The organism is Geodermatophilus sp. SYSU D01180 (assembly GCF_054050415.1).
Genome location: NZ_JBJGZH010000031.1, coordinates 1 through 48169 on the forward strand (window position 1 = coordinate 1; position 48169 = coordinate 48169).

At 75.8% G+C, this 48169-nt stretch carries 49 protein-coding genes and 1 pseudogene; 41 read left to right on the top strand and 9 right to left on the bottom strand.

Features of this window, described 5'->3' with window-relative positions; genetic code table 11:
* Positions 1-263: 263 nt before the first annotated feature.
* The 9 genes from ACI8AA_RS20675 to ACI8AA_RS20715 all read left to right on the top strand — a co-directional run bounded on the left by ACI8AA_RS20675 (position 264) and on the right by ACI8AA_RS20715 (position 9365).
* Positions 264-947, top strand: coding sequence for a ribonuclease HII (locus ACI8AA_RS20675; RefSeq protein WP_457046250.1), 684 nt, complete (start codon positions 264-266; stop codon positions 945-947).
* Positions 944-1264, top strand: a complete 321-nt coding sequence (locus ACI8AA_RS20680; RefSeq protein WP_387993427.1) for a DUF2469 domain-containing protein — start codon at positions 944-946, stop codon at positions 1262-1264. Before ACI8AA_RS20675 ends, ACI8AA_RS20680 begins: the two co-directional genes overlap by 4 nt.
* Before the next feature lie 131 nt (positions 1265-1395).
* A complete protein-coding gene (locus tag ACI8AA_RS20685; RefSeq protein WP_456935822.1) occupies positions 1396-1755 on the top strand; it encodes a YraN family protein in 360 nt (119 codons plus the stop codon).
* Positions 1752-3272, top strand: coding sequence for a YifB family Mg chelatase-like AAA ATPase (locus ACI8AA_RS20690; protein WP_457046251.1), 1521 nt, complete (start codon positions 1752-1754; stop codon positions 3270-3272). The genes ACI8AA_RS20685 and ACI8AA_RS20690 overlap by 4 nt, the downstream gene beginning before the upstream one ends.
* Positions 3269-4525, top strand: coding sequence for a DNA-processing protein DprA (gene dprA / locus ACI8AA_RS20695; RefSeq protein ID WP_457046252.1), 1257 nt, complete (start codon positions 3269-3271; stop codon positions 4523-4525). The genes ACI8AA_RS20690 and dprA overlap by 4 nt, the downstream gene beginning before the upstream one ends.
* A gap of 252 nt (positions 4526-4777) precedes the next feature.
* Positions 4778-7090: an MMPL family transporter gene (locus ACI8AA_RS20700; RefSeq protein ID WP_457046253.1), complete on the top strand. Its 2313-nt coding sequence runs from the start codon at positions 4778-4780 to the stop codon at positions 7088-7090.
* 81 nt (positions 7091-7171) lie between these two features.
* A complete protein-coding gene (locus tag ACI8AA_RS20705) occupies positions 7172-8107 on the top strand; it encodes a tyrosine-type recombinase/integrase (RefSeq protein ID WP_457046254.1) in 936 nt (311 codons plus the stop codon).
* A 72-nt stretch (positions 8108-8179) separates the two neighbouring features.
* Entirely contained in the window at positions 8180-8983 is an 804-nt protein-coding gene (gene whiG / locus ACI8AA_RS20710) for an RNA polymerase sigma factor WhiG (RefSeq protein WP_457046255.1), read from the top strand.
* Between the two features lie 7 nt (positions 8984-8990).
* A complete protein-coding gene (locus ACI8AA_RS20715; RefSeq protein ID WP_457046256.1) occupies positions 8991-9365 on the top strand; it encodes an antibiotic biosynthesis monooxygenase family protein in 375 nt (124 codons plus the stop codon).
* Here ACI8AA_RS20715 and ACI8AA_RS20720 read toward each other — a convergent pair.
* Complete coding sequence (locus ACI8AA_RS20720; RefSeq protein WP_457046257.1) at positions 9290-9892, bottom strand: TMEM175 family protein; 603 nt, start codon at positions 9890-9892, stop codon at positions 9290-9292. The genes ACI8AA_RS20715 and ACI8AA_RS20720 overlap by 76 nt on opposite strands.
* A gap of 39 nt (positions 9893-9931) precedes the next feature.
* Complete coding sequence (locus ACI8AA_RS20725; protein ID WP_457046258.1) at positions 9932-10483, bottom strand: peptidoglycan DD-metalloendopeptidase family protein; 552 nt, start codon at positions 10481-10483, stop codon at positions 9932-9934.
* A gap of 262 nt (positions 10484-10745) precedes the next feature.
* Here ACI8AA_RS20725 and rpsB point away from each other — a divergent pair, with 262 nt between their 5' ends.
* From rpsB to ACI8AA_RS20750, 5 genes are all read left to right on the top strand, one after another.
* Positions 10746-11666 carry a 30S ribosomal protein S2 gene (rpsB, locus tag ACI8AA_RS20730; RefSeq protein WP_457046259.1) on the top strand — a complete coding sequence of 307 codons (921 nt, stop codon included), beginning with the start codon at positions 10746-10748 and terminating at the stop codon, positions 11664-11666.
* 92 nt (positions 11667-11758) lie between these two features.
* A complete protein-coding gene (gene tsf / locus ACI8AA_RS20735; protein ID WP_457046260.1) occupies positions 11759-12574 on the top strand; it encodes a translation elongation factor Ts in 816 nt (271 codons plus the stop codon).
* 139 nt (positions 12575-12713) lie between these two features.
* Positions 12714-13502: a UMP kinase gene (gene pyrH, locus ACI8AA_RS20740; protein ID WP_457046261.1), complete on the top strand. Its 789-nt coding sequence runs from the start codon at positions 12714-12716 to the stop codon at positions 13500-13502.
* Positions 13503-13571: 69 nt separating this feature from the next.
* Positions 13572-14129, top strand: coding sequence for a ribosome recycling factor (frr, locus tag ACI8AA_RS20745; RefSeq protein ID WP_457046262.1), 558 nt, complete (start codon positions 13572-13574; stop codon positions 14127-14129).
* 22 nt (positions 14130-14151) lie between these two features.
* Complete coding sequence (locus ACI8AA_RS20750; RefSeq protein WP_457046263.1) at positions 14152-15234, top strand: phosphatidate cytidylyltransferase; 1083 nt, start codon at positions 14152-14154, stop codon at positions 15232-15234.
* Here the strand turns inward: ACI8AA_RS20750 and ACI8AA_RS20755 are convergent.
* The 3 genes from ACI8AA_RS20755 to ACI8AA_RS20765 are packed head-to-tail and all read right to left on the bottom strand — an operon-like array spanning position 15198 to position 17760.
* A complete protein-coding gene (locus ACI8AA_RS20755) occupies positions 15198-16328 on the bottom strand; it encodes a GNAT family N-acetyltransferase (RefSeq protein WP_457046264.1) in 1131 nt (376 codons plus the stop codon). The two genes, ACI8AA_RS20750 and ACI8AA_RS20755, sit on opposite strands and share 37 nt — an antisense overlap.
* Complete coding sequence (locus ACI8AA_RS20760; RefSeq protein ID WP_457046265.1) at positions 16325-17089, bottom strand: polyphosphate kinase 2 family protein; 765 nt, start codon at positions 17087-17089, stop codon at positions 16325-16327. Before ACI8AA_RS20760 ends, ACI8AA_RS20755 begins: the two co-directional genes overlap by 4 nt.
* A 32-nt stretch (positions 17090-17121) precedes the next feature.
* Complete coding sequence (locus tag ACI8AA_RS20765) at positions 17122-17760, bottom strand: TrmH family RNA methyltransferase (protein WP_457046266.1); 639 nt, start codon at positions 17758-17760, stop codon at positions 17122-17124.
* A gap of 126 nt (positions 17761-17886) precedes the next feature.
* Between ACI8AA_RS20765 and ACI8AA_RS20770 the strand changes: the two genes are divergently transcribed.
* The 3 genes from ACI8AA_RS20770 to ACI8AA_RS20780 all read left to right on the top strand — a co-directional run bounded on the left by ACI8AA_RS20770 (position 17887) and on the right by ACI8AA_RS20780 (position 20958).
* Positions 17887-18987, top strand: coding sequence for a hypothetical protein (locus tag ACI8AA_RS20770; RefSeq protein ID WP_457046267.1), 1101 nt, complete (start codon positions 17887-17889; stop codon positions 18985-18987).
* Between the two features lie 62 nt (positions 18988-19049).
* On the top strand, positions 19050-20225 hold the full coding sequence (gene rlmN, locus ACI8AA_RS20775) for a 23S rRNA (adenine(2503)-C(2))-methyltransferase RlmN (RefSeq protein WP_457046268.1): 1176 nt from the start codon (positions 19050-19052) through the stop codon (positions 20223-20225).
* A 16-nt stretch (positions 20226-20241) separates the two neighbouring features.
* A complete protein-coding gene (locus ACI8AA_RS20780; RefSeq protein WP_457046269.1) occupies positions 20242-20958 on the top strand; it encodes a VIT1/CCC1 transporter family protein in 717 nt (238 codons plus the stop codon).
* A gap of 68 nt (positions 20959-21026) precedes the next feature.
* Here the strand turns inward: ACI8AA_RS20780 and ACI8AA_RS20785 are convergent, their stop codons facing one another.
* Positions 21027-21347, bottom strand: a complete 321-nt coding sequence (locus ACI8AA_RS20785) for a DUF2631 domain-containing protein (RefSeq protein WP_457046270.1) — start codon at positions 21345-21347, stop codon at positions 21027-21029.
* A gap of 86 nt (positions 21348-21433) precedes the next feature.
* Between ACI8AA_RS20785 and dxr the strand changes: the two genes are divergently transcribed.
* From dxr to ACI8AA_RS20810, 5 genes are all read left to right on the top strand, one after another.
* Positions 21434-22636, top strand: coding sequence for a 1-deoxy-D-xylulose-5-phosphate reductoisomerase (dxr, locus tag ACI8AA_RS20790; RefSeq protein ID WP_457046271.1), 1203 nt, complete (start codon positions 21434-21436; stop codon positions 22634-22636).
* Positions 22588-24021: a M50 family metallopeptidase gene (locus ACI8AA_RS20795; protein ID WP_457046272.1), complete on the top strand. Its 1434-nt coding sequence runs from the start codon at positions 22588-22590 to the stop codon at positions 24019-24021. Before dxr ends, ACI8AA_RS20795 begins: the two co-directional genes overlap by 49 nt.
* Before the next feature lie 41 nt (positions 24022-24062).
* Positions 24063-25223, top strand: coding sequence for a flavodoxin-dependent (E)-4-hydroxy-3-methylbut-2-enyl-diphosphate synthase (gene ispG, locus ACI8AA_RS20800; RefSeq protein WP_457046273.1), 1161 nt, complete (start codon positions 24063-24065; stop codon positions 25221-25223).
* A gap of 31 nt (positions 25224-25254) precedes the next feature.
* A complete protein-coding gene (locus tag ACI8AA_RS20805) occupies positions 25255-26106 on the top strand; it encodes a GNAT family N-acetyltransferase (RefSeq protein ID WP_457046274.1) in 852 nt (283 codons plus the stop codon).
* Positions 26107-26218: 112 nt separating this feature from the next.
* Positions 26219-28114, top strand: coding sequence for a penicillin-binding transpeptidase domain-containing protein (locus tag ACI8AA_RS20810; RefSeq protein ID WP_457046275.1), 1896 nt, complete (start codon positions 26219-26221; stop codon positions 28112-28114).
* Here the strand turns inward: ACI8AA_RS20810 and ACI8AA_RS20815 are convergent.
* Together ACI8AA_RS20815 and ACI8AA_RS20820 are read right to left on the bottom strand one after the other, a co-directional pair.
* Positions 28111-28569: a ferritin-like domain-containing protein gene (locus ACI8AA_RS20815; RefSeq protein WP_457046276.1), complete on the bottom strand. Its 459-nt coding sequence runs from the start codon at positions 28567-28569 to the stop codon at positions 28111-28113. The two genes, ACI8AA_RS20810 and ACI8AA_RS20815, sit on opposite strands and share 4 nt — an antisense overlap.
* A 12-nt stretch (positions 28570-28581) precedes the next feature.
* Complete coding sequence (locus ACI8AA_RS20820) at positions 28582-29058, bottom strand: hypothetical protein (protein WP_457046277.1); 477 nt, start codon at positions 29056-29058, stop codon at positions 28582-28584.
* 239 nt (positions 29059-29297) lie between these two features.
* Between ACI8AA_RS20820 and rimP the strand changes: the two genes are divergently transcribed.
* The 11 genes and pseudogenes from rimP to truB all read left to right on the top strand — a co-directional run bounded on the left by rimP (position 29298) and on the right by truB (position 38957).
* The gene (gene rimP, locus ACI8AA_RS20825; RefSeq protein ID WP_457046278.1) at positions 29298-29909 is read left to right on the top strand and encodes a ribosome maturation factor RimP; all 612 of its coding nucleotides are present in this window, start codon (positions 29298-29300) and stop codon (positions 29907-29909) included.
* Entirely contained in the window at positions 29906-31039 is a 1134-nt protein-coding gene (gene nusA / locus ACI8AA_RS20830; RefSeq protein ID WP_457046279.1) for a transcription termination factor NusA, read from the top strand. The genes rimP and nusA overlap by 4 nt, the downstream gene beginning before the upstream one ends.
* Before the next feature lie 41 nt (positions 31040-31080).
* A complete protein-coding gene (locus tag ACI8AA_RS20835) occupies positions 31081-31434 on the top strand; it encodes a YlxR family protein (RefSeq protein WP_457046292.1) in 354 nt (117 codons plus the stop codon).
* A gap of 94 nt (positions 31435-31528) precedes the next feature.
* Positions 31529-31675: pseudogene (locus ACI8AA_RS20840) on the top strand (translation initiation factor IF-2 N-terminal domain-containing protein); the annotation flags it as partial.
* A gap of 1035 nt (positions 31676-32710) precedes the next feature.
* On the top strand, positions 32711-34543 hold the full coding sequence (gene infB, locus ACI8AA_RS20845) for a translation initiation factor IF-2 (protein ID WP_457046293.1): 1833 nt from the start codon (positions 32711-32713) through the stop codon (positions 34541-34543).
* 91 nt (positions 34544-34634) lie between these two features.
* The gene (locus ACI8AA_RS20850; RefSeq protein ID WP_456903791.1) at positions 34635-34937 is read left to right on the top strand and encodes a DUF503 domain-containing protein; all 303 of its coding nucleotides are present in this window, start codon (positions 34635-34637) and stop codon (positions 34935-34937) included.
* A 66-nt stretch (positions 34938-35003) separates the two neighbouring features.
* Positions 35004-35483 carry a 30S ribosome-binding factor RbfA gene (rbfA, locus tag ACI8AA_RS20855; RefSeq protein ID WP_457046280.1) on the top strand — a complete coding sequence of 160 codons (480 nt, stop codon included), beginning with the start codon at positions 35004-35006 and terminating at the stop codon, positions 35481-35483.
* Complete coding sequence (locus ACI8AA_RS20860) at positions 35480-35725, top strand: hypothetical protein (protein WP_457046281.1); 246 nt, start codon at positions 35480-35482, stop codon at positions 35723-35725. Before rbfA ends, ACI8AA_RS20860 begins: the two co-directional genes overlap by 4 nt.
* Positions 35726-35728: 3 nt before the next feature.
* Positions 35729-36739: a DHH family phosphoesterase gene (locus ACI8AA_RS20865; RefSeq protein WP_457046282.1), complete on the top strand. Its 1011-nt coding sequence runs from the start codon at positions 35729-35731 to the stop codon at positions 36737-36739.
* Positions 36736-38040 carry an MATE family efflux transporter gene (locus tag ACI8AA_RS20870; RefSeq protein WP_457046283.1) on the top strand — a complete coding sequence of 435 codons (1305 nt, stop codon included), beginning with the start codon at positions 36736-36738 and terminating at the stop codon, positions 38038-38040. Before ACI8AA_RS20865 ends, ACI8AA_RS20870 begins: the two co-directional genes overlap by 4 nt.
* The gene (gene truB, locus ACI8AA_RS20875; protein WP_457046284.1) at positions 38037-38957 is read left to right on the top strand and encodes a tRNA pseudouridine(55) synthase TruB; all 921 of its coding nucleotides are present in this window, start codon (positions 38037-38039) and stop codon (positions 38955-38957) included. Before ACI8AA_RS20870 ends, truB begins: the two co-directional genes overlap by 4 nt.
* On the opposite strand, the gene ACI8AA_RS20880 is transcribed toward truB, so the two are convergent.
* Complete coding sequence (locus tag ACI8AA_RS20880) at positions 38954-39634, bottom strand: HAD family hydrolase (RefSeq protein ID WP_457046285.1); 681 nt, start codon at positions 39632-39634, stop codon at positions 38954-38956. The two genes, truB and ACI8AA_RS20880, sit on opposite strands and share 4 nt — an antisense overlap.
* A 72-nt stretch (positions 39635-39706) precedes the next feature.
* Between ACI8AA_RS20880 and ACI8AA_RS20885 the strand changes: the two genes are divergently transcribed.
* From ACI8AA_RS20885 to dapB, 8 genes are all read left to right on the top strand, one after another.
* Positions 39707-40030, top strand: a complete 324-nt coding sequence (locus tag ACI8AA_RS20885; RefSeq protein ID WP_456943352.1) for an antibiotic biosynthesis monooxygenase family protein — start codon at positions 39707-39709, stop codon at positions 40028-40030.
* Positions 40031-40149: 119 nt separating this feature from the next.
* Positions 40150-41289, top strand: coding sequence for a branched-chain amino acid aminotransferase (locus ACI8AA_RS20890; protein ID WP_457046286.1), 1140 nt, complete (start codon positions 40150-40152; stop codon positions 41287-41289).
* Positions 41290-41321: 32 nt separating this feature from the next.
* On the top strand, positions 41322-42290 hold the full coding sequence (locus ACI8AA_RS20895; protein WP_457046287.1) for a bifunctional riboflavin kinase/FAD synthetase: 969 nt from the start codon (positions 41322-41324) through the stop codon (positions 42288-42290).
* Positions 42291-42418: 128 nt separating this feature from the next.
* Positions 42419-42688 (top strand): 30S ribosomal protein S15, encoded by a 270-nt coding sequence (gene rpsO / locus ACI8AA_RS20900; RefSeq protein ID WP_072920360.1) that lies wholly within the window; start codon positions 42419-42421, stop codon positions 42686-42688.
* A gap of 248 nt (positions 42689-42936) precedes the next feature.
* The gene (locus ACI8AA_RS20905; RefSeq protein ID WP_457046288.1) at positions 42937-45213 is read left to right on the top strand and encodes a polyribonucleotide nucleotidyltransferase; all 2277 of its coding nucleotides are present in this window, start codon (positions 42937-42939) and stop codon (positions 45211-45213) included.
* 40 nt (positions 45214-45253) lie between these two features.
* Positions 45254-46594, top strand: a complete 1341-nt coding sequence (locus ACI8AA_RS20910; protein WP_457046289.1) for a M16 family metallopeptidase — start codon at positions 45254-45256, stop codon at positions 46592-46594.
* 28 nt (positions 46595-46622) lie between these two features.
* Positions 46623-47054, top strand: coding sequence for a VanZ family protein (locus ACI8AA_RS20915; RefSeq protein ID WP_457046290.1), 432 nt, complete (start codon positions 46623-46625; stop codon positions 47052-47054).
* On the top strand, positions 47051-47857 hold the full coding sequence (dapB, locus tag ACI8AA_RS20920; RefSeq protein ID WP_457046291.1) for a 4-hydroxy-tetrahydrodipicolinate reductase: 807 nt from the start codon (positions 47051-47053) through the stop codon (positions 47855-47857). Before ACI8AA_RS20915 ends, dapB begins: the two co-directional genes overlap by 4 nt.
* Positions 47858-48169 lie beyond the last annotated feature (312 nt).

Below are 48169 nucleotides of genomic sequence, written 5' to 3' on the forward strand. Positions count from 1 at the left end.
GAGGGGGGCGGGGGCGGCCGGGGGGGGGGGCGCCGGGGGGGGCGGCGCGCCCCCCCGCGCCCGCCGGGGCCCCCCCCGCCGCCGTCAGCGCACCCGCCCGTCCCGCCGTCCCGGGGACCGGTCGTGTCCCCGGGGCGTCGTAGTGTCGGACGGCGATGGCAGGCCGTCTTCCCCCCGCTCACCGGGCCGCCGCGACGTCGGCCCCCCGCACCCGCCGTCCCGACCCCGTCGACGCCCCGGGTCGCGACGACTCGCTCTGGGACATGGAGCGCTCGCTGCGCCGGCGCGGGTTCTCCACCGTCGCCGGCGCCGACGAGGCCGGCCGCGGCGCGTGCGCCGGGCCGCTGGTCGCCGCCGCGTGCGTGCTGCCCGCCGGCCGCCGCGGGCGAGTCCCCGGGCTGGCCGACTCCAAGCTCCTGACCGCCGCCGCGCGGGAGCGGGTCTACGCCGAGGTCGTCGACCGCGCGCTGTCCTGGTCGGTCGTGGTCATCCCCGTGGCCGACCTCGACGCGCGCGGCATGCACGTCACCAACCTCGAGGCGCTGCGCCGTGCGGTCAGCGCGCTGGACCCGTCCGCGGAATACGTGCTCACCGACGGTTTCTCCGTGCCCGGCCTCGGGGTGCCGGCCCTCGCCGTGTGGAAGGGCGACCGGGTCGCCGCCTGCGTGGCCGCGGCGTCGGTGCTGGCCAAGGTCACCCGGGACCGGATCATGCTCGACGTGCACGAGCGCTTCCCCGAGTACGACTTCGCGGTGCACAAGGGCTACACCACCGAGGCGCACACCGCCGCGCTGGAGCGTCACGGGCCCTGTCCCGAGCACCGGTCGCGCTTCGTCAACGTCGTCCGCGCGCGCGACGCGCGCGCCGTCCGGGAACTCCAGCTCACCGCTGCCGGCGGCATGGTCGATGATGGGGGCATGCGCACCATCTCCGGAGAGCCGCGATGAGCACCGAGGACCTGGAGAAGTACGAGACCGAGATGGAGCTCCAGCTCTATCGCGAGTACCGGGACATCGTCCGGCAGTTCACCTACGTGGTGGAGACCGAGCGGCGCTTCTACCTGGCCAACGCCGTCGACCTGCAGGTCCGCGAGGCCGGCGGCGAGGTGTTCTTCGAGCTCAAGCTGTCCGACGCCTGGGTCTGGGACATGTACCGGCCGGCGAGGTTCGTCCGCAACGTCCGGGTGCTGACGTTCAAGGACGTCAACGTCGAGGAGCTGGACAAGCCCGACCTCGAGCTGCCCGACGGGCCCCGCATCACCTGATCGCATCCGCACGCCCGGGAGGCTGACCGCCCGGGCCCACGGGACCGCCCGCGCCGTCCACAGCCCCGGCCGTCGTCCACAGACCGCCGTCCCGGGCCGTGCCGGGCACCCGACCGGGTCACGGTCGGCGGGTGTCCACGAGAACCGAACTCGGCAGCCGCGGGGAGACGATCGCCGCGGCCTACCTCACCGACGCCGGGCTGGCCGTCCTCGACCGCAACTGGCGGTGCCGCGACGGCGAGCTCGACATCGTCGCCCGCGAGGGGACGGCGATCGTCTTCTGCGAGGTCAAGACCCGCCGCGCCACCGGCTTCGGCCACCCCGTCGAGGCGGTGACCGCGGCCAAGCAGCGGCGGCTGCGCACGCTGGCCCAGCGGTGGCTGGCCGCCCACGACGAGCACGCGCCCGACCTGCGCTTCGACGTCGTCGGCGTGCTGGTGCGGCCGGCCGCGCCGGCGCTGGTCACCCACCTGCGCGGGGCGTTCTCATGACGCTCGCCCGCACCTGGTCGGTCGGGCTGGCCGGGGTGTCCGGCGCGATGGTCGAGGTCGAGGTGGACATGTCCGCCGGCGTCCCCGGCGTGGTGCTCGTCGGCCTGCCCGACGCCGTGGTGCGCCAGTCGGTCGACCGCGTCCGCGCGGCCGTGGTCAACACCGGGGCGTCCTGGCCGATGCGCCGGATCACCATCGGGCTGTCGCCGGCGTCCATGCCCAAGCAGGGGAGCGGCTTCGACCTCGCGCTGGCCGCCGCCGTGCTCGCCGCGGCCGGCACGCTCCCGGCCGACGCCGCCGACGGGCTGGTGCTGCTCGGCGAGCTCGGGCTCGACGGCTCGGTGCGCGCGGTCCGCGGCGTCCTGCCGGCCGTGCTGGCCGCCGCCCGGGCCGGGCACGGCACCGTCGTCGTCCCGGCCGGCAATGCGGAGGAGGCCGCGCTGGTCGACGGCGTCGACGTCCTCGCCGCGCGCACCCTCGGCGACCTGGTGGCCCACCTGTCCGGCCGCGCCCGGCTGACGCCACACGTCCGCGGCCCGCTGCCCCCGCCGGCACCGGCGCCGGACCTCGGCGACGTCGTCGGCCAGGCGGCTGGCCGCCGCGCGGTCGAGGTGGCCGCGGCCGGGGGGCACCACCTGCTCCTCACCGGGCCGCCGGGGGCGGGCAAGACTATGCTCGCCGAGCGGCTGCCCGGCCTGCTGCCGGTCCTCGACGAGCGGGCCGCGCTCGAGGTCACCGCGATCCACTCGGTCGCCGGGACGCTGCCGCCGGACGCGCCGCTGCTCAGCCGGCCGCCGTTCGAGGCGCCGCACCACTCGGCCACGATGGCCGCCCTCGTCGGCGGCGGCTCGGGCGCCATCCGCCCCGGCGCGCTGTGCCGAGCCCACCGCGGCGTGCTGTTCCTCGACGAGGCGCCGGAGTTCGCCCGGGCGACCCTGGACACGCTGCGCCAGCCCCTCGAGCGGGGCCAGGTCACGATCAGCCGGGCCGCCGGGTCGGCGACCTTCCCGTGCCGCGCCCAGCTGGTGCTCGCCGCCAACCCGTGCCCGTGCGCCAGCGCGGCCGGCGACTCCGTCTGCACCTGCAGCCCGCTGGAGCGCCGCCGCTACCAGTCCCGGCTGTCCGGCCCCCTGCTGGACCGCATCGACCTGCGGATCGAGCTGCCGCCGGTCACCCGCGCCGCCTGGCTCGGCACCGGCCCGGCCCCGGAGCCGACCGCCGCGGTGGCGGCCCGCGTCGCGGCCGCCCGCGGAGCCGCCGCCGCCCGGCTGCGCGGCACCGGCCTGCTGCTCAACAGCCAGGTGCCCGGGCGGCTGCTGCGCGAGCGGTGGGCGGTGCCGCGGCCGGCGCTGGCGCTGGCCGAGCGGGCGCTGGACCGCGGCCTGCTGTCGGTCCGCGGGCTGGACCGCGTGCTGCGGGTGTCCTGGACGCTGGCCGACCTCGCCGGGCGGGCGGTCCCCGACGGCGGCGACGTCGCCGAGGCGCTGGGCATGCGGCTGCAGCGGGTGGCGGCGTGAGCGCGCCCACCCTCGAGGAGGACCTCGAGGACGCCCTCGCCGGCCCGGCCGCGGCCGACGGGGTGGCGGTCCCCGGCATCCGGCGCGCCCGCGCCTGGCTGACCCGGGCCGCGGAGCCCGGCTCGGTGGCCCTGTGGCGGTGGGTCGACGACGTCGGCCCGGTCGCGGCGGTGCGCGCCCTGCGTGCCGGGACGGCGCCCGAGCAGGCCCGCGCCCTGGTCGGCGTGCGCGCCGAGCAGGACGCCACCCTCGCCGACCTCCGCCGGGCGGAGCGGTGCGGCGCCCGGCTGGTGGTGCCCGAGGACGACGAGTGGCCGGCGCTGCCGCTGCACGCGCTGACCGTCGCCGCGTACACCGACGGCGACGGCGAGGGCCGGCGCGACCGGACCACCGCGCTCGTCCCACCGGTGGCCCTGTGGGTGCGCGGGGACCCGCCGCTCGGGCCGACCGTCGACCGCTCCGTGGCCGTGGTCGGCGCGCGGGCGTCCACGGCCTACGGCGAGCACGTGGCCGCCGACCTCGGCGCGCAGCTGGGGGAGCGCGGCTGGACGGTCGTCTCCGGCGGCGCGTACGGCATCGACGTCGCCGCCCACCGCGGCGCGCTGGCCGCGGGCGCCCCCACCGTGGTCGTGCTCGCCTGCGGGGTCGACCGGGCCTACCCGGCCGCCCACTCCGCGGTGTTCGAGCGCATCGTCAGCGGCGGCGGCCTGCTGGTCAGCGAGTGGCCGCCGGGCGCGGCCCCGCACCGGCACCGCTTCCTCGTCCGCAACCGGATCATCGCCGGGCTCACCCGCGGCACCGTGGTGGTCGAGGCCGCGGCCCGCTCCGGCGCGCAGGCGACCGCCCGGCGCGCCCGCGCGCTGGGGAAGGAGGTGCTCGTCGTGCCCGGCCCGGTGACGAGCGCGATGTCGGTCGGCTGCCACGAGCTGCTGCGGGAGCAGGAGTCCGGCGCCCGGCTGGTCGGCAACGCCGCGCAGGTCGTCGAGGCGGTCGGCAGCCTCGGGGACGACCTGGCCGCTCCGGCGCACCGGCCCGCGTCGCCCCGCGACGGCCTGTCCGACCTGGCCCGCCGGGTGCTCGACGCCTGCCCGGTGCGGACCGGCGTCAGCGCCGAGCGGCTGGCCGCGGTCGCCGGCTGCGACCCGCTGGAGGCGATGCGGGTGCTGCCCGGCCTGGAGATCGCCGAGCTCGTGCAGTGGACCGGCACCGGCTGGCGGCTGGCGTCACCGCCGCGGACCGGGCGCGGCCGGTGACCCGGCGGCCGGTCCGCCGAGGACCAGACTCCGTTGACCGCCCTCCGGGGCCGGAGGACCATGGCGCGGTCGCGGCTCCCGGGCCGTGGCTCCACGTCGGACGACGGCACGGGGGCCACGGGGCCGGGGAGGCCTGCCCGCGTCGGGCCCGGTCCCGCCGGCCCGGCCGGCCCGCAGACCGGAGGACGCTCCGATGGACCTCCCGCCCCGCCCAGGACAGCCGGTGCCGCCCCCCGACGGCGGGAGACGGCCGTGAACGCCGCCCTGGACCGGCTGGGGCGCTGGTGTGCCCGCCGGCACTGGGCCGTCGTGGTCGCCTGGGGCGTCGTGCTGGCCGGCGTCCTCGTCTCCGCGAGCCTGTGGAGCGGGGTCTACGACAACGACTACACCGTCCCGGGCAGCGAGTCCGCCGAGGGCCTCGACGTCCTGGAGGAGCGCTTCCCGGAGGCCGGGGGCTACCAGGGGCAGATCGTCTTCCACGCCGGCAGCGCCCTGAGCAGCGACCAGCAGGCCGCCGTCTCCTCCGCGATGGACGCCGTCGCGGGGCTGCCCGACGTGCTCACCGCCACCGACCCCTACGCCACCCAGGGCACGCCCACGGTGTCGCAGGACGGGGAGACGGCGTACGGCACCGTGTCCTGGAGCGTCGTGCCGGGATCGCTGGACCCGGACTACCTCGACAGCCTCGACGACGCCGTCGCGCCGGCCCGCGCGGCCGGCCTGACCGTCGAGTACGGCGGGGGAGCGGGCAGGATCGGCCAGGTCACCGAGGACCGGACGTCGGAGGTCGTCGGCCTGGTGGCGGCGCTGGTCCTGCTGCTGGTGATGTTCGCCTCGGTCGTCGCGGCGGTCCTGCCGCTGCTCTCGGCGGTCACCAGCGTGCTGGTCGGCCTGAGCGTCATCGGGCTGCTCGCCGCTCTCGTCACGTTCCCCACCACCGCCCCCACGGTCGCCACGCTGCTCGGGCTGGGCGTGGCGGTCGACTACGGCCTGTTCCTCGTCGCCCGCGACCGCGACCAGCTGGACCACGGCGCCGGGGTCGAGCAGGCCACCGGCCGGGCGACCGCCACCTCGGGCGCGGCGATCGTCGTCGCCGGGAGCACGGTCGTGGTCGCCATCCTCGGCCTCTACGTCGCCGGGGTGCCGTTCGTCGGCGCCCTGGGCCTGGCCGCCGCCGTGGTCGTCGCCGTCGCGATGCTCGCCGCGCTGACCCTCGTGCCGGCGCTGCTGGGTCTCGCGGGCCGGGGCATCCAGACCCGCGCCGCCCGCCGGGCGCAGCGCGCGGCGAGCGCGGAGGACCCGGTGACGGCGGCGGCCCGGCGGGCCGACCTCGCCGCCCGCAGCGACGCGGCGCACGAGCGGAGCGCGTTCGCCCGCTGGGGCCGGCGGGTCAGCGACCACCCCTGGCCGTGGGCGGTGCTGGCCACCGCCGTCCTGCTGGTGCTGGCCATCCCGCTGCTGAGCCTGCAGCTGGGGCAGCTCGACGCCGGCACCGACCCCACCAGCGAGACCGACCGGCGGGCCTACGACCTGATCGCCGAGGGGTTCGGGCCGGGGGCGAACGGGCCGCTGTCGGTCGTCGTCGTCATCCCCGACGGGACCTCGTCCGACGACGCCACCACCCTGCTGCAGGGCGCCGTCACCACCATCGGCCAGGTCGACGGCGTAGCCTCGGTGAGCCCGCCGGCGGTCGACCAGGCCGGGGACACCGCCGTCCTGACCGTCGTCCCGACGACGTCGCCGCAGGACCAGGCCACCACCGACCTGGTCGACGAGCTGCGCTCCTCGGTGCTGCCGACGATCGACGCGACCACCTACGTCGTCGGCACCACCGCGGGCTACGTCGACTTCACCGCCAAGGTGGCCGCGCGCATGCCATGGCTGATCCTGACCGTGGTCGCGCTGGCCTTCGTGCTGCTCACCGTGGCGTTCCGCTCGGTCGTCATCGCCGCCAAGGCGGCCGTGCTCAACCTGCTGTCGGTCGGCGCGGCCTACGGCGTCGTCGTCGCGGTCTTCCAGTGGGGCTGGGGGTCGTCGTGGATCGGCATCGAGGAGGACCTGCCCATCCCGGCGTTCGTGCCGATGCTCATGTTCGCGATCGTCTTCGGGCTGTCGATGGACTACGAGGTGTTCCTGCTCTCGCGGGTGCACGAGGCCTGGTCGGCGACCCGGGACGCGCACCGCAGCGTCGCCATCGGCATCGGCGGCACCGCGCGGGTCATCACCACCGCCGCCGCGGTGATGGTCGGGGTGTTCAGCAGCTTCGTGCTCGAGCCGGACCCGACGGTGAAGATGCTCGCCGTCGGGATGGCCGCCGCCGTGCTCATCGACGCGAGCGTCATCCGGATGGTGCTGGTCCCGGCGGTCATGGCGCTGCTGGGGGCGCACGCCTGGTGGGCGCCGCGCTGGCTGCAGCGGGTGCTGCCCGACCTCGACATCGAGGGCAGCGCCCACCTCGCCCGGGTCGCGGACCTGGTGCCGGCGGCCCGGACGGAGGCGGACGCGCCCGGGGGCGGCGACGTCCGCGCCGCCCCGCCGACGGGCTCGGGCACGCGGGAGCGCTGAGGCGGCGTCCCGGGACCGGTCGCGGGCGATCGGACGGCGCGGCGGCTTGACCCACGGACGGTGCCGTCGGACGGTCGGAGCGTGACCGCCCGGACCGCCGACGCCCGCGCCGCGCTGCCGCCGGCGCTCGCGGCCGCGCTCGAGGGCTACGAGGACGCGCTGCGGGACGAGCGGGACCTGTCGGAGCACACCGTCCGCGGCTACGTCACCGACGCCGTCTGGCTGCTCGACCACCTCGCCCGCCGCGGCGGCACGCGGGTCGACGAGCTGGACCTCGCCGCGCTGCGCAGCTGGCTGGCCCAGGGCCGCACGCGCGGCGCCAGCCGGGCGACCACCGCCCGCCGCGCCGCCGCCGCCCGCTCGTTCACCGCCTGGCTGCGCCGCTCGGGCCACACCCCCGAGGACGTCGGCCTGCGGCTGGTCAGCCCCAAGGCGCACCGCACGCTGCCCGACGTGCTCGCCCCCGACCAGGCCCGCGCCGTCGTCGAGTCCACCGCCGGCGCCGACGACCCCGTGGGCCTGCGCGACGCCGTCGTCCTCGAGCTGCTGTACGCCAGCGGCATCCGGGTCAGCGAGCTGGTCGGCCTCGACGTCGACGACGTCGACCGCGGCCGCCGGCTGCTGCGGGTCCTCGGCAAGGGCCGCAAGGAGCGCAGCGTCCCCTACGGCGCGCCGGCCGAGCGGGCCCTCGACGCCTGGCTGACCCGCGGCCGCCCGGCGCTGGCCACCCCCGACTCCGGCCCGGCGCTGCTGCTGGGCCTGCGCGGACGGCGGCTGGACCCGCGCGAGGCCCGCCGGACCGTGCACGCCGCGGTGGCCCGCGCGCCCGGCGCCCCTGACGTCGGCCCGCACGGGCTGCGGCACTCGGCGGCCACCCACGTCCTGGAGGGCGGCGCCGACCTGCGCTCCGTCCAGGAGCTGCTCGGCCACGCTAGCCTCGCGACGACGCAGATCTACACGCACGTGACCGTCGAGCGGCTGCGTGCGGTGCACGCCCAGGCGCACCCGCGGGCCTGAGCCGACCGCCCACCCGAACGACCGTCCCGGGGTCCGGCAGGACCCCAGCCACCACGAAGCGGGAGACCCGACGTGCCCGAGGCCACCATCCACCGGATCGGCGGCGAGTCCGAGGAGGACGCCGACGCCGCGCTGGCCGAGCTGTGGGCGCAGTACGTCGCCGACCGCGCCCCCGAGCTGCGCGACCGGCTGATCCTGCACTACGCGCCGCTGGTCAAGTACGTCGCCGGCCGGGTCGGCAGCGGCCTGCCGGCGCACGTCGAGCAGGCCGACCTGGTCTCCTACGGCACCTTCGGGCTCATCGACGCGATCACCCGCTACCAGCCCTCGCGCGAGGTCAAGTTCGAGAGCTACGCGATGTCCCGCATCCGCGGCGCGATCATCGACGAGCTGCGCAGCACCGACTGGATCCCGCGGTCGGTGCGGATGCGTGCCCGGCAGTTCGAGCGGACGGTCGCCACGCTGGAGAACCAGCTCCGGCGCAGCCCGACCGACGAGGAGATCGCCGCGGCGATGGAGATGGACGTCGAGGACGTGCGCAAGTTCCTCGGTCAGCTCTCCCTGGTCAACGTCGTCGCCCTCGACGAGCTGCTCACCGACGACGACGGCGGCGCGCCCCGGCTGGTCGACACGCTGCAGGACGCCAACGCCCTCGACCCGCAGGCGGTGGCCGAGCACGGCGAGGCCCGCCAGCTGCTCGCCCGCGCCGTCGAGCAGCTGCCCGAGCGGGAGAAGGTCGTCGTCAGCCTCTACTACTTCGAGGGCCTGACGCTGGCCGACATCGGCCGGGTCCTCGGCGTGACCGAGAGCCGCATCTGCCAGCTGCACACCAAGGCCGTGCTGCACCTGCGCACCAAGCTCGCCGACATCGCCTGACCCGCCGGTGGTCCTCGAGCACGCGCTCCTCCCGGTCCGCCCCGGCCGGGAGGAGGAGTTCGAGGCGGCCTTCGCGCGCGCCCGGCCGGTCATCTCGGCGTCCCCGGGGTTCCGCTCCCTGCGGCTGTCCCGCTGCCTCGAGCGCCCGGGGACCTACCTGCTGCTGGTCGAGTGGGACCGGCTGGAGGACCACACCGAGGGGTTCCGCGGCTCGGCCGCCTACCAGGAGTGGAAGGCGCTGCTGCACGGCTTCTACGACCCGTTCCCGGTGGTCGAGCACTTCACCGAGGTGGCGGTGGCCGGCGATCAGGCCGGCGCGGGGCGGCGCCGCAGCGCGGACTCGATCGGCCCGGACAGGAAGAGCACCAGCAGCGCCCAGTAGTGCACGGCGCTCACCAGCGTGCCGACCAGCAGGGCCACGAGCAGCAGCCCGCTGGCGACCAGCGACGGCACCGGCGAGGCGTCCTCGGAGGGGCCGCGGCGCAGGCCGGGACGCCGCCAGAGCAGCAGCTTCGTCGTCGTCAGGCACCACGAGCTCAGGGTGATCGTGCCGACGTACAGCGCCACGGCCGCCCGGTCGGTGCCGTAGGCCGCCACCACCTGCGTGGCGAAGGGCAGCAGGACGATCGTGAGGATCCACAGCAGGTTGACGGTCAGGAACGCCCGGTCGTAGGACCGCACGCCCTCGACCATCCGGTGGTGGACCAGCCACAGCCGGGAGATGACGGCGAAGCTCAGCAGGAACGCGCCGAACTGGCCGGCCTCGTCGGCCAGCAGGGTGCCCAGGCCGCCGCGCACCTCCGCGCCGTCGAGCAGCTCGGCCAGCGGCAGCACCAGCAGGGTGATCGCGATGGCGACGACCGCGTCGAGGAACGTGACGAAACGGTCGAGGCCCCGTTCGGTCCGCATCCGCGCAGGCTAGGACGGCGGTCGGTCCCGCAGGGCCGGTCAGCCCGGCGGCAGCAGGCGCACCCGCGGCGGGCGCAGCAGCGACAGCGGGTCCAGGTACACCTCGCCGCGCCGCAGGCCCCAGTGCAGGCATGCCGCGGCCGGGCAGCCGGCGTGCCCGGCCGCCAGCGTCCCCAGCGGCGAGCCGCGGGCGACGCGCTGCCCGGCGGCGACGGCGGGGTCGACCGGCTCGTAGGTGGTCCGCAGCCCGCCGGCGTGGTCGACGCTGACCACCGGCCGGCCCGCCACCCGCCCGGCGAAGACGACGACGCCGTCCCCGGCCGCCACCACCACGTCGCCGGGCGCGCCGGCCAGGTCCGCGCCGCGGTGCCCGGGCCCGTAGGGCGAGGGCGGGGGAGCGAACGGCCGGGTGACCACCGGCGGCCCGCCGAGCGGTGCGGTCCAGGCCGCGACGGCGGGGACGGCGGGAGCGGCCGGCTCCGCGACGGCGGGCGCCGGCACGAGCAGGGCGGCGCAGGCCAGCAGGAGCGCGAGCAGCGGGCGGGCGGGCACGCCGTCGAGGCTCACCGCCCGCGGGCCGCGGCGGGTCACGGGCGGCGCACCTGTGGACGGGCCGGACGCGGGGGAGGGGCGGCCCGGCCCGGCGCGTATGCTGTCCGGTGCGACCCGTCTGCACGGGTCGACTCCGCGCGTCCTCCACCCGCCAGCACGGCGGGGCAGCCCCACCTCGGTCCCGGTCTCCCCGGGTCGGTGGCGCCGCGGGACGCCAGGGCGGGACACCACCCGGTGCCCGCGTCAACCGAGGAGCGCGGCCGCCGGGCGGCCGCGCGCGAGCACGAGAGGCTGCGCCCCCATGGCAGTCGTCAGCATGAAGCAGCTGCTCGACAGCGGCGTCCACTTCGGGCACCAGACCCGTCGCTGGAACCCGAAGATGAAGCGCTTCATCTTCACCGAGCGCAACGGCATCTACATCATCGACCTGCAGCAGACGCTCGGGTACATCGACTCGGCCTACGAGTTCGTCAAGCAGACGGTCTCGCACGGCGGCACGATCCTGTTCGTCGGCACCAAGCGCCAGGCGCAGGAGGTCGTCGCCGAGCAGGCGCAGCGCGTCGGCATGCCCTACGTCAACCAGCGCTGGCTGGGCGGCATGCTCACCAACTTCTCCACCGTCCACAAGCGGCTCCAGCGGCTCAAGGAGCTCGAGGACATGGAGCAGACCGGCGTGATGGCCGGCCTGTCCAAGAAGGAGCAGCTGGGCCTGACCCGCGAGAAGGCCAAGCTCGAGCGCAGCCTCGGCGGCATCCGCGACATGCAGAAGGTGCCCAGCGCCATCTGGATCGTGGACACCAAGAAGGAGCACATCGCCGTCGGCGAGGCCCGCAAGCTGGGCATCCCGGTCGTCGCGATCCTCGACACCAACTGCGACCCCGACGAGGTCGACTACAAGATCCCGGGCAACGACGACGCGATCCGCGCCATCAACGTCCTGACCCGCGTGATCGCCGACGCCGTCGCCGACGGCCTCATGGCCCGCTCGGCCGCGCAGGCCAACGCCGGCCGCGAGGACGGCGCCGAGCAGGCCATCGGTGGCGACGAGCCGCTGCCGGACTGGGAGCGCGAGCTGCTGACCGGTGGCGCCGAGGGCGCCGCCGCGCTCCCGGAGACCCCGGCGGCCCCGCCGGCCGTCACGGCCGACGAGGTCGCCCCTGTCGCGGGCGTGCCCGCCACCGGTGACACCTCCACCGGCACCCAGGGCGCCCAGAACGGCTGACCGCGCCGGCGCCGCTGCCCAGCCCTCCCCGGGCCGGGCAGCGGCGCCGTGGCACGTCCGCACCACCCACTCCAGACCCGTGAGGAAGTGACATGCCCGCCTTCACCGCTGCCGACGTCAAGCGCCTCCGTGACGCCACCGGCGCCGGCATGATGGACGCCAAGAAGGCCCTGACCGAGGCCGACGGCGAGTACGACAAGGCCATCGAGCTGCTGCGCATCAAGGGCGCCAAGGACGTCGGCAAGCGCCTCGAGCGCTCCACGACCAACGGCATCGTCGTCAGCAAGCACGGCGCGCTGCTCGAGCTCGACTGCGAGACCGACTTCGTCGCCAAGAACGCCGACTTCGTGGCGCTCGCCGAGCGGCTCGTCGAGATCGTGATCGAGCAGTCGCCGGCCGACCTCGACACGCTGATGGCCACCGAGGTCGACGGCCAGACCGTCGCCAAGCTCATCGAGGCCGAGTCCGCCCGCATCGGCGAGAAGCTCGTCCTCTCGCGCTTCGCCACCTTCGAGGGCCCGACCGCGGTGTACCTGCACAAGCGGGCCACCGACCTGCCCCCGGCCATCGGCGTCGCCGTCCAGTACCAGGGTGGCGACGAGGAGGCCGCGCGCGCCCTGGCGATGCACATCGCCGCCGCCCGCCCGCGCTTCCTGTCCCGCGAGGAGGTCCCGGCGGAGGCCGTCGAGACCGAGCGCCGGGTCGCCGAGCAGACGGCCAAGGAGGAGGGCAAGCCCGAGCAGGCGATCGTCAAGATCGTCGAGGGCCGGGTCAACGCCTACTACAAGGACTTCGTCCTGCTCGAGCAGCCGTCGATCACCGAGCCCAAGCGCACGGTGAAGCAGGTCATCGACGAGGCCGGCCTGACCGTGCAGCGGTTCGCCCGCTTCGAGGTCGGCCAGGCCTGAGCAGCAGGCCACGGAGACACCACGGCACCGGCCCCGTCCCACCCCCGGGACGGGGCCGGTGGCGTGTCCGGGCCCGGCTGGCGAGCGCCGGGCACTCTGTCAGGATCACGAAGAACGACGTCGAACGAGGGAAGAGCCGTTGACCGAGACCGCCACGACGCAGACGACCGAGGCGCCGCACCCGCCGCTGTCGGCCCCGAGCGCCTTCCAGCCGGCGGACGGCGCCGGCTACCAGCGGGTGCTGCTCAAGCTCTCCGGTGAGGCCTTCGGCGGCGGCAAGGTCGGCGTCGACTCGGGCATCGTCCACGACATCGCCACCCAGCTGGCCGAGGTCGTCCACGGCGGCACGCAGGTCGCCGTCGTCGTCGGCGGGGGCAACTTCTTCCGCGGCGCCGAGCTGTCGCAGGCGGGCATGGACCGCCGGCACGCCGACTACATGGGCATGCTCGGCACGGTCATGAACTGCCTGGCGCTGCAGGCCTTCTGCGAGCAGGTCGGCCTGGAGACCCGGGTGCAGACCGCGATCACCATGGGCCAGGTCGCCGAGCCCTACATCCCGCGCAAGGCCGTCCGGCACCTGGAGAAGGGCCGGCTGGTCATCTTCGGCGCCGGCGCCGGCATGCCGTACTTCTCCACCGATACGGTCGCCGCCCAGCGCGCGCTGGAGATCGGCTGCCAGGTGCTGCTCATGGCCAAGAACGGCGTCGACGGCGTCTACGACGACGACCCGCGCACCAACCCCGCGGCGACGATGTACGACGACCTGGACTACACCACGGTCCTCGCCGACCAGCTCAAGGTCGCCGACGCCACGGCCATCAGCCTGTGCATGGACAACCAGATGCCGATCGTGGTCTTCAACCTGCTGCGCGACGGCAACATCGCCCGCGCGGTGGCGGGTGAGAGGATCGGGACGCTGATCAGCTGAGCGCGCCGGAACACGCACGCCGCACCGCAGGACGACGGTGGGGACGATCCCGCCGCAGGAGGAGAGACCGTGATCGACGACACCCTGCTCGACGCCGAGGAGCGGATGGACAAGGCCCTGTCGGTCGCGCGGGAGGACCTCGGCTCGGTGCGCACCGGCCGCGCGGCGCCCTCGATGTTCAACAAGGTCCTGGTCGACTACTACGGCGCCCCGACCCCGGTGCCGCAGATGTCGTCGATCACGGTGCCCGAGGCGCGCATGGCGGTCATCAAGCCCTACGACAACAGCCAGCTGTCGGCCATCGAGAAGGCCATCCGCGACAGCGACCTGGGCGTCAACCCGACCAACGACGGGCAGATCATCCGCGTGGTCTTCCCGCAGCTGACCGAGGAGCGCCGTCGCGACCTGGTCAAGCAGGCCCGGTCCAAGGGCGAGGACGCCAAGGTCGCCATCCGCAACGTGCGCCGCCGCAGCAAGGAGGAGCTCGACCGGATCGCCAAGGACGGCGAGGCCGGCGAGGACGACGTGCGTCGCGCGGAGAAGGAGCTCGACGACCTCACCGCCCAGCACGTGGCGGCCGTCGACGAGGCCGTGAAGAACAAGGAGGCCGAGCTGCTCGAGGTCTGAGCCGCTCGCCCCGATCCCTGCCATGACCTCCCGTCCCGACGCCGCCGGGGCCGGCCCGTCCGGGGACGCCGACACCGGGCCGATCCCCGTGGTCCGGCGTCCCTCGCCGCCGCCGCCCCCGCCGCCCGGTCCGCCCCGGCCGGCGCCCCCGCCGACCAGCCCGATCGCGACGGCCCCCGGTGCCGCCGCGCCGGGCACCCAGGAGATGGCGGTGCCGGCCGCCGGCATCGCCGTCCCGCCCGTCCCCGGAGCGGCCGGCGGGGAGGCCGGCACCGAGCCGGAGCCACGCAAGGGCGGACGGGCCGGGCGGGACCTGGTCGCCGCCATCGGCGTCGGCCTGGGTCTCGGCGCGGTCATCCTCGCCTCGCTGCTGGTCTACCGGCCGGCGTTCCTGGTGGTCGTCGTCGCGGCGATCCTGGTCGGCGTCGTCGAGCTGGTCCGCGCGCTCGAGGCCGGCGGCGCCCGCCCGCCGCTCGCCCCGGTGCTGGTCGGCGCCGTCGCGATGCTGGTGCTGGCGTGGACCCGCGGCCCCGACGGCCTCGTCGTCGGCTTCCTGCTCACCGTCGTCGCGGTGCTGCTGTGGCGGCTCGGCGACGGCCCCGGGGACTACCGCCGCGACGCCGCCGCCGGCGTCCTGGTCACCCTCTACGTGCCGCTGCTGGCCGGTTTCGCGGTCCTGCTGCTGGTCCCCGACGACGGCGTCGCGCGGGTGCTCGCGTTCATCGCCACCGTGGTCGGCAACGACGTCGGCGGCTACACCGCGGGCGTCCTGTTCGGCCGGCACCCCATGGCGCCGTCGGTGAGCCCGAAGAAGTCGTGGGAGGGCATGGCCGGGTCGATCGTGGCCTGCGTCGCCGTCGCCACCCCGATCGTCGTGCTCGCCCTCGACGGCCCGTGGTGGGGCGGCGTGCTCGTCGGCGTCGCGCTCGCGGTGACCGCCACGGTGGGCGACCTCGGCGAGTCGCTGATCAAGCGGGACCTCGGCATCAAGGACATGGGCAACCTGCTGCCCGGCCACGGCGGGATCATGGACCGGCTCGACAGCCTGCTGCCCTCGGCGGCGGTGGCCTACCTGCTGCTGTCCTGGGTCGCCCCGCCCGGCTGAGGCGGCCAGGGGGCGCTGACCTCCCACGTCGACCCGACCGCGGCGAAGCCGCGGCGGGCGTACCAGTGGCGCGGCCAGTCGCCGGCGTCGGCCTCGAGGACGACGAGGTCGCAGCCGGCGCCCGCGGCGAGCTCCAGCAGCCGGGCGAGGACGGCGTCGGCGTGGCCGCGCCCGCGGGCGGCGGGCTCGGTCATCACCGACTCGACCGCCGCGGTCGCGCCGTCGACCCGCAGCTGCCCGGCGGCCACGACCCGGCCGCCGTCCCGCACCACGACGTCGCTGACCGCGACGACCCGGTCGTTGCGGGACTCCCGGCCCACCAGCTGGGCGACCACCTCGTCCAGGTCGGGGATCCCGGCCAGGTCGCGCCGCCACCCCGCCGCCCACAGCGGGTGCACCTCCTCCTGCGCGACCACCTCCGCCCGCTCGGCCCCGGGCAGGCCGGGCGTGGCGGGACGCGCCATGACCAGCAGCTCCCCGGCCTCCCAGCCGGCCGCGGCCAGCTCGGTGACGACCGCGCCGGCACCGGGCCAGCGCAGCAGCGCCGCCCGGGACGGCCAGCCCGCGCCCGCCGCCACCCCGCCGGCGGCCCGCGCCACCGTGGCCGCGTCGACCGGGTCGTCGAGCACGAGCCGGTTGTCGTCGCGGGAGTGCGCGAAGCGGGGGTCGAGGACGGCCACCCCGCCGGGGACGTCGCACACCTCGGCGGCCCGCCGGGTGCGCAGCGACAGCCCGTGCGCCAGCGCCCGGCCCAGCGCGTCGTCCGGCGCGGGCAGGACCGGCCGCACCGGCGGGCGGTACGGCACGACGGCGACCACCGCTGCGGTCAGCAGCGGCCCGTACAGGTGCGGGAAGCGCACCCCGGCGGGGTCGGCGTCGGCACCGGGCTCCTCGACGACCGGGTCGGTCAGGCGGGCCGGGTCGACGACGAGCAGCACCAGGTCGCGCCGGCCCGGGAACAGCCGCGCGGCCGGCAGGTGCACCTGCTCCGGGTGCGACAGGTGCACGAACGGCGCCCCGGTGGGCGCCACGGCGCCGGCGGACAACGCCGCACGCCAGTCGGCCGGGGCGCACAGGTGGACGAGGACGCTCATGCCCCCGGGGTCTCGTCCGGGTCGATCCCGCGGTCGGCCAGGGCCCGCTCGATCGCCTCGCAGACGGCGCGGACGACGGCCACCCGCGCCCACCGCTTGTCGTCCCCGGCGACCAGCGACCACCGGCCCGCCGGGTGGTCGGTGCGCTCGAGCATCTCCTCGACGGCGGCCTCGTACGCCGGGCGCTTCTCCCGGTTGCGCCAGTCCTCGTCGGTGAGCTTCCACGCGCGGTAGGGGTCGGCCGCGCGGGACTCGAAGCGGCGCAGCTGCTCCTCGGGGGAGACGTGCATCCAGAACTTCACCAGCACCATGCCCTCGGCGGCCAGCGTCGTCTCCAGGTCGACGATCTCGCCGTAGGCCCGCCGCCACGCCTCCTCGCTGGCGAACCCCTCGACCCGCTCGACCAGCACCCGGCCGTACCAGGTGCGGTCGAGGACGGCCATGCCGCCCCAGCCGGGCAGCACGGGCCAGAACCGCCACAGGAAGTGGTGCCGCTTCTCGTTCGACGAGGGGGCGGCGAACTGGGCCACCCGCACGTGCCGGGGGTCGAGCTGGTCGACCAGCCGCTTGATCGCGCCGCCCTTGCCCGAGGCGTCCCACCCCTCGAACAGCACGCACACCGGCGGCCCGAGCGGGGTGCCCAGCTGCCCGCCGAGGAACAGCCGCAGGTGCACCAGGCGCTGCTGCGCGGCGGCCAGCTGTTCCTTGGCCTCGCGCTTGCCCAGCCGGAGGGTCAGGTCCACGTCGTCGAGTCGGCCCACCTCGCAGAGAGTGGCGCATGCGGCCCGTGCTGTCAGGTCGGCAGCTGCGTGTGCTGGCGGATCCAGGCGTGCATGGCGATCCCCGCGGCGACGCCGGCGTTGATCGAGCGGGTCGAGCCGAACTGGGCGATGGACAGGACGTCGTCGGCCACCGCCCGCGCCTCCTCTGACAGCCCGGTGCCCTCCTGGCCGAACAGCAGCACGCAGGCCCGGGGGAGGACGGCGGTCTCGATCGGCCGGGCGCCGGGCAGGTTGTCGACGGCGAGCACCGGCACGCCCCGCTCCCGCGCCCAGGCGCCGAGCGCGGCGGCGTCGGGGTGGTGCCGCACGGTCAGGTACCGGTCGGTGACCATCGCGCCCCGGCGGTTCCACCGCTTCCGGCCGACGACGTGCACCTCCGCGGCGAGGAAGGCGTTGGCCGTCCGCACGACCGTCCCGATGTTGAGGTCGTGCCGCCAGTTCTCGATGGCGACGTGGAAGCCGTGCCGGCGCGGGTCGAGGTCGGCGACGATCGCCTCGACGGTCCAGTAGCGGTACCGGTCGACGACGTTGCGCCGGTCGCCGTGCGCCAGCAGCTCGGGGTCGTAGCGCGGGTCCTCCGGCCACGGCCCCTCCCACGGGCCGACGCCAACCGAGTCGAGCGGGACGGGTGCGCGCTCGGCCTCGGACACCCGGCCGACGCTAGCGGGCCGCACCCCGCCGCCCGGCCCCGCCTCCGTCACCCGGACGGGTCCGTCGGGCACGATGACCACTCCACGGGGTGAGCGATGGATGACCGAGAGTGACAGCGAGGTGGGATGACGGCGCGGCAGGACGGCTACCCCGAGGAGGCCGGCATCCCGGTGGAGCAGTGGGGGGAGTGGCTGCCCGGGTGGGTGAACGAGCCCGACCCCGAGGCGGCTGACGAGGCGGCCGAAGGGGCGGCCGACGAGGACGCTCCGGTCGAGGAGGTCCCGGTCGGTGAGGCCCCGGTCGACGAGGTCCCGGTCGAGGAGGTCCCGGAGGACGAGGCCTCGGTCGTCGAGGCGCCGGACGGCGGGACCCCGGAGGACGAGGACGTCCCCGGGGACCCCGTGCCGGAGGACGGCGACCCGGTCGGCGCCGCCGAGGAGGCCCCGGAGGTGGCGACCGCCGTCCCGGACGCGGTGCCGGACCCGGACGCGCTGGCGGAGCCGGACGCGGTGCCGGAGCCGGACGCGCTGCCGCTCCCGGCGCTCGCCGAGGTGGTGGTGCCGCGGGTCGTCGTCCGCCCGCGGGTGCGGCCCCGGCGCCGGGTCGGCGTCGCCGTGGCCGTGGGCGTGCTCGCCGCCTGCGGCGTCACCGGTGCGGTCCTGCTGGCGGGTGCCTCCTCCGGCTCGGTCCCGACGGCGGCCGTGCAGTCCACGTCCCCGGCGGCCGCCGCGCCGACCCGGGCCGTCCCGGTGCCGCGGCCGTCCGCCGTCGCCGGTGTCGTCCCCCTGGCGCCGACGAGCAGCGTGCCCGTGCCCTCCTCGTCCGCGGTGGAGACCGACCCCGACCCGGCCCCGGTGCAGACCAGCGCGGCGCCGTCCCCGGCGACGCCCCCGGAGGCGCCGCTGCCGACGGTCGTCGTCCCGGAGCCGTCCGCGACGCCGGAGCCCGTCGCGGTGCTGCCGTCCGCCGAGCCGCCGGGGCCCGTGACGGAACCGGTCCCGACGACCGGGACCGTCCCCCCGACGACCGGGACCGTCGTGACGCCGGAGCCCACGGCCCCGCCTACGACGCCGACGCCGAGCGAGACAGCGGCGCCGACCTCGACCCCGACCGAGGACCCCCTCCCGGACCCGCCGGACGGCGAGGTGACCCCGGTCCCGACGCCCGCCCCGCCCTCCGGGACACCGGTGCCCACGGCCGCGCCGACGGGCGCAGGGGCGCTCTGAGCGAGCGACCTCACCCGCACGGCGGCCCACGCCCGGCGCGGGGGTGGGACGATGGAGCGGTCATGACTGCCCTGCCGCTCGTCCTCGACGCCCCCCGCCGGGGCAAGCCGCCGCGCCACCTCGCCGACCTCAGCCGCGAGGAGGCGCGTGCCGCCGTCGCCGAGCTCGGCCAGCCGGCGTTCCGCGCCGACCAGCTCGCCCGGCACTTCTTCCGCGGCACCACCGACCCGGCGCAGATGACCGACGTGCCCGCCGTGGTGCGCGGGACGCTGGCCGAGGCGCTGCTGCCCGGCCTGCTCACGCCCGTGCGCCACCAGTCGGCCGACGGCGGGCGCACCCGCAAGACGCTGTGGCGCCTGCACGACGGCGCCCTGGTCGAGAGCGTGCTCATGCGCTACCCCGACCGGGCCACCGTCTGCATCTCCAGCCAGGCCGGCTGCGGCATGGCCTGCCCCTTCTGCGCCACCGGCCAGAACGGGCTGACCCGCAACCTCTCGGCCGCCGAGATCATCGGCCAGGCGGTCGCCGCCGCCGCGGCCATGGCGTCGGGGGAGATCCCCGGCGGGCCGGGCCGGCTGTCCAACGTCGTGTTCATGGGCATGGGCGAGCCGCTGGCCAACTACGCCCGGGTGCGCCGCACGCTGGACGCGCTGCTCACCTCCGCGCCGTGGGGCCTGGGCCTGTCGCAGCGGTCGGTCACCGTCTCCACCGTGGGCCTGGTGCCGGCGATCCGGCGGCTGACCGAGGAGGGCCTGCACTGCACCCTCGCGGTGAGCCTGCACGCCCCCGACGACGAGCTGCGCGACACCCTCGTGCCGATCAACACCCGGTACAAGGTGGCCGACGTCGTCGACGCGGCCGACGCCTACGCCGCGCGCACCGGACGCCGCTACTCGGTGGAGTACGCGCTCATCCGCGACGTCAACGACCAGCCCGAGCGCGCCGACCTGCTCGGCCGGCTGCTGGCGGAGCGGCTCGCGCACGTCAACCTCATCCCGCTCAACCCGACGCCGGGCAGCCCGTGGGACGCCAGCCCGCTGCCCGCCCAGCGGGAGTTCGTGGCCCGGCTGCGCGCGCACGGGGTGCCGACGACGGTCCGCGACACCCGCGGCCAGGACATCGACGGCGCCTGCGGCCAGCTCGCCGCGGCCGACCGTGCCGAGGGCGTGCCGACCGTGGCCACGCCGGTCCCGGCGCTGGAGTCCCCGGTCGAGCTCGGGGCCGAGGCGGACGCGTGAGCACCGGGGACGCCGCGTGAGCAGCGAGGTCCCCACGGCCGAGGCGCACGAGCACAGCCACGCCGACGTCTCGGGCGGGTGGCTGCGGGCCGCCGTCTTCGGCGCGATGGACGGTCTGGTGACCAACACCGCGCTGGTCGCCGGTGTCGGCGGTGGCGGGGCCTCGTCGCACGCGATCGTGCTCTCCGGCGTCGCCAGCCTGGTCGCGGGCGCGATCTCGATGGCGCTGGGGGAGTACACCTCGGTCAGCACGCAGAACGAGCAGCTCGACCTCGAGGTGGAGAAGGAGCGCCGCGAGCTCGAGCGCAACCCCCGGGGCGAGCTCGCCGAGCTGGCGGAGATGCTGCGCGTGCGGGGCGTCGACGCCGACCTCGCCGAGCGGGTCGCCGTCCAGCTGCACCGCGACCCCGACACGGCGCTGCGGCTGCACGTGGTCGCCGAGCTGGGCCTCAACCCGGCCGACAAGCCCTCGCCGTGGACCGCGGCGGTCTCCTCGTTCCTCACCTTCGCCACCGGCGCGGTGATCCCGCTGCTGCCCTACCTGCTCGGGTTCTCCGTCCTGGCCGCGGCGCTGGTGTGCGGCGCGGTCGGCCTGGCCGCGGCCGGGGCGCTGTCCTCGCGCTTCACCCCGCGGTCCTGGTGGTCGGCGGCCCTGCGCCAGCTGCTCTTCGGCGCGCTCGCGGCGGGCGCGACGTACGCCATCGGCGCGGCGATCGGCGTCGCGGCCTCCTGACACGACGACGCCCGACCCGGCGAGGAGCCGGATCGGGCGTGGGGTGTCGGTGTGGGGTGTCGGTGGGGTCACCTGCGCCAGGCGGTGCGCTTGCGGTGCAGGTCCCAGAGCAGCACCACGACGAGGACGACGGCGATGCCGATCAGCCACAGGTCCTCCATGCGGCCCTCGTGGTTGCCCCACGTGTAGGACAGCATGACCAGCACGGTCAGCCAGCCGGCGATCTGCGCCCACTTGCCGGTGCGGGCGTGCCAGCCCCAGTCCTCGGGCCGCTCCTCCTCGACCGGGTGCTCCCCGGCGCGGACGATGCCCTCCTCGCGGTTGGGCTGGTTGACGCGCGTGGTCAGCGGGTCGTGCTGGCGGACCCCGGGGCCGGACTGCTCGCTCACGCCCCTCATCCTGCCAGCCCCGTCCGCGGGTCACCGGTCGAGGTGTGGTGGGCGGGTCGCGTCCCGCGTCGGGGAGGATGCCGCTCATGAGCGAGCCGCGCGAGGTGACCGTGCTGGGCTCGACCGGGTCGATCGGCCGGCAGGCGATCGCGGTGGCCGAGCAGAACCCCGGCCGGCTGCGGATCACCGCGCTGGCCGCCGGCGGGGGCGACGTCGCCCGGCTGGCCGAGCAGGCGCTGACCCTCGGCGTCCGCACGGTGGCGGTCGCGCGCGCCACCGCCGCCCAGGACCTGCAGCTGGCCTTCTACGCCGCGGCCTCCCAGCGCGGCTGGGCGCGGGGCGAGTACGCGCTCCCGGAGATCCTCGCCGGGCCGCGCGCCGCCGAGGAGCTCGCCGCCCGCCCCACCGACGTCGTCCTCAACGGGATCACCGGCTCGATCGGGCTGGGCCCCACCCTCGCCGCGCTGCGGGCCGGCAACGTCGTCGCGCTGGCCAACAAGGAGTCGCTGGTCGCCGGCGGGGACCTCGTGACCGCGGCGGCCGCGCCCGGCCAGCTGGTGCCCGTCGACTCCGAGCACTCGGCGCTGGCGCAGTGCCTGCGCGGCGGGCACAGGAGCGAGGTCGCCCGGCTGGTGCTCACCGCCAGCGGCGGGCCGTTCCGCGGGCGCAGCGCCGCCGACCTCGCCGACGTCACCGTCGAGCAGGCGCTGGCGCACCCCACCTGGGCCATGGGCCCGGTGGTGACGATCAACTCGGCCACGCTGGTCAACAAGGGTCTGGAGCTGATCGAGGCGCACCTGCTGTTCGGCGTGCCCTACGCCGACATCGACGTCGTGGTGCACCCGCAGTCGATCGTGCACTCGATGGTCACCTTCGCCGACGGCGCGACCATCGCCCAGGCCAGCCCGCCGGACATGCGGCTGCCGATCGCGCTCGCGCTGGCCTGGCCCGACCGGCTGCCGCACGTGCAGCCGGCGCTGGACTGGTCGACGGCGAGCACCTGGGAGTTCGCGCCGCTGGACGCCGACGCGTTCCCGGCGGTGCGGCTCGCGCGCGCGGCGGGCGAGGCCGGCGGCGTCGTCCCGGCGCTGTACAACGCGGCCAACGAGGAGGCGGTCGCGGCGTTCCTCGCCGGGCGCCTGCGTTTCCCGGACGTCGTGGGCCTGGTCGCGCGTACCCTCGACGACGCGCCGGACCTCGGCGCCCCCACCTGCGTGGACGACGTGCTGGCCGCGGAGCGATGGGCCCGGCAGCACGCCCGCGCCGCTGTCGCCGGAGGCCTGAGCTGACCATCCTCCTGACGGTCCTCGGGATCGTCGCGTTCGCGATCGGCCTGCTGTTCAGCATCGGCTTCCACGAGTTCGGCCACTTCTTCTGGGCGCGGAAGTTCGGCATGCGCGTGCCGCAGTTCATGGTCGGCTTCGGCCCGACGGTGTTCTCCCGGCGGCGCGGCGAGACCGAGTACGGCATCAAGGCGATCCCGCTCGGCGGCTACATCCGCATCGTCGGCATGATCCCGCCGGCCGAGGAGAACGAGAGCAAGCGCGCCACCCGCATGCGGACGTTCATCGCGGAGGTGCGCGGCCAGGCCCTCGACGACGTCCGGCCCAGCGACGCCGGCCGGGTCTTCTACGCCAAGCCCTGGTGGCAGCGCGTGATCGTCATGTTCGCCGGGCCGTTCCACAACCTGGTGCTCGCGGTCGTGTTCTTCGGGATCACGCTCACCGCGATCGGCACCAACGTCATCACCACCCAGCTCGAGACCGTCCCCGCCTGCGTCGTCCCGGCCGGCGCGGAGAGCATCGCCGTCGCCGAGGAGCAGCGCAGCGACGTCTGCGACATCCCGATCGTCACCAGCGGCGCCGACGCCGGGCAGCTCTGCGAGGCGGGCACCCCCGGCTGTGCCGAGCCGGTGGCCAGCCCGGCCGCCCAGGCCGGGCTGCGGCCGGGCGACACGATCGTCGCGATCGGCGGCCGGCCGGTCGACCCGACCGCCTACGACAGCTGGACCACGGTGCAGCAGGCGATCCGCGGCTCGGCGGGCGAGCCGCTGGCCCTCACCGTCGAGCGCGACGGCGATCGCCGGGAGCTCACCGTCACGCCGATCGAGAACGTCGTCGCCACCGACGACGGCGAGGGCACGATGACCGCCGGCTACCTCGGGGTCAGCCCGGTGTTCGGCTTCGCCCGCCAGTCGGTGGCCGACCTGCCCGGCTACTTCGGCATGGTCGTGTCGCAGTCGGTGCAGCGGCTGGTGGAGATCCCCGAGCGCGTCCCGCAGCTGTTCCGCGCCGCCTTCCTCGGCGAGGAGCGCGACGTGGACGGCCCGATCGGCGTCGTCGGCGTCGGGCGGATCTCCGGGGAGGTCTTCGCCATCCAGCAGATCAGCGGCATGGAGAAGCTGAGCTTCTTCCTCGGCCTGCTGGCCAGCGTCAACCTCGTGCTGTTCCTGTTCAACCTGCTGCCGATCTACCCGCTCGACGGCGGGCACGTGGCCGGGGCGCTGTACGAGAAGGCCCGCTCGGTGGTCGCCCGCTGGCGCGGCCGGCCCGACCCCGGCCCGTTCGACATCGCCCGGCTGATGCCGGTCGCCTACGTCGTCGCCGGGCTGTTCATCGCGCTGTCGGGGCTGCTGCTCATCGCCGACGTCGTCAACCCGATCACACTCCAGTAGGCGTCGGCACCGACCCCGGCGGAGCGGGGATACTCGTGCCCATGGCCATCCCCGTCGCTCTCGGCATGCCCGCCGCGCCCCCGCCCGTCCTGGCCCCGCGCCGGAAGACGCGGCAGCTGGACGTCGGCGGCGTGGGCGTCGGCAGCGACTCCCCGGTCAGCGTGCAGTCGATGACGACGACGAAGACCGCCGACGTCAACGCCACCCTGCAGCAGATCGCCGAGCTGACCGCCGCCGGCTGCCAGATCGTGCGGGTCGCCGTCCCCGACACCGACGACGCCGAGGCGCTGCCGGCGATCGCGAAGAAGTCGCAGATCCCGGTCATCGCCGACATCCACTTCCAGCCGCGGTACGTGTTCGCCGCGATCGACGCCGGCTGCGCCGCGGTGCGGGTCAACCCCGGCAACATCAAGAAGTTCGACGACCGGGTCGGCGACATCGCGAAGGCGGCCAGGGACGCGGGCATCCCGATCCGCATCGGCGTCAACGCAGGGTCGCTCGACAAGCGGCTGCTGGCCAAGTACGGCAAGGCCACGCCCGAGGCGCTGGTCGAGTCGGCGCTGTGGGAGTGCTCGCTGTTCGAGGAGCACGACTTCCGCGACATCAAGATCTCGGTCAAGCACAACGACCCGGTGGTCATGGTGCGCGCCTACGAGCTGCTCGCCGCGCAGTGCGACTACCCGCTGCACCTCGGCGTCACCGAGGCCGGGCCGGCGTTCCAGGGCACGATCAAGTCCGCCGTCGCGTTCGGCGCGCTGCTGTCCCAGGGCATCGGCGACACCATCCGCGTCTCCCTCTCGGCCCCGCCGGTCGAGGAGGTCAAGGTCGGCACCCAGATCCTGGAGTCGCTGAACCTGCGCCAGCGCGGCCTGGAGATCGTCAGCTGCCCCTCGTGCGGCCGCGCGCAGGTCGACGTCTACAAGCTGGCCAACGAGGTGACCGCCGGCCTCGACGGGCTCGAGGTGCCGCTGCGGGTCGCCGTCATGGGCTGCGTCGTCAACGGCCCCGGCGAGGCCCGCGAGGCCGACCTCGGGGTGGCCTCGGGCAACGGCAAGGGGCAGATCTTCGTCAAGGGCCAGGTCGTCAAGACCGTCCCCGAGTCGCAGATCGTCGAGACGCTCATCGAGGAGGCCATGCGCATCGCCGGCGAGCAGGTCGACGCCGGCACGCCGTCCGGCCCGCCAGTCGTCACCGTCAGCTGATCCGTCCCGCCGTCCGTCCTGGGCCAGACCCGTGCTCCGCTCGCCGACCGCCCGCGTCCTCGACGAGACCGACGAGCCGGCCGTCCGCCGGCTGCTGGACTCCGACCCGGTCGCCGCGTGCGTGCTGGCCGGGCGGGTGGAGGCGGCCGGCACCGCGCCGTCGACCCTCGGGGCGCCGCTGTGGGGGATGGGCGCGGGCCGCAGCCTGGACGCCGTCTGCCTGGCCGGGGCCAACCTCATCCCGTTCGCCGTCCCCGGCGCCGAGCAGGCGGCGGCCGAGGCGTTCGCCGAGCGCGCCCGCCGGGCCGGCCGCCGCTGCTCGACGATCGTCGGGCCGGCCGCGGCCGTCGACCCGCTGTGGGAGCTGCTCGAGCCCGCGTGGGGCCCGTGCCGCGACCACCGGCCCCGGCAGCCGCTCATGGCCATCGAGGGCCCGCCGGCGGTCGCCCCCGAGCCGCGGGTCCGGCCGGTGCGCCCGCGCGAGGTCGACGTGCTCCTGCCCGCGGCGGTGGCCATGTTCACCGAGGAGGTCGGCGTCAGCCCGCTGCGGACCGACGGCGGCGCCGGCTACCGCGCGCGGGTCGAGGACCTCGTCCGCGCCGGCCAGTCGCTGGCCTGGATCGAGGACGGCCGGGTGCTGTTCAAGGCCGAGATCGGGGCGGTGTCGCGGGCGGCCTGCCAGGTGCAGGGCGTGTGGACCGCCCCCGAGGTGCGCGGCCGCGGCATCGGCGCGGCCGGGATGGCCGCCGTCGTCGAGTACGCCCGGACCGTGATCGCCCCGGTGGTCAGCCTCTACGTCAACGACTACAACGTCCCCGCCCGCGCGGTGTACCGCCGGGTCGGGTTCCGCGAGGTCGGCCGCTACGCCAGCGTGCTCTTCTGACGAAGGACCTCCCTGCCCCCGTCACTCGCACGCTCGTGAGGGGCCCCTGCAGGGAGGCCGTTCCAGCACGTCACCACCGGATCGTCGCCGGCGTCTGAGAGGGTGTCCCGTCGTGGCAGCACGACGCACGGCGGTCCTCGGCACGGTCCTCACGCTCCTCTCCGCACCGGCCCTCGCCGCATGCTCCGGCAGCTCCGAGGACGACGTCCGCGCCGCCGCGCAGGCCTTCCTCGACGACTGGGCCGGGGGCGACACCGACGCCGCGGCCGGCGCCACGACCGACCCCGACGCCGCCACCGCGCTGCTCGAGCAGACCGCCACCGACCTGCCCGAGGCCGCGCTCGCCGCCGAGCTCCGCGACGTCACCGTCCAGGACGGCACCGCCACCGCCGCCTGGACCGCCACCTGGGACCTCGCCGCGGCCCCCGACTGGACCTACGAGGCCACCCTCGAGCTCCGGGAGGGGGAGGACGCCTGGCAGGTGGTCGCCGAGCCCACCCTCGTGCACCCCGAGCTGGGGGAGGGACAGCGCCTGCGGCTGACCCGGTCGCTGCCCGAGCGCGCCGCGGTCACCGACGCCGCCGGCCAGCCGCTGTTCACCCCGACCGAGGTCGTCAACGTCGGCGTCGACACCGGCCAGGTCGCCGACCTGCCGTCGCTGGCCGCGGCGCTGTCGGCCGCCACCGGGGTGCCCGCCGAGGAGATCACCGCCGACGTCCAGGCCGCCCCGGCCGGCCAGTTCGTCCCCGTCATCACCCTGCGGCGGCCGGACTTCGAGGCCATCCGCGCCCAGGTCTTCGACCTGCCCGGCGCGGTCTTCCCGACCGAGACGCGGCTGCTCGCGCCGTCGGCCCGCTTCGCCTCCGCGCTGCTGGGCCGGGTCGGGGCGGCCACCGCCGAGGTGCTCGAGGAGACCACCGGGGACGACGGGGCCGCGTACGCCGCGGGGGACCAGCTCGGCATCTCCGGCCTGCAGCGCGCCTACCAGGAGCAGCTCACCGGCACCCCCGGCTTCACCGTATCCGTGGTCAGCACCGACGAGTCCACCGGCGACGCCGGCCGGGAGGTCGGCGCCGTCGACCCCGTCCCCGGCGAGCCGATCCGGACGCCGCTGGTCCGCGCCCTCCAGGACGCCGCCGACGGCGCGGTCGCCACCCAGCCGCTGGCGACCCACCTGGTCGTCGTCCGGCCCGGCACGGGGGAGGTGCTGGCCGTCTCCTCGAACGAGGCCGCGGCGGCCGGCAACGCCCTGACCGGCCAGTACCCGCCGGGCTCCAGCATGAAGACGATCACGGCGACGGCGCTCCTGTCCGCCGGCGCGCTGGCCCCCGACACCGCGGTCCCCTGTCCGGGGACGACGGTCGTCGAGGGCCGCGAGTTCGAGAACCAGGACCAGTTCGACCTCGGCACCGTGCCGTTCACCGAGGCGTTCGCCCAGTCCTGCAACACCACCTTCATCCAGGCCGGCCTGCAGCTGCCCGACGACGCCCTGGCCGCGGCGGCCGCCTCCTACGGCGTGGGCAGCGACTGGCAGCTGCCGGTCGACGTGTTCAGCGGCAGCGTCCCGGCCGACGCCACCGGCACCACGAAGGCCGCGGACGCGATCGGCCAGGGCCAGGTGCTCGTGAGCCCGGCGCAGATGGCGCTCGTGGCCGCGGGCGTGGCCAGCGGCACCCCGGCCGCCCCGGTCGAGGTGGTCGGCGCCGACCCGGCGGGCCCGGCGCCGGCCGGCCCGGGCCAGGCGGTGCTCGACCAGCTCCGGCCGATGATGCGCCAGGTCGTGCTGACCGGCACCGCGCAGGCGCTGGCCGACCGCGGCGAGGTCTACGGCAAGACCGGCACCGCCGAGTTCGGCAGCAACACCCCGCCGGACGCGCACGGCTGGTTCACCGGCTACCAGCTCGGCGGCCCGCAGGGCGACATCGCGTTCGCGGTGCTGGTCGAGGGCGGGCAGTCCAGCAGCGCCGCCGTCGCCGTCACCGACGCCTTCCTCGGCGTGCTGGGCTAGCCCTCGGGCAGGCCCGGGAGGGCCGACGTGACCGGGGTGCGGCCGGCCGCGGCGCGCCAGGTCACCGCGCGCTCCTCGCCGGCGCCCAGGGAGTCGACGGCGAGCTGCCGCACCTCGGGCTCCTCCGCCGCGGCCAGCAGCGCCACCCAGGCCGCGGAGACACCGTCCTCGAGCACGACCGCCAGGGCCGCGGCGTCGACCGGCGAGAGCACCGGGAACGGCAGCTCGTAGCCGGCCTCGGCGGGCACCGGGTCGGCGTCGCGCCCGTCGAGCAGCTCCGCCAGGCGGTCGCGGGAGTCCCGGTGGGCCTGCTCGGCGTCGGCGGCGGGCGCCCGGCCGTCGGCCGGCAGGGCGGCCCCGACGACGCCGTACCCCCACACCGCCGCGTGCTCGGCGGCCACCACCTCGCGCAGCGCCGTGTCCTCCGCGCTCCCGGCGGTCCCGTCCTCAGCCACGTGCGGCCTCCCTCACGCCAGCGCGGCGGCGTGCCCGCGCAGCCCCGCCGCGATCGACCCCAGCAGCGCGGCCCCCGCACCGGAGGCCTCGACGCAGGCGGCCGCGTGCGCGGCGGCCGCGGCGCCCACCTGCTCGCGCAGCCACGCGCGCAGGTCCCCGCCCGCCGGCGGGGACGGCGGTGCCGACGACGACGGGGTCGCCCCCGGCGCCGCCGCCCGCAGCCGCGCCAGCTGCTCCTGCGCCTGCCCGGCCAGGTCGGTGACCGTCCCGCCGAACGCGGGGTCCGCGGCGGCCGCCGCGTCGTAGGCGGCCACCACCGCCTCCTGGACGGCGACCTGGCCGGCCAGCCGGTCCGCCTGCGCCGCCGTCTCCCGGGCCGCCTCCCCGGAGTCGCCGGAGGTGCAGCCGGCCAGCAGCAGCGCCAGCCCCGCCGTGCCCGCGAGCAGGCGGCGGCGCGGGAACCCGGCGGGGGCGGGGGAGAGGGACATCGCCCGCCATCCTCCCAGGAGCCACCCCGCCCGCCCGGACGGCTCCCGGGCGCGTCGGGACCTCCGGCTCTGTCACCCGCCCGAGCGGCCGGGCCCCGGCGCGCGGCGGAGCGGTAGCCTGGCGACTCCCCGGGTACGCCGCGGCCGGTGCCGCGCTGACCCGCGCCACCGGGCGCGGCCCCGGACGGTGCGGTCCGCCGAGCACGAGCTCCGACCGGTTGCAGGAGGGGAGGGAGCCCGTGTCCGCGAGGTCACAGCAGGACCCGGCCGCCACACGGCTGGCCGGCTGGATCGCGCCCGTGGTGGGTGCCGCCGGCTACGACCTCGAGGAGCTCGTGGTCACGCCCGCCGGCCGGCGCAGCGTCGTCCGCGTGGTCGTCGACCGCGACGAGGGCGTGTCCCTCGACGACGTCGCCGAGGTCAGCCGGGCGGTGTCGGCGGTCCTCGACGAGAACGACGGCGAGCTGGGCCGCGCCCCCTACGTGCTCGAGGTGACCAGCCCCGGCGTCGACCGGCCGCTCACCGAGCCGCGGCACTGGCGGCGCAACACCGGCCGGCTGGTCACCGTGACCGTCGGCCCGGCCGGGGCGGCCGAGCAGGTGACCGGCCGGGTCACCGCCGTCGACGACGAGGGCGTGACCCTCGCCGTCGAGGCGAAGGGCAAGCCCGGCGCCCGGAAGCGGCCGCCGACGCCCCGGCAGGTGCCCTGGGCCGAGCTCGGCCCCGGCCGGGTGCAGGTCGAGTTCGGCCGCCCGGGGAAGGACGACCTGACGGACGACCCGGCGGACGAGCCGGACGACGTGCTCGACGCGGACGACGACGAGGGCGACGACGACGGAGGAGGACAGTGAACATCGACGTGACCGCCCTCAAGGCGGTCGAGCGGGAGAAGGGCATCCCCGTCGACACGGTCATCGAGGCCCTCGAGACGGCGCTCGTGACCGCGTACCGCCACGCCGACGGCGCGGCCAAGCACGTGCGGGTGCACGTCGACCGCAGGACCGGGGAGGTCGCGGTGCTCGCGCAGGAGCTGGGCCCCGACGGCGAGGTCGTGCGTGAGTGGGACGACACCCCCAGCGACTTCGGCCGCATCGCGGCCAGCACCGCCAAGCAGGTCATCGTCCAGCGGCTTCGCGACGCCGAGCACGAGCAGACCTTCGGCGAGTACGCCGGCAAGGAGGGCGACATCGTCAGCGGCGTCGTCCAGGCCGACGCCCGCCGCAACGCCCAGGGCGCGGTCCTGGTCGACATCGGCAAGGTCGAGGCGGTCCTGCCCGCCGCCGAGCAGGTGCCCGGCGAGAGCTACCCGCACGGCAGCCGGCTGCGCGCCTACGTCGTCTCCGTGTCCCGCACCCACCGCGGCCCGCAGGTGACCGTCTCGCGCACCCACCCGAACCTGGTGCGCAAGCTGTTCGCCCTCGAGGTCCCCGAGATCGCCGACGGCAGCGTCGAGATCGTCGCCGTCGCGCGGGAGGCCGGGCACCGCTCGAAGATCGCCGTCCGCACCTCGGTGCCCGGGCTCAACGCCAAGGGCGCCTGCATCGGCCCGATGGGGCAGCGGGTGCGCAACGTCATGAGCGAGCTGCACGGCGAGAAGATCGACATCGTCGACTGGTCCGACGACCCGGCGACCTTCGTGGCCTCCGCGCTCAGCCCGGCCCGGGTGAGCAGCGCCACGCTGGTCGACCCGAAGGCCAAGGCGGTGCGCGTCGTCGTCCCGGACTTCCAGCTGTCGCTGGCCATCGGCAAGGAGGGACAGAACGCCCGCCTGGCCGCCCGGCTCACCGGCTGCCGGATCGACATCCGCAGCGACGCCCAGCCCGACGACGCCACCCCCTCGCCCGGGGTGGGGCGCCCGCCGCTGCGCTCGGGCCCGCCGCCGGTCCGCGCCGGCGCCCCGGGCGGGCGGCCGTCCCCCGGTGGGGGAGGGCTGCGGCCCGGTCCGCGGCGTCCGGAACAACGGGGTCCCGCAGCGCGCTAGAGTGACGGGTGGCCGAAACGTCGATCCCGGTGCGCACCTGTGTGGGCTGCCGGGAGCGCGCTCCGGTCACCGACCTGCTGCGTGTCGTCCACCGGTCCGGGACCCTCGTGCCCGATCCGCGACGGCGGCTCCCCGGCCGGGGCGCGTCCCTGCACCCCACCCCGGAGTGCCTCCACGCAGCGGAGCGACGCCGGGCCTTCTCCCGGGCGCTGCGCCTCCCGCGCGGTGCCGCGGTGGAGGCCGGTCCGCTCCGGGCCCACGTCCTCGGCGCCTCTGCGCCGCCGGGGGACCCGGGCCCGGGACGGGCGACAGCGGACGAACGACAGACCGCACTTCCCACAGACGGACCGGCAACCGGCCGGTCCGCACGTCGAGAGCAGGACGTCGTCGGATGAGTCAGCCGTGAAGTCCCCACGATGACAAGCCAGACCATGCACCACTGACGACGAGGTCGCGCGGGCGAGCCGCCGGCCTCACAAGAGGAGATCCGTGCCAGGCAAAGCCCGCGTCCACGAACTCGCCAAGGAGTTCGGGGTCGACAGCAAGACCGTGCTCGCCAAGCTCAAGGAGCAGGGCGAGTTCGTGAAGTCCGCCTCCTCGACCGTCGAGGCCCCCGTGGCCCGGCGGCTCCGGGAGGCCCTCGGCGCGTCCACCGGCGGCAACGCCGGCGGCGGCAACGGCGGCGGTGCCCCCGCCCGTCCGGCCGCCCCGCGCCCGGCGGCGCCCTCGCCGGCCGCGTCGGCCCCCGCGCCGTCGCCCGCCGCGCGTGCGCCGCAGCCCCCCGCCGCGCCGTCCGCGCCCGCGCCGTCGGCCGGCCCGACTCCGGGTCCGCGCCCCGGTGCCCCGCGTCCGGGTGCGCCGACGCCCGGCCCGCGTCCGGCCGCGCCCCAGGCCCCGGCCGCCAGCGCGCCGACCCAGCAGCCGGCCGCGCCCTCGGGTCCGCGTCCGGCCGCGCCGGGCGCCCCGCGTCCGGGTGCGCCCGCGCCGCGTCCGGCCGGGGGCCCCGTCCCCGGTCCCGCGCGTCCGGCCGCCCCGCGCCCGGCGGCTCCCGGTGGGGCCCGTCCCGGCGGTGCCGCGCCCGGCGCCCCCGGTGCCGGTCCGCGTCCGGGCCCGCGTCCGGCTCCGCGGCCGGGCAACAACCCCTTCAGCAGCGCCCCGCGTCCGGGTCCGGCTGCCGGTGGCCCGCGTCCGGGCCCGGCGGCGGGTGGCCCGCGTCCGGGTCCCGGTGCCGGCGGTCCGCGCCCGGCGCCCGGCGCCGGTGGTCCCCGTCCCGGTGGCCCGCGTCCGGGTCCCGGTGCGGGCGGTCCGCGTCCCGCGGCCGGTCCGGGTGGTCCCCGGCCGAACCCGGGCATGATGCCGCCCCGGCCGAACCCGGGCATGATGCCGCCGCGTCCGGCCGGTGCCGGCCGTCCCGGCGGCCCCGGTGGTGCCGGTGGCCGCGGTCGTCCCGGGGGTCCCGGCGGCGGTGGCGGTTTCCGTCCCGGCGGCGGTGGCCCCGGTGCCGGCGCGCCGGCCGGCGGTGGCTTCCGTGGCGGCGGCGGCGGCGGTGGCCGCGGCCGTGGTCGCGGTGGCTCCGGTGCGGGCACCGCGGGTGCCTTCGGACGTCCGGGTGGCCGCGGTCCGGTCCGCGGGCGCAAGAGCAAGAAGCAGCGGCGCCAGGAGTTCGACCAGATGGCGGCGCCCAGCATGGGCGGCGTCAGCCTGCCCCGCGGCAACGGGCAGACCGTCCGGCTGCCCCGCGGCGCCTCGCTGACCGACCTGGCCGAGCGCATCGGCGCCCAGCCGGCCGCGCTGGTGACCGCCCTGTTCCACCTGGGGGAGATGGTCACCGCGACGCAGTCGGTGAACGAGGACACCCTGCAGCTGCTCGGTGCCGAGATCGGCTGGAACATCGAGGTCGTCAGCCCGGAGGACGAGGACCGCGAGCTCCTCGAGACCTTCGACCTGACCTTCGGTGACGAGGGCGACGAGGAGGACTGGGAGACCCGTCCGCCGGTCGTCACCGTCATGGGCCACGTCGACCACGGCAAGACGAAGCTGCTCGACGCCGTCCGCAACACCAACGTGGTGGCGCGGGAGGCCGGCGGCATCACCCAGCACATCGGCGCGTACCAGATCGACACCGAGCTGGACGGCCAGGACCGGGCGATCACCTTCATCGACACCCCGGGTCACGAGTCGTTCACCGCGATGCGTGCCCGCGGCGCGAAGGTGACCGACATCGTCGTCCTGGTGGTCGCCGCCGACGACGGCGTCATGCCGCAGACGGTCGAGGCGCTCAACCACGCCCAGGCCGCCGAGGTGCCGATCGTGGTCGCGGTGAACAAGGTGGACAAGGAGGGGGCCAACCCCGCCAAGATCCGCCAGCAGCTCACCGAGTACGGGCTGGTGGCCGAGGAGTACGGCGGCGACACGATGTTCGTCGACGTCTCGGCGGTCACCCGGCAGGGTCTGGACGACCTGCTGGCGGCGATCCTGCTCACCGCGGACGCCGCGCTCGACCTGCGCGCGAACACCGAGATGGACGCCCAGGGCGTCGTCATCGACGCCAAGCTGGACCGTGGCCGCGGCCCCGTCGCCACGGTGCTGGTCCAGCGCGGCACCCTGCGGGTCGGTGACTCGCTGGTCGCCGGTGACGCGTTCGGCCGCGTGCGGTCGCTGCTCGACGAGCACGGCGCCAAGCTCAAGGAGGCCACGCCGGCCCGTCCGGTGCAGGTCGTGGGTCTCACCTCGGTGCCGCGTGCCGGTGACACCTTCCTCGTCGTCGAGGAGGACCGCGTCGCCCGGCAGATCGCCGACCGCCGGCAGGCCCGCATCCGCAACGCGCAGAACGCCTCGATGCGCAAGCGGATCAGCCTGGAGGACCTCGACGCCGCGCTGAAGGAGAACCGCCAGCTCAACCTGATCATCAAGGGCGACAACTCGGGCACCGTCGAGGCGCTCGAGGACGCGCTCATGAAGATCGAGGTGAGCGACGACGTCTCGCTGCGGGTCATCCACCGCGGCGTCGGCGCGATCAGCAAGAGCGACATCGACCTGGCGCTGGCCGACGACGTCATCGTCATCGGCTTCAACGTCCGGGCCGAGGGCCAGGCCACCGAGCTCGCCAACCGCGAGGGCGTCGACGTCCGGTACTACTCGGTCCTCTACTCGGCGATCGAGGAGATCGAGGCGGCCCTCAAGGGCATGCTCAAGCCGGAGTTCGAGGAGGTCGAGCTCGGCACGGCGGAGATCCGCGAGGTCTTCCGGGTGCCGCGCATCGGCAACGTCGCGGGCTCGATCGTCCGCAGCGGCACGATCAACCGGAACTCGAAGGCCCGGGTCATCCGCGACGGTGTGGTGATCGCCGACAACCTGACCGTCGAGTCGCTGCGCCGCTTCAAGGACGACGTCACCGAGGTCCGCGAGGGCTACGAGTGCGGTATCGGCCTGGGGTCGTTCAACGACGTCAAGGTCGAGGACGTCATCGAGACCTTCGAGGTCCGCGAGAAGCCGCGCGACTGAGGAAGGACCCCGCTGCCTCCCACGCCTCGCGAGCTCGGCGCGGACCCCTGCAGCGGGGCCGTTCCAGGACGTCACCAGTGACAGGGAGGCGGTGAGCGTGTTCACCGGCACGCTCACCGCCGACCTGCTGCTGGGCGATGTCCACTCGCTCAAGGGCAAGCGCGCCGTGGTCCGGCCCATCGTGGCCGAGCTGCGGCGCCGCTTCGCCGTGGCGGCGGCCGAGGTGGGCGACGTCGACCTGCACCGCCGCGTGCAGGTCGGCGTCGCCACCGTCGCGGGGGACGCCGGCCAGGTGACCGACGTCCTCGACGCCTGCGAGCGGTTGCTGGCCGAGCGGCCGGAGGTGACGCTGCTGTCGACGCACCGGCAGCTGTTCTCCGACACCGACGCCTGAACCGGCCTGCCCACGCCCGTCCGGGCGCGCCCCCCTGCGCGCCCCCGAGACCCCCGGAGGTCCGCCGTGGCCGACCCCGCCCGTGCCCGCAAGCTCGCGGTGCGCATCCGACAGATCGTCTCCGCCGCGATCGAGTCCCAGATCAAGGACCCCCGGCTGGGCATGGTCACCGTGACCGACGCCCGGGTGACCAGCGACCTGCGCGAGGCCACCGTCTTCTACACCGTCTACGGCGACGCCACCGCCGTCGCGGACTCCGCCAAGGCGCTCGCCTCGGCCACCGGGGTGCTGCGCTCGACCGTGGGCCGGCAGACCGGCATCAAGTTCGTGCCGACGCTGACCTTCGTCGCCGACCACGTGCCCGACACCGCGCGCGAGCTCGACGAGGCCCTCGAGCGGGTCCGGCACGCCGACGCCGAGCTCGCCCGCCTGCGCGAGCACGCCACCTACGCCGGCGAGGCCGACCCCTACCGGCACCCGGAGGAGGACGACGAGACCTCCGGCGCCGACGTCAGCACGTCCCCCGAGCACAGGAGTGCCTCGTGAGTGAGAACGACCCGGACCCGTACCTCCCCGGGGAGGGGCAGGGCCGCTCGGAGCTCGGCGGGCGGGCCGAGCCGAACGCCGGGGACCCCACCGAGGGCGGCCGCACGGGCCAGATCGGGGAGGTGCCCTCCATCGCGGAGGACGAGCCCGACGACGGCGGCCCGCCGCTGCCGCCCGGGGGCGGGCTGGTGACCGAGGACCGCAACGCACCCCCGGTGGCCGATCCCGGCCCCGACGCCTGACCCGTGACCGCACAGACCGTCGGGGTGCCGCTGCGCACCCCGGCCGCCGTGCTGGCCACGGCCGCCGACACGGGCGCCACCGTGGTGCTCAGCGGGCACGTGCAGCCCGATGCCGACGCGCTGGGCAGCACCCTGGCCCTCGCCGAGGGGCTGCGCCGCCGCGGCGCCCGGGTGACCGCCACGTTCCCCGGCCGTCCCGTGCTGCCCGACTCGCTCGGCTGGCTGCCCGGCGCCGGGCACCTGGTGCCCTCCACCGCCGTCCCCGCGTCCCCGGACGTCTTCGTCAGCCTCGACGCGGCCTCGCCCGCCCGCCTGGGTGAGCTGGCCGCGCTGCTCGGCGACGCCGGCACCTCGGTCGTCGTCGACCACCACGCGAGCAACCCCGGCTTCGGCGACGTGCGGCTGGTCGACCCGGCCGCGCCGGCGACCGTCGTCCTCGTCGCCGGCCTGCTCGACGAGCTCGGCGTCGCCCTGGACGCCGAGCTGGCCACGCTGCTCTACGCCGGCCTCGCCGCCGACACCGGCTCCTTCCGGTTCAGCAGCACCCGGCCGGACACCCACGCGCTGGCTGCCCGGCTGCTGTCCACCGGCATCGACCACGCCGCCATCAGCCAGCGGCTGTTCGACACCGCCCCGTTCGGCTGGCTGCGGCTGCTGTCGGCGGTGACCGGGCGCGCGGTGCTCGAGCCCGGTGTCGGCGCCGGCCTGGTGTGGACCTGGTCGAGCACCGCGGAGGCGGCCGGGCACGGCCTGCCCGGTGAGCAGCTCGAGGCGCTGGTCGACGTCGTCCGGTCGACCGCCGAGGCCGACGTCGCCTGCGTGCTCAAGGGCCAGGACGACGGCTCGTGGGCGGTGTCCCTGCGCTCCCGCGGCGCCACCGACGTCGCCCGGGTCGCGACGGCGCTGGGCGGCGGCGGGCACCGGGCCGCGGCCGGCTTCACCTCGCACCTGGACCGCGAGGCGACCGTGGCGGCCGTCCGGGCGCAGGTGGCGGCCGCGACGACGGCGCGGTGACGGGGCGGGCGCCGTCCGTCCTGGGGCTGGCCGTCCCGGCGCTGGTCGTGCTGGCCGCCGAGCCGCTGTACCTGCTGGTCGACACCGCGGTCGTCGGCAACCTGGGCACCGTCGCCCTGGGCGGGCTCGCCGTCGGCGGCGGGCTGCTGGCCTGGGCCGCCGCGCTGCTGAACTTCCTCGCCTACGGCACCACGGCGCGGGCCGCCCGCCGGGCCGGGGCGGGGGACCGGGCCGGCGCCGTCGCCGAGGGCGTGCAGGCCACCTGGCTGGCGCTGCTGCTCGGCGCCGCCGTCGTCCTGCTGTTCCAGGTGCTGGCCGGGCCGCTGACCCGCGCGCTGGCCGGGGGGCCGGGCGCGGTGGCGGCGGCGGGGGAGCAGTGGCTGCGCATCGCCGGCTGCGGCGCCCCGCTGCTGCTGGTGTCCCTGGCCGGCAACGGCTGGCTGCGCGGTGTGCAGGACCTGCGCCGCCCGGTGCGCTTCGTGCTCGCCGGCAGCCTGCTGAGCCTGGTGCTGTGCCCGCTGCTGGTGCACCCGGCCGGCCTCGGCCTGCCCGGCTCCGCGGTGGCCAACCTCGCCGGCCAGTCGCTGACGGCGGCGCTGTTCGTGCGGGCGCTGCTGCGCGAGGGCGCCGACTGGCGGTTCCGGCCGGCCGCCGTCCGTGCGCAGCTGGTCCTCGGCCGCGACCTGCTGCTGCGCGCCACCGTCCTGCAGCTGGCGTTCCTGGTCGCCGCCGGGGTCGCCGCGCGCGCCGGCCAGGCGCAGCTCGGCGCCCACCAGATCGCGCTGCAGCTGTTCCTCTTCCTCGCGCTGGTCCTCGACGCCTACGCCATCGCCGCGCAGACGCTGGTCGGCCACGCGCTCGGCGCCGGCCGGCCCGACGAGGCCCGGGCCACCGCCCGCCGGGTGACCCTGTGGGGCCTGGGCACCGGCGTGCTGGTCGCCGTCGCGCTGCTGGCCGGCCGCGACCTGCTCGTGCCGCTGTTCAGCGGCGACCCCGCCGTCCGCGCGCAGGCGGAGCTGGTCTGGTGGTTCCTCGCCGGGTTCCAGCCGCTGGCCGGGGTGGTCTTCGCCCTCGACGGCGTGCTCATGGGCGCGGGCGACGTCGCCTACCTGCGCACGGTCACCGTCGGTGCGGCGCTGATCGGCTTCCTGCCGCTGTCGCTGCTGTCCGGCCCGCTGGGCTGGGGCCTGGCCGGCGTGTGGACCGGGCTGACGGCGTTCATCGCGCTGCGGCTGGTCGCGGTGCTCGCCCGGGTGGCGGGGGACAGGTGGCTGACCGCACCTGCCACGGTGGGGACATGAGCCGCCGCCGCGCCGCCGACGCCGACGTCACCCCGGGGATCCTGCTGGTCGACAAGCCGGGCGGGATGACCTCGCACGACGTCGTCGCCCGGGCCCGGCGGGTGCTGTCGGTCCGCCGGGTCGGGCACGCCGGCACCCTCGACCCGATGGCCACCGGCCTGCTCGTGCTCGGCGTCGGGGCGGCGACCCGGCTGCTCGGCCACCTCGGCGGCTCGGACAAGGTCTACGACGCCACGATCCGCCTCGGCCAGACCACCGTCACCGACGACCGCGAGGGCGAGGTCCTCACCAGCACCCCCGCCGGGCACCTCGACGACGACGCGGTCCGCGCGGCGCTGGCCGCCCAGACCGGCCCCTTGCTGCAGGTGCCCTCCTCGGTGAGCGCGGTGAAGGTCGGCGGCCGCCGCTCCTACGACCGCGTCCGGGCCGGCGAGGAGGTCGTGCTCGAGCCCCGCCCGGTCACCGTGCACCGCATCGACGTGCACCGCGTGGACCGGACCGAGCCCGGCCTGGTCGACGTCGCGGTGACCGTGGCCTGCTCCGCCGGGACCTACGTGCGGGCGATCGCCCGCGACGCCGGTGCCGCGCTCGGGGTCGGCGGGCACCTCACCGCGCTGCGCCGCACCGCCTCCGGCCCGTTCACCACCGCGCAGGCCGCCCCGGTCGAGGAGGCCGCGGCCGCGCTCGCCGCCGGGGGTGGGCCGGGGACGCTGACCCTCCCCGAGGCAGCCACGGCGATCTACCCCGAGCGGCGGCTCTCCGACGACGAGGCGCGCGCCCTCGGCTACGGCCAGCGGGTCCCGGCCACCGGGCGGCCCGGGCTCACCGCCGCCGTCGACCCCGCGGGCCGGCTGGTCGCGCTGGTCGAGGACGCCGGGGCCACCGCCCGGGTCGCGGTCGGCTTCCCGCCGTCCTAACCGCAGGCGGCCTTGCCGATCAGCGAGTCGTCGAGGTGGTCGAGCAGGTCGGCGGGGTCGTCGTAGACCTCGTCGGCGCCGGCCTCGAGCAGCTCGGCGCGGGAGATGCCGCCGCAGGTCAGCGCGATGCACGGCAGCCCGGCGTCGCGCGCGGCCTGCACGTCCCAGACGGTGTCCCCGACGACGACGGTGCGCGAGGCGTCCAGGCCGTGCTGGTCGACGGCGGTCTGCAGCAGGTCCGGCGCCGGCTTGGCCGACTCGACGTCGGCCGAGGAGGTGGCCCCGTCGACGACGTCGTCGCCGCCGATCGCCGGCACCATCCACTCCAGGTCCGAGTCCTTGCCGCTGGTGGCCAGCACCACGGCCAGGTCCCGCTCCCGGCAGGCGGCCAGCAGCTCGTCGACGCGCGGGAAGGCGGTCACCAGCTCGCGCAGCGGCTCGTAGCGGCGGGTCTTGGTCTCCGAGACCTCGCTCGCGTCGTCGGCGTCCTCGCCGAGGAGGTGGGTGACCAGCTCCTCGCTGGCGATGCCGATCGACCGGTGGCAGGCGGCCATCGACACCTCGGGGTGCCCGGTGTCGCGGAACGCCTGCCACCAGGCGAGGACCTGCAGGTAGTTGGTGTCCAGCAGGGTGCCGTCGACGTCGAACAGCACGCCGGGCCGCGGAGCCGGGGTCATCGGGCCATCCTCGCCCGGCCCGCGGGAGGCCGCAGGGGATTGACGGTCCCCCCGGGCGGGAAGGGGGCTGCCATGAGCGTCGTCAAGATCAACGCCATCACCGTGCCGCCGCACATGCAGGAGCGCTTCGAGGAGCGCTTCCGCGGCCGCGCCGGCGCCGTGGAGAAGACCCCCGGCTTCGAGTGGTTCGAGCTGCTGCGGCCGCTGGAGGGCACCGACCAGTACCTCGTCTACACCCGGTGGGAGAGCGAGGAGGCCTACCGCTCCTGGGAGGACGGGCAGGACTTCGCCCGCGCCCACGAGGGCGGCGGCGACGAGCTCGCCCCGGCGGCCAGCGACTCCCACCACCTGTGGTCCTACGAGGTCGTCGAGAGCTCGGCACCGGACCGGCCCTGACCCGCGCGGGCGACGGCGGCGGTCGGCTCCCGGCCGCCGCCGGGCCCGGGGCTACTGTGAGCGGAGGGGCGGGCCCGACGCCGCCCCGGCCGCAGACGGAGCACGCGCAGGTGGGAGCCATGACCGACACGCTCGCCGACAGCAGGACCACGCCCCGGGTCTTCACCGAGGGCGTCCCGGTGACCGTGGAGGACGTCCCCCGCCGCCCGGCTGCCGAGCGCCGGGAGGTGCTGGCCGACCCCGGCTTCGGCCGGCACTTCACCGACTCGATGTTCGTGGCCCGCTACACGGCCGGCCGCGGCTGGCACGACGCCCGCCTGACGCAGTACGCGCCGCTGCAGGTCGACCCGGCCACGGCCGCGCTGCACTACGCGCAGTCGATCTTCGAGGGGCTCAAGGCCTACGCCCAGCCCGACGGCAGCGTGGCGACCTTCCGGCCCGAGGCCAACGCCGCCCGCTTCGCCCGCAGCGCCCGCCGGCTGGCGATGCCGCCGGTGCCCGAGGAGGCCTTCCTCACCGCCGTCGACGCGCTCGTCGACGCCGACCGCGACTGGGTGCCCACCGGCCCCGACCAGACGCTCTACCTCCGGCCCTACCAGCTGGCCACCGAGCCGTTCCTCGGCGTGCGGCCGGCGAACGAGTACCTGTTCCTGGTCATCGCCAGCCCCGCCGGCGCGTACTTCCCGCGCGGCGTGCACCCGGTGAGCGTCTACCTGTCCGAGGACTACATCCGGGCCGCGCCCGGCGGCACCGGCGACGTCAAGTGCGCCGGCAACTACGCCGCCAGCCTGCTGGCCCAGGAGCAGGCCATCGCCGCCGGCTGCGACCAGGTGGTCTGGCTCGACGCGGTCGAGAAGCGCTACGTCGAGGAGATGGGCGGGATGAACCTGTTCTTCGTCCTCGGCTCCGGCGACGACGCCGAGCTGGTCACCCCCGAGCTCACCGGCACGCTGCTGCCCGGCATCACCCGCGACTCGCTGATCTCCGTGGCGCGGGAGCGGGGCATGCGGGTCACCGAGCGGAAGTTCAGCGTCGACGAGTGGCGCGCCGGCGTCGCCGACGGCACGGTCACCGAGACCTTCGCCTGCGGCACCGCCGCGGTCATCACCCCGGTCGGCGAGGTGAAGGCGCGCACCGGCGACTTCACCGTCGGCGACGGGACGCCGGGGCCGGTCACCATGGGCCTGCGCGAGCACCTGCTCGACATCCAGCACGGCCGGGTGCCCGACACCCACGGCTGGCTGCACCGGGTCGCCTGAGCGACCCGGCGGCGACACGGGGGAGCAGGCGGGTGCGGCACTGGCGCGGGCCGGCCGACGTCCCGGCCGACCTCGGCCGGACGGTGGTCACCGTCGGCATGTACGACGGCGTCCACCGCGGCCACCAGCAGCTGATCGGCACCGCCGTCGCCCGCGCGCGGGCGCTGCACCGGCCGTGCGTGCTGGTCACCTTCGACCCGCACCCGACCGAGGTCGTGCGGCCCGGCTCGCACCCGGCGATCCTCACCTCGCTGGACCGCAAGGCCGAGCTGGTCGCCGGGCTCGGCGTCGACGCAATGTGCGTCATCCCGTTCACGCCCGAGTTCAGCCGGCTGACCCCCGAGGAGTTCGCCCACGGCGTGCTCGTCGAGGACCTGCACGCCTCGGCGGTCGTCGTCGGCGAGAACTTCACCTACGGGCACAAGGCCGCCGGGAACGTCACCACGCTGACCCAGGAGGGCCGCCGGTTCGGCTTCGCCGTCGAGGGGATCCCGCTGGCCGGCGACGCCTCCGCCGACGGCGAGGTGACGATCTCCTCGACCTACATCCGCGCCTGCGTCGCCGCCGGGGACATGGAGAGCGCGGCGCGGGCGCTGGGCCGCCCGCACCGGGTCGACGGCGTCGTCGTCCGCGGCGACCGGCGCGGCCGGGAGCTCGGCTACCCGACGGCGAACGTCGAGTGCCCGCCGTTCACCGCGATCCCCGCCGACGGCGTCTACGCCGGCTCCCTGGTCACCCGCGACCCCGCTGGGCGCACCCTCGACAGCCGGCCCGCCGCCGTCTCGGTGGGCACCAACCCCACCTTCCAGGGCTCGCGGCGCACCGTGGAGGCCTACGTCCTCGACTTCGCCGGCGACCTCTACGGCGAGCACGTCGGCGTCGAGTTCGTCTCCCGGCTGCGCCCGATGACCACCTTCGCCGGGGTCGACGAGCTGGTGACGGCCATGGCCGACGACGTCGTCCGCACCCGCGCGGTCCTGGGGCTGCCCCCCGCCGGGTGATCACCGCGCCGGGCCCCCGCCGGCGCGCTGGTAATGTGCTCGACGCCGTGTATGCACGGCTTCGTGTGCACCCCTGCCCCCGTGAACCAGACCGGGGGCCACACCCGACCTGGCCAGGAGGCCCGCCCATGGCGCTCGACAGCGCGACGAAGCAGCAGATCATGACCGAGTACGCGACGGTCGAGAAGGACACGGGCTCGCCCGAGGTCCAGGTCGCGATGCTCACCCGCCGGATCAGCGACCTGACCGAGCACCTCAAGCAGCACAAGCACGACCACCACAGCCGGCGCGGCCTGCTGCTGCTGGTCGGCCGCCGTCGCCGGCTGCTGAACTACCTGGCGAAGACCGACATCAACCGCTACCGCTCGCTCATCGAGCGGCTCGGTCTGCGCCGCTGACCCCAGAGGGGACCGTCCCGCCCGGGACGGTCCCCTCTCTCGTGGGGCACCCGCCCCACGGGACCCACGGCGCCCCGCCCGCGCACCCCGACGCTGGTCGGTCCTCGGTGGTGGCCCCCGGGAATGCCCCTCCACGGGAGGGGGAACGACCCCCGTGGGCTTCGATCGAAGACCGGTCACCCGGGAGCAGTCCGGCGCAGGACGCCACGAAGAGGACGTCGCCGCATGCGACGTAGGAAGAGGACGACGTGTCCGCACCCACCACCCAGGGCAGCATCGCTGCCGAGTACGACCCCGAGGACGGGGTCACCACCGCCACCGCGGTCATCGACAACGGCAGCCACGGCAGCCGCAGCATCACCTTCGAGACCGGGCGGCTGGCCAAGCAGGCCGCCGGCTCGGTCGTCGTCAGCACGGGCGACACCATGCTGCTGTCGGCCACCACGGCCAGCCGGCAGCCCAAGGAGCACTTCGACTTCTTCCCGCTGACGGTCGACGTCGAGGAGCGGATGTACGCCGCCGGGCGCATCCCCGGCTCGTTCTTCCGCCGCGAGGGCCGCCCGAGCGAGGACGCGATCCTCACCTGCCGGCTCATCGACCGCCCGCTGCGGCCGACCTTCGCCAAGGGCCTGCGCAACGAGGTCCAGGTCGTCATCACCGTGCTGTCGCTGGACCCGGCGCACCTCTACGACGTGCTGGCCATCAACGGCGCGTCGGCGTCCACCCAGCTGTCGGGCCTGCCGTTCTCCGGCCCTGTCGGCGGCACCCGCGTCGCGCTGGTCGGCGGCCAGTGGATCGGCTTCCCCACGCACGCCGAGCTCGAGGACGCCGTCTTCGACATGGTCGTGGCCGGCCGCCTGCTCCCGGACGGCGACGTCGCGATCATGATGGTCGAGGCCGAGGCCACCGAGAAGACGATCGAGCTGGTCCGCGGCGGCGCCACCGCGCCGACCGAGGAGGTCGTCGCCCAGGGCCTCGAGGCCGCCAAGCCCTTCATCAAGGCGCTGTGCGAGGCGCAGACGGCGCTCGCCGAGAAGGCCGCCAAGCCGGTCGCGGAGTTCCCGCGCTTCCTGGACTACCAGGACGACGTGTACGCCGCCGTCGAGTCCGCCGCGCTGGACCGGCTGACCGAGGCGCAGGCCATCGCCGGCAAGCAGGAGCGCAACGACGCCACCGACGCACTCAAGGACGAGGTCGCCGCCTCGCTGGCCGAGCAGTTCGCCGGCCGCGAGAAGGAGGTGTCGGCCGCCTTCCGCGCCGTCACCAAGAAGGTCGTCCGGCAGCGCATCCTGCGCGACAAGGTCCGCATCGACGGCCGCGGCGTCACCGACATCCGGCCGCTGTCGGCCGAGGTCGAGGTCGTCCCGCGGGTGCACGGCTCGGCGCTGTTCGAGCGCGGCGAGACCCAGATCCTGGGCGTCACCACGCTGAACATGCTCCGCATGGAGCAGCAGCTCGACACGCTCTCGCCCGAGACGCGCAAGCGCTACATGCACAACTACAACTTCCCGCCGTACTCCACCGGCGAGACCGGCCGCGTGGGCTCGCCCAAGCGCCGCGAGATCGGCCACGGCGCGCTCGCCGAGCGCGCGCTGCTGCCGGTGCTGCCCGACCGCGAGGAGTTCCCCTACGCGATCCGGCAGGTGTCCGAGGCGCTGGGCTCCAACGGCTCGACGTCGATGGGCTCGGTGTGCGCCTCGACCCTGTCGCTGCTCAACGCCGGTGTGCCGCTGCGCGCCCCGGTCGCCGGCATCGCCATGGGCCTGGTGTCCGACGAGGTCGACGGCAAGACCGAGTACGTCGCGCTGACCGACATCCTCGGCGCCGAGGACGCCTTCGGTGACATGGACTTCAAGGTCGCCGGCACGAAGGACTTCGTCACGGCCCTGCAGCTGGACACCAAGCTCGACGGCATCCCGTCCGACGTGCTCGCCCAGGCGCTGACCCAGGCCCGCGCCGCCCGCCTGCACATCCTCGACGTGATGAACGAGGCCATCGACGGCCCCGACGAGATGAGCCCCTACGCCCCGCGCGTGACCACGGTGCGCATCCCGGTCGACAAGATCGGCGCGGTCATCGGCCCCAAGGGCCAGATGATCAACTCGATCCAGGACGAGACCGGCGCCGAGATCACCATCGAGGACGACGGCACCATCTACGTCGGCGCCTCCGACGGCCCCTCGGCCCAGGCCGCGGTCGACCGCATCAACGCGATCGCCAACCCGCAGATGCCGAAGGTCGGGGAGCGCTTCCTCGGCACCGTCGTCAAGACGACGCCGTTCGGCGCCTTCGTCTCGCTGCTGCCGGGCAAGGACGGCCTGGTGCACATCAGCAAGCTGGGCGGCGGCAAGCGCATCGGCAAGGTCGAGGACGTCGTGAACGTCGGCGACAAGCTGCAGGTCGAGATCACCGACATCGACGCCCGCGGCAAGATCAGCCTGGTCCCGGTGGCCGCCGAGGGCGAGGGTGCCGCCGCCGGCGACGGCGCGGCCCCGGCCGACGCCCCCGCTCCCGCGGAGGCCTGACACGGTCGCCGAACCGACGACGACCGGGGCCGGGCCGGGCGTGGGGTCCACCGACCTCACGTCCGCCCCGGCCCCGGTCGGTGTCACCCGCGTCATCGACGTCGACGAGGTCGGCGGCCGGGTCGAGCGCACGGTGCTGCCCGGCGGGCTGCGCGTGCTCACCGAGACGATGCCCGGCGTCCACTCGGCCACCCTCGGCATCTGGGTGGGCGTCGGCTCCCGGGACGAGAGCGACCGGGTCGCCGGCGCCTCGCACTTCCTCGAGCACCTGCTGTTCAAGGGCACCCGGAGCCGCAGCGCCCTGGAGATCGCGACGGCGATGGACGCCGTCGGCGGTGAGATGAACGCCTTCACCGCCAAGGAGCACACCTGCTACTACGCCAACGTGCTCGCCAGCGACCTCCCGCTGGCGGTCACGCTGCTCGGCGACCTGGTGACCGAGGCACTCAACACCGCCGAGGACCTGGAGTCCGAGCGGACGGTGGTGCTCGAGGAGATCGCCATGCGCGACGACGAGCCCTCCGACCTGGTGCACGACCTGTTCGCCGAGACGCTGTTCGGCGGCACCCCGCTGGGCCGCTCGGTGCTCGGCACCGTCGAGTCGATCGAGGGGCTGACCCGCGACGACGTCGACGGCTGGTACCGCTCGCGCTACGCCGTCCCCTCGATGGTGGTCACCGCCGCCGGCCGGGTGGACCACCAGCAGGTGGTGGACCTGGTGACGGCGGTCTTCGGCGACCGGCTGTCCGGCGCGGCGTCCCCGGCGCCGCTGCGCCGCGGCGAGGAACTCGTGCCCGGCCGCCCGGCGCGGCCCGCCGGGCTGATGAACCGGAAGACCGAGCAGACCCACCTGCTGCTGGGCAGCCTCGCGCTCAGCCGCTTCGACGAGCGGCGCTACGCCGCCGCGGTCCTGGAGACGGCGGTCGGCGGCGGGATGAGCTCGCGCCTGTTCCAGGAGATCCGGGAGAAGCGCGGGCTGGTCTACAGCGTCGGGTCGGCGCTGACCTCCTACGCCGGCACCGGAACGTTCTCCGTCTACGCCGGCTGCGCCAAGAAGCGGGTGCCCGAGGTGCTGCGCCTGGTGCGCGAGGAGCTGGCCCGGGTGGCCGCCGAGGGGCTCACCGCCGAGGAGGTGGCCCGCGGCCGCGGCCAGCTGCGCGGCGGGACGGTGCTCGGCCTCGAGGACACCGGTTCGCGGATGAGCCGGCTGGGCAAGAGCGAGCTGTCACACGGGGAGTACATCCCCGTGCGTGAGGTGCTCGACCGGATCGCCGCCGTCGACGAGGACCAGGTCCGCGCGGTCGCCGCGGACCTGCTGGGCCGGGAGACCTGCCTGGCCGTCGTCGGCCCCTACCGGGAGTCCGACCTCGACCGGCTCTGACCCGCCCAGCCCGACGACCGGAGACCCGATGACCGCCCCGCGTCCGCACCCGGCGTTCCGCGTGCACGGAGCGCTGTCCCGCGGCGCCTTCGCGGTGACGGTGCTCGTCTCGCTCGCCGTGCTGTTCGCGCCGGCCTCCGACGTGCCCGCCGCCCCGCCGGGCGTGGACAAGCTCGTCCACCTCGCGCTGTTCCTGGCGCTGGCGCTCGCCGGACGGTGGGCGGGGGCGTGTCCGGGGCCGCTGACGGTGCTGCTGCTCGTCTACGGCGCGGTCAGCGAGGTGGTCCAGGCGGTCACGCCCGTGGAGCGCTCGGGCTCGGTCCTCGACTGGCTCGCCGACGCCGCCGGGGTCGGGCTCGGCCTGCTGCTGTGGGCGGCGGGGGAGCGCCGGACCGCCCGCGTGACCCGTGCCGGGGCCGTCTTGCATCGGGACGGGCCGCCGGGAAGCCTGACCCGGTGACCACGAGCACCCCCGCACCCGACCAGCAGGCGACCGGCGTGACCACGGGCGAGCCGCCCCGGATCTCGGTGGGTGTGCTCGGCGCCCGCGGCCGGATGGGCACCGAGGTGGTGAAGGCGGTCAACGCCGCCGAGGACCTCGAGCTCGTCGCGATGGTCGACGAGGGGGACTGGCTGTTCAACGTCGCCGACGCCGGCGCGCAGGTGGTCGTCGACTTCACCCGCCCGGACGTCGTCATGGACAACATCCGGTTCTGCATCGACCAGAACATCCACTGCGTCGTCGGGACGACGGGCTTCGACGAGCAGAAGCTGGCCACGGTCGCCGAGTGGCTGGAGCCCAAGCCCGAGGTGGGCGTGGTCATCGCCCCCAACTTCGGCATCGGGGCCGTGCTGCTCATGCGCTTCGCCCAGGAGGCGGCGCGGTTCTTCCCCTCCACGGAGATCGTCGAGCTGCACCACCCGAACAAGGTCGACGCCCCGTCGGGCACCGCCGTCCGCACCGCGCGCCTCGTCGCCGCTGCCCGGCGGGCGGCCGGAATGCCGGCGTCGCCGGACGCGACCACCGACTCGCTCCCCGGGGCTCGCGGTGCCGACGTCGAGGGCATCCCGGTGCACGCCGTGCGGCTCACCGGCATGGTCGCGCACCAGGAGGTCCTCATGGGTGCGGCGGGGGAGACGCTGACGCTGCGCCACGACTCCTTCGACCGCGCGTCCTTCATGCCCGGCGTGCTGCTCGCCGTCCGCGAGATCGGCCGCCGGCCGGGGCTGACCGTGGGGATCGAGTCCTTCCTCGGCCTCTGATCCGCCCCGTGACGGGGTGTGACCGAGACCCCGTGTGCACGACCCCCAGATGTCGTGTACTGTTCTCTTCGCGCCGGACGGAGCCCGCGAGGGCCACGGAGGAGCACCGCGAAGGTGCAGGACTCCGGAGCCGGCGTAGAGTAGGACAAGCCGCCACCGAGGAAGCCCGAGAGGGTCGAGTTGGTGCGCGTCCGCTCCTTGAGAACTCAACAGCGTGCCGAAAGTCAGTGCCAAGTAACAAACCCCCGCACTGCACGGTCTGTGGATCGTGGAGTGAGGGTTCCTTTGGTTGATGACATCGAGAGTGCCAAC

Excerpts from the sequence above, each read along its gene's own strand:
- ACI8AA_RS20720 (WP_457046257.1), bottom strand. The coding sequence starts at position 9,892 with ATGCGGACCGAACGGGGCCTCGACCGTTTCGTCACGTTCCTCGACGCG.
- ACI8AA_RS20820 (WP_457046277.1), bottom strand. The coding sequence starts at position 29,058 with ATGTCCCTCTCCCCCGCCCCCGCCGGGTTCCCGCGCCGCCGCCTGCTC.
- ACI8AA_RS20880 (WP_457046285.1), bottom strand. The coding sequence starts at position 39,634 with ATGACCCCGGCTCCGCGGCCCGGCGTGCTGTTCGACGTCGACGGCACC.
- ACI8AA_RS20680 (WP_387993427.1), top strand. The coding sequence starts at position 944 with ATGAGCACCGAGGACCTGGAGAAGTACGAGACCGAGATGGAGCTCCAG.
- ACI8AA_RS20890 (WP_457046286.1), top strand. The coding sequence starts at position 40,150 with ATGACCGACACGCTCGCCGACAGCAGGACCACGCCCCGGGTCTTCACC.
- tsf (WP_457046260.1), top strand. The coding sequence starts at position 11,759 with ATGCCCGCCTTCACCGCTGCCGACGTCAAGCGCCTCCGTGACGCCACC.
- ACI8AA_RS20770 (WP_457046267.1), top strand. The coding sequence starts at position 17,887 with ATGACGGCGCGGCAGGACGGCTACCCCGAGGAGGCCGGCATCCCGGTG.
- dxr (WP_457046271.1), top strand. The coding sequence starts at position 21,434 with ATGAGCGAGCCGCGCGAGGTGACCGTGCTGGGCTCGACCGGGTCGATC.
- ACI8AA_RS20795 (WP_457046272.1), top strand. The coding sequence starts at position 22,588 with ATGGGCCCGGCAGCACGCCCGCGCCGCTGTCGCCGGAGGCCTGAGCTG.
- ACI8AA_RS20675 (WP_457046250.1), top strand. The coding sequence starts at position 264 with ATGGAGCGCTCGCTGCGCCGGCGCGGGTTCTCCACCGTCGCCGGCGCC.
- rlmN (WP_457046268.1), top strand. The coding sequence starts at position 19,050 with ATGACTGCCCTGCCGCTCGTCCTCGACGCCCCCCGCCGGGGCAAGCCG.
- ACI8AA_RS20915 (WP_457046290.1), top strand. The coding sequence starts at position 46,623 with ATGACCGCCCCGCGTCCGCACCCGGCGTTCCGCGTGCACGGAGCGCTG.
- infB (WP_457046293.1), top strand. The coding sequence starts at position 32,711 with ATGGCGGCGCCCAGCATGGGCGGCGTCAGCCTGCCCCGCGGCAACGGG.
- ACI8AA_RS20750 (WP_457046263.1), top strand. The coding sequence starts at position 14,152 with ATGACCTCCCGTCCCGACGCCGCCGGGGCCGGCCCGTCCGGGGACGCC.
- rpsB (WP_457046259.1), top strand. The coding sequence starts at position 10,746 with ATGGCAGTCGTCAGCATGAAGCAGCTGCTCGACAGCGGCGTCCACTTC.
- ACI8AA_RS20755 (WP_457046264.1), bottom strand. The coding sequence starts at position 16,328 with ATGAGCGTCCTCGTCCACCTGTGCGCCCCGGCCGACTGGCGTGCGGCG.
- rpsO (WP_072920360.1), top strand. The coding sequence starts at position 42,419 with ATGGCGCTCGACAGCGCGACGAAGCAGCAGATCATGACCGAGTACGCG.
- ispG (WP_457046273.1), top strand. The coding sequence starts at position 24,063 with ATGGCCATCCCCGTCGCTCTCGGCATGCCCGCCGCGCCCCCGCCCGTC.
- ACI8AA_RS20690 (WP_457046251.1), top strand. The coding sequence starts at position 1,752 with ATGACGCTCGCCCGCACCTGGTCGGTCGGGCTGGCCGGGGTGTCCGGC.
- truB (WP_457046284.1), top strand. The coding sequence starts at position 38,037 with ATGAGCCGCCGCCGCGCCGCCGACGCCGACGTCACCCCGGGGATCCTG.
- ACI8AA_RS20885 (WP_456943352.1), top strand. The coding sequence starts at position 39,707 with ATGAGCGTCGTCAAGATCAACGCCATCACCGTGCCGCCGCACATGCAG.